The following is a 57,671-nucleotide window of genomic DNA, read 5'->3' as shown; positions in this document are numbered from 1 at the left end:
GCGGCCCGCCGAGCGTGGCGCTCGCCCAGCTCCAGGAGATGGCCGAACGCGGGCACGACGTACGGCTGGTGTCGTTGTGGCGGGGCCGCACACCGGCTCCGGGGCACCTCGGCACCGTCCCCTTCGTCTCGCGGCGGGCGCGGACCGTGATCCCCGGCCAGGGCTGTCTCGGCCTCCTGCACCCCTTGCTGCTGGGGGATCTGTGGCGGGCCATGGGGCGCGCCGACGCCGTTCACCTCCATGTGGGCAGGGACCTCGTGTCCCTGGCCGCGCTCGCCGTCGCCCGGCTGCGGCGCGTCGGCTTCGTCGTCCAGACCCATGGCATGGTCGAGCCCCGGACCGGTGCCGTCGCGCGCCTCTTCGACAGCGTCTTCGTCCCCTTGCTCCGGCGGGCGCGCTGCTGCCTCGTGCTCACCGAGCGGGAACGGCGGGCCCTGTCCGCGGTCCTGGGCGCCGGGCAACCCCCGCTGGTGACACTGCCGAACGGTATGCGCCTGTCCGCGCACGCGCGCCCCGAGCGGTCGTCCGACGGTCAGGAAGTGATCTTCCTGGCCCGGCTGCACCCGCGCAAACGCCCCGAGGCGTTCGTGGAGATGGCCGCGCTGGTCCACAAGGAGATCCCGCGAGCGCGGTTCACCCTCTACGGCACGGACGAGGGATCGCTGGAGCAGGTGAACCAGCTCGTCGCCGACCGGGGGCTGACCGACGTGGTGCGCTACGGCGGCCCGCTGGAGCACTCCGCGGCGCTTCGGGCCTACCGCGGGGCCGCCGTGTACGTCCTGCCCAGCGTGCACGAGCCGTTTCCCATGACGGTTCTGGAAGCACTGGCCGAGGGCACTCCGGTCGTGTGCACGAGCAGCTGCGGCATCGCCGGGAAACTGGCGGACAGGCAGGCCGCGATGGTCACCGACGGCAGCCCGCAGGCCCTGGCCGAGGCGGTGAGCGCGCTGCTGACCGACGAGGCGCTGCGCCGCCGGCTGACCGGCGCCGGCCACCGGGCGATCCGGGAGGTGTTCTCCATCCGCGCGGTGGTGGACCGGCTGGAGGGCATCTACCGCGACCGCTCCCGGCAGAGGTGAGCGCGGCGCCCCGGCGCGGGATCCGGCGCGGCCGAACGGCTTCGCCGCTCAGCGCGCCGGGGCGCCGGCCACCGCGGTGAGGATGTCCTCGAAGCGGGAGGCGGAGCCCTCCAGGGCGAACTCCCGCTCGGCCAGGACGCGGCTCCGCTTGCCCAGGGACGCGGCGTGCTCCGGGTCGGACAGGACGTCCCGGACCCAGGCGGCGGCGGCCTCCAGCGAGGACTCGTCCGGCGGGAAGACCGCCGAGCCGGCCTCGTCGAGCAGCCGGGCGGCCAGGTTGTCGGCGGGCATCAGACCGAGCACCGGGCGCCCGGCACACAGGTACGACAGGGTCTTCGACGGGACCGAGAACCTCCCGGCGTCCCCTTCCAGCAGGACGACGAGCACGTCGCCGGTGCCCAGCACCTCGGGCAGCCGCCGGTAGGGCTGGAAGGGCAGCAGCGTCAGCTCGACCCCGCGGGCGGCGGCGGCCTCCCTGAGCACGGGCACGGCCGGGCCTTCGTTGACGACCACGAGCCGCACCCGCTCGCCCCGGTCGCGCAGGCGTTCCGCCAGCCGCACCAACAGGACGGGGTTGTGCTTCAGGCCCAGCGTGCCGGCGTAGAGCAGCGTCTTCACGCTGGTCAGCCGCTGCTCGTTCGACCAGGCGTTGGCCCGGGCCACGGGCACGATCTCGTCCAGCGGCGCCCAGTTGGGGATCACGGTGACCTTGTCGGCGGTGCCCCACTGCCGGTGCACCTGCACGAAGGAGTCGGCGATCACCACGATGGCGGCGGCCTGCCGGGCCGCCCACTTCTCGCCGGCACCGAACACCTTCGCCGCGACGCCCATCGCGCCCGCGACATCGGCGGCGGCGAAGCTCCTGAGCGCGACAGCGGTGACGTCCTGGTGCCACAGCACCCAGGGGACGCGCCGCCGCTTGAGGACCGCCGCGGTCACCGCGAGCACCGGAATCGGCAGGTTGGCCAGCAGCGCCACCTCGGGCCTCGCCTGTGCGACCTGCCGGGCCAGCTCGACGCCCAGCCGCGTCTCCTGGAAGAGCCGGTGCACATAGGCCTGCTTCCGCAGCACCGTGCGCTCGCCGATGGTGGCGAAGCGCAGCCCGGCGACGTCGGCCCCGAGATCGCCCTTGCCGCTGAGATAGGCCGCGCAGGTCGAGTGGACCACCGCGTGCCCGCGGCGTGCCAGTTCCCGGCTGAGCTGGGCCTGGAAGGGGTGACCGCTGTAGTCGTGAACGAAGATCCTCATCGGTTTGTCGCGTCCTCGAACCGGGGCTCAGCCGTGGGCACGCTTCACCTGGTCGTAGACCCAGGCGTAGGTCCTCTCCAGGCCGTTGGCCAAGGAGATCGAGGGCTCCCAGCCGTGGATCTCGCGGATCAGGGTGTTGTCGGAGTTGCGGCCGCGCACGCCTTGCGGGGCGTCGAGCCGGTAGCTGCGTTCGCAGCGGATGCCCGCGATCTGCTCGACGATGTCGACGAGCTCGTTGATGGTCACGAGTTCCGAGGAGCCGAGGTTCACCGGTACGCCGCTGTCGCCGCGCATGATCATCCGGGTGCCGTGCAGACAGTCGTCGATGTACATGAAGGAGCGGGTCTGCCGGCCGTCGCCCCAGATCTCGATCCGGTGGTCACCGCAGAGCACCGCCTCGGCCACCTTGCGGCACACCGCCGCCGGGGCCTTCTCCCGGCCACCGGCCCATGTGCCGTGCGGGCCGTAGACGTTGTGGTAGCGGGCGACGCGGGTGGTGAAGCCGTAGTCCTCCGCGTAGTGCCGGCACATGCGCTCCGAGAAGAGCTTCTCCCAGCCGTAACCGTCCTCCGGCTGCGCCGGATAGGCGTCCTCCTCCCTGAGCGCCGTGACGTTCGGGTCCGTCTGCTTGCCGGCGGCGTAGACGCAGGCGGAGGAGGAGTAGAAGTAGCGCTCGACACCGGCCTCGTGCGCGGCCTGCAGCATGTGGGTGCTGGTGAGCACCGACATCATGCACGCGGCCTTGTTGTTCTCGATGAAGCCCATGCCGCCCATGTCCGCGGCCAGCATGTACACGTGCCGGGCCCCCTGGACGCCGCTGCGGGCGCCGTCCAGCAGTGAGAGGTCCGCGATCACGTTCTCCGCGCCCTCGTGGACCTGGTACCAGGCGCGCAGGGGCTTGATGTCGATGGAGCGGACGGTCAGCCCCTGGTCCAGAAGGGCGCCCACGAGGTGCCCGCCGATGAAGCCCCCGCCCCCGGCAACGACGGCGTCGACCTGCTTGTTCATGGACAACTCCTCGGGTGAAGGGGAGACCTGGGGGACGGCCGGCCGGGCCGGCACGGAACTTTCGCCGCCCACAGTATTCACTTTCGCCCTATTTGCCCCGCATTGGCACGCCCCCGGTTCCCACCCCGCCCCCTGCCGCCAACAGGAGTGGATAACGCCCGATTTATGCGTGGCTGAGGTGGTTCAAGAGCATGACGGCGCTATATATCGGCCAGTGAGGTTTCCGCAGCAGCACTCGCCGACCACAGAAGTCCCGGTGCGGGGCGCGGGCGTCCGCAGTGTGCCCGCGGTCTGCGTCTGGGCCGTCGTACTGACCGTCGTGCTGCCGGTGCTGGTCCTGCGGCCGCACCAGGGGCCGGTGCCGATGGCGCTCGTACTGCAGGCCGCCGTCGTGGCACACACCGGTGCCGCCCTCACCCGCGTGCTCACCGCACCCCAGGTCCGGCTCGTCGGCCTCGGCTTCTGGATGTTCTCCTACATCTGGTTCGGGCTGGCCCCCCTGTCGATGCTCACCTCGGACAGCTACCCCTGGCCCTACCGGGCCGGCGCCGAAACCTCTCTGCGGGCCGTGGCCACGGTCGAGCTGGGGCTGCTCGCCTACAGCGCCGGAACCGCCTTCGCCGCCCGGCGCGCACACCTGCACGCCGCCCGTCCCGGCCTGCCGGAACGGCTGCTCGCCCGGCGCCTCGCACCCTGGCGCGTCCTGGTGCTGTGCGGATGCGCACTGTCCCTCGCGGTGGTGCTGCTGCACGGTCAACCAGGCGGTGTCGGCGCCTACTTCACCAGCCGTCAGGCCATCAACGAGACCGGCGCCCTGGACGAGGCACCGGACTCCTTCCTGCAGCCGCTGCGCAGCTGGTCCCTGTCCGTGCCCGCGTTCTGGGGCCTGCTGGCCCTGCTGCGCGTGCCGCGCCTGCCCGACGGCGACCGCCTGCTGCGCGGGGCCCGCCTGCTGCTGCTCCCCCTGCTCGCCGCGGTGAACATCATCGTCAACAACCCCATCAGCAAGCCGCGGTTCTGGGCCGGCACGGTGCTGCTGACGCTGCTGTTCAACGTGCCCCGGCTGGGCCGGCCCCGTGCCGCCCGCGCGGTCGCCGGCGCCGTCCTCGCCACGGTGCTCGTCGTCTTCCCCTACAGCGACTACTTCCGCTACGACGACCGGCACGCCATCTCCGTCGTCTCACTGTCCGAGCAGTTCACCACCAAGGGCGACTACGACGCCTTCCAGCAGGTGCAGACGGGTCTCGACTACGCGCGGGAGAAGGGGATTTCGCCCGGGCAGGCACTCGGGCCGCTCTTCTTCATGGTGCCGCGCTCGGTGTGGCCGGACAAACCCGAGGACACGGGGATCGCGCTGGCGCAGTACGCGGGTTACCGCTTCCTCAACCTGTCCGCGCCCCTGTGGATCGAGAGTTACCTGTGGGCCGGGCCGCCCGCCGTGGTCCTCGTGTTCCTGCTGCTGGGCGCGGTGGGACGCCGTATGGACGAGGCGCGCGACCGCCTGCTCGGCCGGCCCGGCACGCTGGCGGTCCTGGTGGTCCCCGCCTTCGCCTTCTACCAGTTGATGTTCCTGCGCGGCAGCCTGCTCGGCATCACCGGCCCGATGCTGCTGCTGCTGACCGTTCCGCTGCTCATCTCCACCCCGGCCCGCCGGGCCCCCGGACTCGCCTCACCGGCGCTGCCGTCCGCCCCCATCCCCCACGCCTCACTTCCGCACGCAGGAGGACATCCGTGACCGGCCCGCTCCCCTTCGACGACCGTTTCGACGAACCGGAACAGCTCCGCGAGCAACTGCGCCTGCTCCTTCGCCACCGCGTCGCCATGGCACTGGGAGTCGTCCTGGGCCTGCTCGGCGGGCTGGCGGTGGCGTGGTACGGCGCCGGCACCTACAGCTCCGCCAGTGACGTGCTGGTCCGCGCCGGGGCCGACCCCTTCGGCTCGGTGAACGTGCCCGCCGACAACCAGATCAGCATGAGCACGGAGCAGCAGATCGCCGCCAGCGCTGCCGTGGCCGTCCGTGCGGCGCACATCCTGGGGCAGCCCGACAGCCGTGCCGCCGCGCTGCAGAACCGTCTCCGCGTCACCAACCCGGGCAAGTCCCAGGTGCTGCGCTTCGAGTTCACCGCCCACGCTCCGGGGCGCGCGGCACGCGGCGCCAACGCCTTCGCCGAGGCCTATCTCGCCGACCGCAAGAGCCGCAACGACACCGCGGTGCAGCGTGCCGTCGGCGGCATGAAACAGCAGATCACCACGCTGACCCGGCAGATGAAGAAGGACTCCGAGAAGGACTCCGAGGACGACAGCGGCACCTCCGCCACGAAGAGCGAGATCAGCAGCCTGCGCAAGCGCGTGTCCGAGATCAGCTCCCGGGACACCGACGGCGGCGACATCGTCCGCCGGGCCACCGCACCCACCAGGCCCTCGGGCCCGGGGCCGCGGACCCTGATCGTCCTCGGCCTGGCCTGCGGTGCCGTCCTGGGCGTCCTGCTGGCCTGGCTGTGCTCGGCACTCGACCGCCGGGCCCGGTCGGCCCGCGAGGTGCAGGCCGCCCTCCGGGCGCCCGTGCTGGGCGTCCTGCCCCGTGGCCGCCGTACGGGCGACGCCCCGTTGACGGTCGGCCGTACGGCCGGCGCCCGCTCCCAGGCCTACCGCTCCCTGGCCTACCGCCTGGCGCACGCCTGGCTCTCCGGGGGTACCGGCTGCCTGCTCGTGGTGGCCCCGCGGCGCCACGACGCCGCCGGCGCGGTCGCCGCGAACCTGGCCGCGGCCTTCGCGGAGTGCGGACGCCAGACCGTGCTCGTCGACGCCGACCCCGACGCGCCCGCCCTCGCGGGCCGCCTGCCGCTGGTGCCGGAGGCGGAGCGCTCCGGGCAGGAGACGCCCCTGCCCGAGGGGGGTGTCCTCGTCGACGCGGGCTCCGCGGGCCGGTTCGCCCTCTGCTCCAGCGACAGGACCGGCGCCCCCCTCCAGGCCGACGTGTCCCGGGCGACGGAGCAGGTGGCGTCCGGCACCGGCTCGCCCGTCACGGTCGTCGCGACCCGGCCGCTGCTGGAGCACCCGAACGCGCTGGCGCTCGCCGAGCACGTCGGTGGTGTCCTGGTCGTCACCGGACGGGACACCCGGCGGGAGGAACTCAGGCAGGTGAGCGACCTCATCGGCTGCTCGGGCGGGCTCCTGCTGGGCGCCGTGGTGGACACCGGGCGGGTGCGCCGGGGTCTGTACGCCGCCGTGCTCCGCCGGCTGCGGCCCCGGTCCCGGACCGAGAGCGTCCTGCCGGCCGCGCAGCGTGCGGGACAGCACGACACACTGACGGTCTCCCGGCGATGACGGCCCCCGGGGCGGCCCCATACGCCACTGCCGGGACCGGCGCCCGCGGCACGGTCGCCGCCGCCGCACGGGGCGGGGTGTGGGGCGCGTTGGGTTCCGGTACGAACGCGGTGTTCGCCTTCCTCCTGGTCGGCCTGATCACCCGGGCCCTCGGAGCGCACGGGGCCGGCGCGATCTTCACCGGCGTCGCCCTGTTCACCATCGCCAGCAACGTCTGCAAGCTCGGCGCCGACACCGGGCTCGTCCGCTTCATCCCCGGTGATCTCGCCCTCAACGGCGGCCGCTCGGTGGGCTCGCTGCTGCGCATGGCGATGCTGCCGGCCCTGGCGGCCTCCACCGCGGCGGCCCTGGTGCTGCTGTGGTGTCCCACGGTGGCGACCACGCTCCTGCCGCACCTGCCGCCCGCCGACGCGCTCGCCCTGATCCGGTCCTTCGGCCTGGTCCTGCCGGCTGCCACCGTCAGCCTGATCCTGCTCGGCGGCACCCAGGGGTACAGCACCGTGGTGCCGTTCGTCTCCGTGGAGCAGATCGGCAAGCCCGTCCTGCGGGTGCTGATCGCGGTGCCCGTGGCGTGCTGGGCGCCCGGGATGCTGTCCCTGGCGGCGGCGTGGCTGCTGCCGGCGCTGGCCGGTCTCGCCGCCGCGTGGCGGGGCCTGCGACGCTGCCGGGCCGCCCACGCCGGCTCCGCCCGCGCGGGCGGGGTGTCGGTCTCCTGGCGGGACTTCTGGGTCTTCTCCGCACCCCGCGCGATCTCCTCCGTCTTCGACATCAGCGCGGTCTGGGTCGGGGTCATCCTGCTGTCGGCGCTGGCCACGGACGCCGAGGCGGGCATCTACACCGCCATCGGCCGCGTCGTCACCGCGGGCACCCTCCTCCAACTCGCCGTCCGGCTGGCCGTCGCACCCCAGCTCAGCCGGCTCCTCGCGGTCGGCGAGGCCGCCGAGGCACACCATCTGCACCGCACCTCGACCTGCTGGATCGTCCTGTTCTCCTGGCCGCTGTTCGTTCTGATCGCCGGCTTTCCCCGCACCGTTCTCGCCGTGTTCGGGCCGGAGTTCACCCAGGGCGCGCCCGCGCTGGTGATCCTGTGTGCGGCCGCCGTCGTCAATGTCGCGGTCGGCAACGCGCAGACCGTGCTGCTCATGGCCGGCAGGAGTTCGTGGCACCTGGCCTGCACCGCCGCGGCGTTCGCGGTGCAGCTCACCGTGGGCCTCCTCGCCGTGCCCCGGTGGGGCATCCTCGGCGCGGCCGTCTCCTGGGGTACGGCCATCGTCGTGGAGAACCTCTCGGCCGCGCTGCTGGTGCGGCTGCGCCTCGGCTTCACCACCGTGGCCGCCGGATACCTGCGGGCTCTCGGCATCGCGACGGCCGTCTCGGTGGTGCCGGCAGGCGTGCACACCCTGTTGGGTGACACCCCGTCAGGACTCGCACTCAGCCTGACTGTCGGAATGTCGGTATTTGGTACTTTTGTGTGGCGATACCGTACGCCTCTGGGAGTAAGCGAGCTGGTCCAGGTGCTGCGCCGTCGCACCGTGTGAGGCATTGCCCTCAACCTGCCCGCCCCCTCTCCTTCGAGGTGTCCCCCTTGCGCCACAGCAAGCTCCGTAAGAAGGCGGTCACGGGTCCGGCTGCCGCCGTCCTCATGTGCGCAGGCGCCCTGCTCTGCTCCCCCGCCGCCGCCGTCACGCGGCACGATCCGGCCACGCTCACCGCCGATCCGCTGGCCACCTGGCAGACGGACGGCGTCGTCTGGTCGCTGACCCAGGCCCGCGGTGTCGTCTACGCCGCGGGCTCCTTCCAGTCGGTCCGCCCACCCGGTGCCGCCGCCGGCACCGGGCAGGTTCCCCGGCACAACTTCGCCGCGTTCGACGCCGCGACCGGCGCCCTGCTGCCCTGCGCGCCGTCCTTCACCGACGGCGCCGGCCCGTACAGCGCCGGCACGGTACGGGCCATGAAGCCCTCCCCCGACGGGCGGGTGCTGTACGTGGGCGGCTCCTTCGGCCACGTCGGATCCACGGGGGTGGCCAACGCCGTGGCCCTCGACACCGCCGACTGCACCCTGCGCAAGGACTTCCGGCCCGTGGTGTCCGCGACCGTCCGGGCCATCGAGACGACCGGCCAACGGGTGTATCTGGGCGGCGACTTCGACAAGGTCTACGGCCGGAGCCGGCCCCACGTCGCCGCCCTGACCTCCACGGGCTCCCTCCTGCCCTTCAAGGCGAACGTCGACCGGCCCGTGCGTGCCCTGTCGGCCGCGCCCGTGCAACGCGTCCTGCTGACCGGAGGGGACTTCGAGCGCGTCAACGGCAGGCAGGCCCACTCCTTCGCCGCACTGGACCTCACCACCGGGGCGACGGTCCGCACCTTCCCGGGCTGGCTGCCGCCCGGGTCGACGGTCAAGGCGATCGCGCGGGACGGCGCCCGCTTCTACCTCGGCGCCGAAGGGGAAGGGCTCGGCGTCTTCGACGGACGGATCGCCGGCCGGCTCCGCGACGGCGCCCTGCTGTGGAAGGACACCTGCCTCGGCGCCACCCAGGCCGTACTGCCCCACAACGGCATCCTCTACAGCGCCTCCCACGCGCACGACTGCTCCCGGACCCCCGGGGGGTTTCCCGAGCGGGGCGTCCGGCACACCCTCCTCGCCCAGTCGGTCACCGACCGCAGGATCCTGCACTGGTTCCCCGACACCGACGGCGGCCTCGGGGAGGGGGTGGGTCCGCGCACCCTGACCATGGCGGGCGGTGTCCTGTGGGTCGGGGGCGAGTTCACCCAGGTCAACGACCGGCCCCAGCAGGGGCTGACCCGCTTCGCCGCCACCGCGCCCACGAGCGCGCCCCAGAGCCCGGCCCTCGGGGTCCTGGCCGCGCACCCGGGGAAGGTCACCATCGGCTGGCACGCCGTGTGGGACCGCAGCACCGCTGTCCTGACGTACCGGCTCTACCGGGACGGAAAGCTCGTCTCCCGGCAGGCCAGGGCGTCCGCGGCCTGGGACCTTCCGGCCATGACCTACACCGACTCGGTGGCCGCCGGCTCCCGCCACCAGTACGCGATCGAGGTGACGAACGGCAGCCGCACCTCGCCCCGGTCCGCGATGGTCGTGACGGTGCCCGCGCGCGGTGGCCGGACGAGCGGAGCGTGAGCTGTGGCAGCGACACTCATCGGGTACGCGCCCGGCGTCTGGGACCTGTTCCACATCGGGCACCTCAGCATCCTGCGCGAGGCGCGCCGGCACTGTGACCGGCTCGTGGCAGGGGTCGCGTCCGACGAACTGACCAGGCGCCTCAAAGGAAGGCCGCCGGTGATCCCGCTGGCCGAGCGCCTGGAGATCGTCCGCAGCGTGCGGCACGTCGACGATGTCGTCGTGGAGACGCACGGGGACAAACTGCAGATCTGGAAGCAGGTCGCATTCCATGTCGTGTTCAAGGGGGACGACTGGAAGGGCACACCCAAATGGGAGATCCTCGAACGCCGTTTCGCGAAGGTCGGTGTCGACGTCGTCTACTTCCCCTACACCGTCCACACGTCCAGCACGCTACTGCGCAGGGCGCTGGAGTTGATGGAGCTCGCGGAACCACTTCACCAAGAAGGCCACCATGAACAGGACATGGGCCAGCAGCAGCACGCAGTACAGGACAAGGAAGAGGTCCCGACTGCCCAGAAATAGGAAGCAGACGCAGGTCGTGCCGTAGTCGACCGGCAGGAGCAGGACGGACCCCCACGCCGAGGCAGGGCCACCCCTTCCCACCGCCACCCGCGCCTTGAGCTGCTGCGTGAGGATGCCGGCGAAGAAGATCACCACCGCGGCGAGCTGGAACACCATCGGGGCCAGCAGCAACAGCGGACTGCGCAGGTCGAAGAAACGGTAGAACGCCACCAGCACCACCAGGTGCAGCAGGACGATCCTGACGCAGTCCAGCACGTGGTCCAGCCATTCGCCCGACAGGCTCGCGGAGCGCTGGCTCCGCGCGAGCTGACCGTCCGCGGCGTCCAGGGCGAATCCCAGGGCGAGGGCCACGCCGACACAGACCGACATCACGGGCTCGGGCCGCAGCAGAGCCACCGCCGCCAGGGCCGGAAAAGTGAACAAGGCGCCGAGTAGCGTCAGCTGATTGGGGGTCGCACCGATCCGGCAGGCCAGCGCCGCCATCACCCGGCCGGCCGGGCGATTGACGAACCGACTGTAGACCGACACCCCCTTCGCCGGCTTCTGTGCCGTCGACAGTTGCCTCAGCATTTCCGCGAACTCGGCCATAACCCTCCTTGGTGACACCAAACGCGAGAAAGGAAGGCAACTATGACAGAACAGGATGGCGAAATGGCCCGCGACCGTCGGCGCATTCTGCGCGGCGGAACATCACTGCTGGTCGCGGCGGCTCTGCCCGCCGGCAGCGCGTCCGCCAAAAGTGCGTCTCCCCGGCGTGCGGCCGTCGGGCCGATGTCCTCCGTCAACGTCACCGATCTCGGCGCCGTGGGCGACGGATCCACCGACGACACCCAGGCGTTCGAAACCGCGTACGCGCTCGCCGCCACCCACGTCCGCGGCGGGGTGGGCCGGCTGGTCGTCGAGATCCCCGCCGGGGACTTTCTCATCACGCGTCCGCACGCCCTGCTGAACGGCGTCACCCCGTCACGGCCGGCGAACGGTCTGCGCTTCGTCGGGGCGGGAAAGAACATGACCGCTCTCGTCTTCCGCCCGGACACCGGCCCGGGCTCCTATCTGTGCCGGAACGAGGACACCTGGTCGAACCTCTCCTTCGAACGCATGCAGTTCCGCTCCGACACCCCGGGCGCGTCCTTCTTCAGTTCCTACTCCACCGGTCTGGCCCAGGACTACCGGTTCTCGGAGTGCGAATGGCTCGGGGAATGGGAGTACGGGCTGGCCCTCGACGGCACCAACACCAACTCGGAGATGCTGTGGCAGGCCTGCACGGTCGCCGGCAGCTACCGCAAGGCCTTCCTCTACTCAGGGATCACCGGACACGCGCAGACCACCCCGAACGACCAGGACCAGTTCCTGAACTACTGGTTCACCGACATGAAGGTCGAATACGAGTGGGGCAACTTCCTGGAGTTCCCCTACGGCGGATCCATCTCCTGCCGCGGCGGGTCGTACATCATCACCGGCAAACGCCCCGTCCGCACCGAGGAATACGGCACCACCAGCACCTTCTTCCGCTTCCCGGTCAGCCGGCACCATGATTCGGTGCAGCGCTTCCACGCCCAGGACATCCGCTTCGAGGTGCGCAGTCCGGACGTGCGGGTCATCGACTGCGTGTGGAGCAGCGGCACGGTCCACTTCGCCGACTGCGACGACACCGCGAACGCCTTCATGGACTTCTCCGCCGAGGTCCGTCCGCACCAGTACAGCGTGGGACCGCGGGGGCCGCTGATCCGCTACGACTCCTGCCAGCTCGTGGGCCGTCACCAGTACCGGACGACCCACCGGCAGGACACCCAGCCGGCCGTCGTCCGCTACGACATGTGCCTGCTGCGGAACCACCCGCAGAGCGAGTTCGCCGTCACCGACGGCGCCGGCGCGAACCCGGCCCGCTTCGTACGCTTCACCGACTGCCTCGGCACCGGGCCCGCCGGCGACACGCCCGCGCCACCGCCGTCCACCGACCCGGCCGTGCCCCCCGGCCGGACCTCTCCCACGGACTGAGGCGGCCGCCCGGTCGCCGGCGCAGGGGGTCCGGGACGTCCCGGACCCCCCGCCTTTGTCGTACGGCGCGGTGGTCCGGCACCGTCAGGCGGTGCCGGGCGCCGCCGCGTCAGACGTACTTGGTGGTCTTGACGCAGAAGTCGATGCGGGTGATGTCCGGGTCCTTGCCGTTCGCGTTGGCCAGGGCGTGCAGTCCGGTGTCGGCCGCCTTCCCGTCGGGGAAGCCCGTCGTGCTGTCGTACTTGTAGACGTTGACGCCGGTGCTGCCCGTGACCGCGACCTGGACGACGCTGCGGTGCGCGGTCGCGGGGATGTTGAAGCCGAACACCTCGCCCTGGGCGTTGCTGCCGATGGTCAGCTGGAGGTTTCCGTCCCCGGGGATCGCGACGGGCCCGGTCACCGGGTTGGTCACGCTGATCGCGGTCGCGCCCGAGGGGCAGGGCGGGGGCGGGGGCGTCTGGCACGGCGTGCACCCGGTGGGCGGCTTCGTCGAGCACGCCGAACACCCGGACGTGGGGGGCTTCGTCGCGCACGACGACGAGCACCCCGGTGTGCTGCTCGTCGAGCAGGTCGGGCACGCCTGCGCCGCGCGGGGAACCGCATGGGCCGCCGCGGACCCGGCGGCGATACCGAATGCCATGGTCGCGGTCAGGCCGGCGCCGACGAGCCCCGCTCCCCAACTCAACCGTCGTGACTGCGTCTTCGTTCGGCCAGCTACTCGCATAACGAGCACTCCTCCTCAATGCTTGGGTACCTGACCTCGGGTACCTGATCTCGCCCTGGCGAACTCTCACGCCATTTCCTTTGGCAGTTCGAGCTTGACCAAGTGTCCGCGCCGGGCGTCCCCACACTCGCACGAGTGGACTGCCGTTATGGATTACGACTCCTTTTCCTAGGCCATTCGAGCTTCAGTAAGGGCCTGAAGGGCGGAGCGTGGATCCGCACGGTGCCAATCGGATGGATCTCGCGGCAAGCCCGCTTGTCGAATTCGGTGATGCGGGGCCGGGTGTCTACTTTCGGAAAGCTTCTCGCCACCCGTATCCCTCGACCCGGGATGTTCCATGCGCCTAAGGAAAAGCACCTCAAGGGCCGCCACCACGGCCTCCGCGGCGGTCCTCCTTGCCGCCGCCTCCCTCACGACCGCCTCCGGCGCGCCGGCAGCACGGCACGAAAAGACCCTGACCGCCGCGCCGTTGGCGACCTGGCAGACGGACGGTGTCGTCTGGTCGGTGGCGTACGCACGCGGTGTCGTCTACGTCGGCGGCACCTTCGGCAGTGTCCGCCCGCCCGGCGCGAAGCCCGGTCACAAGGAGGTCGCACGAAGGAACTTCGCGGCGTTCGACGCCGTGACCGGCAAGCTGCTGCCGTGCGCCCACTCCTTCACCAAGGGCGCCGGCACCGTACGTGCGCTGAAGGCGTCGCGCGACGGCAAGGTGCTGTACGTCGGTGGGTCGTTCGGCCGGGTCGACCGCACCGGTGTGGCCAGCGCGGTCGCGCTCAACACGGCCGACTGCTCGCTGCGCAAGGACTTCCGCCCCGCCATGTCCGCGACCGTGCGGGCCATCGAGACCACGGACAAAGCGGTGTACCTGGGAGGGGAGTTCACCCTGGTGAACGGCCAGACCAGGAATCGCCTCGCGGCGTTCGGCCGCAACGGCTCGCTGCTGCCGTTCCGTGCGGACCTCGATGAGCCGGTCCGCGCGATCCTGGCCGCGCCCGATCACGGCCAGCTGCTCGTCGGCGGCTCCTTCCACACCGCCAACGGCAGTCCGGAGCAGGCGCTGGTCTCGCTGGATCCCACGACCGGCGCGACGGTGAAGTCCTTCCCGGACTGGCTTCCGGAGCGGTCCGCGGTGTCGTCCCTGGCGCGTAACGGCGACCTCTTCTATCTGGGGGCCGAGGGCTCGGGCACGGGCATCTTCGACGGCCGCATCGCCGGCCGGCTGTCCGACGGCGCGATGGTGTGGAAGGACAACTGCCTGGGCGCCACCCAGGATCTCCTCGTGTACAAGGACGTCCTGTACAGCGCGTCCCACGCCCACTACTGCGCGCTGACACCGGGCGGCTTCCCGGACGGTCCACGCCGGCACTTCCTGGCGCAGTCGGCCGACGAGAAGCGCATCCTGCACTGGTTCCCCGACACCGACGACGGCATCGGTGAGGGGGTCGGCCCCAGGACACTCACGATGGCGGGCGGAGTGCTGTGGGCCGGCGGCGAGTTCACCACGGTCAACGGCAGACCACAGCAGGGCCTGACGCGTTTCGGGGCCGGCCCTGGCAGCTCGGCTCCGGAGGCGGTTCCCGCGCTCGCGAGCGACGACTCGCGCGCCGGGAAGGTCACGCTCACCTGGCGTGCCGCGTGGGACAGGGACGACGCGGAGCTGACCTACCGGATCTACCGGGACGGAAAGCTCGTGGCCACACGGAAGCAGCGGTCGGCCGAATGGGACCGCCCGGAGATGACGTACACGGACTCCGTCTCCCCCGGCTCCCGTCACCGCTACACGATCGCCGTCAGCGACGGAGAGAACACCATGCCCCGGTCGGCGCGGCTCGACGTGACGGCGGCGACCGCCAAGTGACCGGCCGGAGCAGGGAGACGGGACGACACCGAGGGGACAGCCCCTCAGGTGGTGATGGACTCCCTGCTCTGGCTGGGCACGAACGGCGTGGTGCCGGCGCCGAGCAGTTCCCGGTACACCTCGAGCACCGCGTCGCCGGTCTGGCGGACGTCGTGGGCGGCGACCACATGCGCGCGGCCCTGGGCGCCCAGGGCCGCGCGCAGCGGCGCACGGCGCAGCAGCGCCGTCAGCGCCCGGGCCAGCGCGTCCACATCCTCCGGCGGCACCAGGCAGTGCGGCAGATGTCCGGGCGGCAGGCTCTCGCACACACCGTCCACGTCGGTCACCAGGACCGGCCGGGCACACGCCATGGCCTCCAGCGGGACCAGCGCCCGGCTCTCCCGGCGGGACGGCAGGACCACGACGTCAGCGGCCCGGTACCAGGGGGCGGCGTCGACTGCCGGGCCGGCGAACTCCACCGAAGGGGGCGCGCCGGCGCGCAGCCGGTCCGCGTCCGGACCGTCACCGACCAGCACCAGCCGGGCGGCCGGCGCCTGCCGTACGACGGCCGGCCAGGCCCGCAGGAGCAGGTCCTGGCCCTTCTGCCGGCACAGCCGCCCCACGCACACGACGAGCGGGCCGGCCGCGGACCGGGCGACGGCGCCCTCGGGCCGGAACCTGCGCGTGTCGACTCCGTCGGGGACCATGTGCCACTGGGCGGTGATGCCGTGCCGTTCCCCGGTACGCCGCTCCGCCTCGCTCACACAGAGGACGCGCGCCGCCCACCGCGCCCCGAACTGCTCCCAGCGCACGGCCGCGTGGGCCCGGACGCCGTCCACGGCCTCGAACGACCAGGCGTGCGGCTGGAAGACGGTCGGGAGCCGGCCGCGCACCGCGAGCCGCGCGGCCAGACCCGCCTGGGCGCCGTGCGCGTGCACCACGTCGGGGCGCAGCTCGCGCAGCACCTGGGTCAACCGGGCCACCTCGCCGGGGAGTCGGGACCCGGGTGAGCGGCTCGCGTTCCAGGGCAGCACCCGGCAGCCCTGCGCGCGCAGCGCGTCCGTCAGCGTGCCGCCGCGCGGACAGGCCACGCTGACGTGCGCCCCCGCGCCGCGCTGCGCCGCCGCCAGGTCCGTCACGAACCGTGCGACACCGCCCTCGACCGGCTGGCTGACGTGCAGGACGTGCGGCTCACGTGCGGCGGACGGCGTCGCACGGTGCGGGACCGGACCGAGGGGAACGCGCATGACCGAGGCTTCCCTTCCGAAGAAACATTTCGAACCCAGCGCAGGGCGTACGATCGTAGGTTCGACATAAAACGCATCGGATTCGGGAGGCAACACTAGCCCCTATTTCCACACGGACGTCAACCGTGTCGGAATGACAATCCTCCTCCGGGGCTATTCGCCGCACGGAAATCACCTGCTTGGCGTCGCACCGGACCGACGGAACCCAGGGGATAATCCGATAAGAATTTCCGGGATGTCGTGCGGGATGTACGAGTTCCGGAGAACTTGTGGTCAGCGGAGTTTCCCGCGACGCCCCTCTCTCGTTAACTCAGCGGAAGCGAGAGAAAGGAACACAATGAAGAGTCTGAAGGCTGCCGTCATCGTTGTCGGCACCCTGGCCATGGCGGGCGTCGCGGCGCCGGCCGTCGCGGCGGACGTACCGGCGCAGGGCCTCCTCGATGACGGCAAGACGGTTGCCCGCACTCTCCCTCACGCAGCCGACATCCCGACGGGCGAACTGGCCAACGACGTCAGGCAGACGACGGACGGCGTGAAGAAGTCGGGTGTCGTCAAGACCCCCGTCTTCGGCGGCACCCTGCCGAACCCGATCAACGGCAAGACGCCTGCCGCGCTTCCGGTCCTCAACAAGGGGGGCAAGGCGCCCGCTGCGCTTCCCGTCCTCAAGTAGAAGACGCACCCGCTGGGCTTCCGGGTCGGCTCCGTTGTTCTCGGAGCCGGCCTTTCCTTGTTCCACCGTTTCGCGGTGTCGCCACCTCGTCACAAGGTCAAAAAAACGCGTGCAGAATACACGAGCACCATGCACGGGAGAGCGGGGACAGCCGACAGCGGCCCGCCGAGACTCGACGGGCCGCCAGGCTGGGGCTGCTCAGAACAGGAGGCCACCGGCGTAGGGGGCCCACTGCGACTGGTCGACCTCCGCCGTGTTGCAGGCGGCGTAGTGCGAGTTCGGCGCGGCGACGCCGCCGAGGACGGCACCGTTCGACCACGGCGCGATGCAACGGCCGTCGACCAGGGAGCCGTTCACGACGGCGATGCCCTGCTGCGGAGCGTTCACCACGATCGGCGACTCCGAGAAGCCGTCGCCGCCGGTGACGGTGGTGTTGTTGTCGGCCGCAGCGGTACCGCCGGCCGCCAGGACGATTCCCGCAGCCAGGACGCTGAGGGCCGTGACCTTCTTACGCATGAGTTGCGCCTTTCGGGTGAGTGACGGGGAGGGGACGTCTGCCCTGCTCCGAAGTGATCGGAGCGCGGGGAGTTAGAAGAGCAGGCCGCCCGTGTAGCCGGCGTGCTGCGACTGGTCGACCTTGGCCGTGTCGCACGCGGCGTAGTGCGAGTTCGGCGCGACGACCCCGCCGAGGACCGCACCGTTCGACCACGGCGCGACGCAGCGGAGATCGACGGCATTGCCGTTGACGACGGCGACGCCCTGCTGGGGGGAGTTCACGACGACCGGGGACGACGAAAAGCCCTTGCCGCCCGTGACAGTGGTGCAGTTGTCGGCTGCGGCGGTACCCGCGGCCGCCAGGACGACACCCGCGGCGAGGGCGGAGATGGCCGTAACCTTGTTACGCATGGGATGTCCCTTCCGGACTGCGTTTCGGGGGGTTCACCTGCTCGGAATTGCTCGAAGCAGGGGTCAGAAGAGCAGGCCGCCCTGGTACGCGGCGCGCTGCGACTGGTCGACCTGCGCCGTGTCGCAGGCGGCGTAGTGCGAGTTCGGCGGAACGACGCCACCGAGAACGGCACCGTTGGACCACGGCGCGATGCAGCGACCATCGATGAGCGTGCCGTTGACGACGAGCACACCCTGCTGCGGGGCGTTCACGACGACCGGGGACGACGAAAAGCCGTCACCACCAGTGGCGTTGGTCGTGTTCGAGTGGGCGGAGGCAACGCCAGCGCTGCCGCAGACAGCGCCAAGGGCGAGTGCAGTGATGACCGCGAACTTCCTGGTCAACTCGGTTCCTTCCTGGATTCACGGTAAGCCGCGCTTACATAGCAAGAAACCGAAATATGCGGCGAAAAGTCACGCGGACACCGGGCATACCGGGCGGATTCCACCGGATGGCGGAACGGCGTCGCGCATCGATTCATTCGGGCTGCACCGCCCCGGAGTGAACGCCGACATGCGTCCGGCCCACTGGCAAGGAGGAATCCAGTGGGCCGGACAGGTTTTGAGGCGTGTGTGCGGCACGACATCGGCGCCGGGTGGGTGTGCGGCAGCAGCGGTGTCGGGTCTCCGGCGAGGGAACCGGATCAGAGTGTCAGAACCCCGGTCACGCCGACTCCTGACGGTTCCGCGTCACCCCTGATTGAGCAGGCTACCGAGCCCGGCGCTGGTCGGCCCGTTCAGCGGGTGGACCTGAACGGATCCGGTACCGAGCGGATTCTTCACCGGAATAGCGGGCTTCTTGTTGGTGCTGCGCCCCATACCGTCCAGGTATACACCGGAGATTTTCGCGGCCTTGTTCTTGCCGGTGACCGTCGACGCCTGGTTCGTGTCGAAGGCGCTGCCCTTGGTGAGGTTCCCCTGCTTGGCCACCCGCATCACCGTGTCTGCCGCGGGCACGAGCGCCGGGGTCACCTCGGTCTGGGACATGAGGCCGAGCGGTCCGGTTTCGCTGGCCGGCGCCTTTCCCGCGGCCGAAGCCGCGACAGCGGAGCCACCCACGAGACTCGCGCCGATGGCCAACGCCGCAGTTGTGAAAACTGCCTTCTTCATGATTCACCTCACTTGAAGTTATCTCTGATCCGACAGACGCAGAACATAGCAGTCCACAGTCGTCCCAAAGTGACGCACTACTCCATACGCATGAATGCCATGGGAGTGAAGGAGCGCATTCCTGGGGTTTATACAGAGGTATTCACATCTGGTCGGCGAATCAATTGATCGTATGGTGCTTCAAGCGTGGGAGAACTACGACACCACGTCCTTGCGGGCGAAGCCGCGGAAGGCCAGCGCGATGAGCACGACTGCGTAACTCAGGGAGATCGCTGTCCCCTGGATCATGCCGGACCACTCGGGGTGCGGCTGGACGGTGTCGGCCCAGGCGAACTGCCAGTGCGCGGGCAGGAAGTCACGCCAGTGGCCGAGGGCGGTGACGGCGTCCAGGACATTGCCGACGATGGTCAGGCCGACCGCGCCGCCGACCGCGCCCAGCGGGGCGTCGGTCCTCGTCGACAGCCAGAACGCGAGCCCCGCGGTGACCAGCTGGGACACGAAGACGTACGCCACGGTCACCGCCAGGCGCTGCACCGCCGTACCGGGGTCCAGCGCGCCGCCGGTGGGAATCTGCAGCGGGCCCCAGCCGTAGGCCGCCGTACCGGCGGCGAGGGCGACCACGGGGAGCAGGATCATCGCGGCGAGGCTCAGTCCGAGCGCCACCACCAGCTTGGACCACAGCAGCCGGGCGCGCGGCACGGGCGCGGCGAGCAGATAGCGCAGCGAGGACCAGCTCGCCTCCGAGGCGACCGTGTCCCCGCAGAACAGGGCGACCGGGATGACCAGCAGGAAGCCGGCCGAGACGAACAGGTTCACCGCGGCGAAGTTGGCGCCGGAGGCGGTGGCCGTGTCCATCAGGGTGACCTGGTCGTTCCGGCCGCCCGGGGCACCGCCGACGGCGAAGGCGATCAGCAGCACGAACGGCAGGAGCGCGAGGATCGCGCCCATGACCAGGGTGCGGCGCCGCTTGAGCTGCCGGACCAGCTCGACGCGCAGCGGCAGGGTGTGCCGCGTCCGGTAGCCGGAGGCGACCTCGGTGAGCGTGCTCATGCGGAACCTCCGATCAGGGTGAGGAAGGCGTCTTCCAGGCGGCGGTGCGGGCCGACCGAGGCGACCGGCACTTCCAGCCGCACCAGCTCCACCACCAGCCGCTCGGCCGTGCCGCCGAGTTCGAGCCGGATCAGCAGTCCGTCGTCGGTGCGCACGGCGGACGCGACGCCGGGCAGCGCGGCCACCTTGTCCACGACCGGGTCCTCCACGCTTGCGGCGGTGCCGACGAGCAGCGTGTCGCCGGAGCCGACGATCTCGCCGACCGGACCGGCCTGGACGAGCCGGCCGCGGTCCATGACGACCAGATGGGTGCAGGACTGCTCGACCTCGGCGAGGAGATGGCTGGAGACGATCACCGTGCGTCCGCCGGCCGCGTAGCGGATCATCACCTCGCGCATCTCGCGGATCTGGGGCGGGTCGAGACCGTTGGTGGGCTCGTCGAGGATGAGCAGGTCGGGCAGCCCGAGCATGGCCTGGGCGATGGCGAGGCGCTGGCGCATGCCCTGCGAGTAGGTGCGCACCGCGCGGGCGAGCGCGTCGCCGAGCCCGGCGATCTGCAGGGCCTCGTCCAGGTGGGCGTCGCCGGGCGGGCGACCGGTGGCCTGCCAGTACAGCTCCAGGTTCTCCCGGCCGGACAGATGCGGCAGGAAGCCCGCGCCCTCCACGAAGGCGCCGACCCTCGACAGCACGGGCGCTCCGGGCCGGACGGCGTGGCCGAAGACGCGGATCTCGCCGTCGTCCGGTGTGATCAGGCCCATCAGCATGCGCAGGGTGGTGGTCTTGCCCGCGCCGTTGGGTCCGAGCAGACCGAGCACCTGGCCCTTCTCGACGCGGAAGGACAGCTCGCGCACCGCGTACCGGTCGGCGGACTTGGCGTACCGCTTGCTCAGGTCCTTGATCACCAGCGGGACCTCGGCCAGCCCGGCATCGGGCGCGGGGCCGGCCGTCCGGCGGCGGACGGTGAGCAGCAGGGCGAGCGCGGCGGCCGCCGCGGCCACCGGCAGCCACCACACCCAGGCGGGCAGGGGCGCCGCGGCGGTGGCGACGGCCGGGGCCGTCGGCACGCTCAGGTCGCTCTTGAGGGAGACGGTGTAGGTGGCCGGGGCGGCCGGTGAGGCGTAGCCGAGGTCGGTGGAGGCGAGGACCAGGCGGAGCCGGTGGCCCTTCTGCACCTCGTGGTCGATCGCCGGGAGGGTGAGCGTGACGTCCTTGCCGGTCCTGGCGCCGGTCACCCGGAGGGGGGCGACCAGCTGGGAGGGCAGCACCTGCTGGGTGCCGTCGGGGCCGACGTCGTAGACCTTGCCGAAGAGGACGGCGTCGTCGCTGGTCGAGGCGATGCGGACGGTCGCGGTCGGGGTGCCGGTGATCTGCAGGTCGCGGCTGAGCGGGGCGGAGTCGAACCGGGCGTACTGGCCGGGGAAGTCGAGAGAGACGCCGAGGCCGAGCGCGGAGAGCCGGCTCAGGCCGCCGGAGCCGCCGAGGCCGGGCAGCGCGGAGACGCCGGGCGGGCTGGCGCCGGCCGGGTTGGCCACCCGCTGGCCGCCGCCGGTCAGGGCGATGGCGCGCGGGTGGTCGCGCAGGCCGGGGTAGGCGGTGGCGCTCGCGCCGCGCAGCTGGGCCGTGCCGTCCGTGGAGTTCACGCCTCCGGTGCGGGTGATCCGGAAGGCCGGACCGGTCGCGGCGCTCCTGTCGCCCTTCAGATACCGGTCGAACCACGCGCGCACGCGTGCCTGGCCCCGGTCACTCTCCATGTCGCCGCCGTCATGGCCGCCCGCGATCCAGTCGACGTCCACCGGGGCGCCGTTCGCCCGGATCGTCCTCCCGGCCGCGTCGGACTGGGCGAGGGTGAACAGGGAGTCCGTCTGGCCCTGCATGAACAGCGTGGGCACCTTGATGCGGGAGCCGACGGCGGACGGCGAGCGCTCCTGAAGCATCTCGCGGGCGGCCGGGTCGGGGGTGCCGGACTCGGCGACCCTGTCGTACATCCGGCACAGCGCGGGTTCGAAGCGGGTGCAGCCGCCGCCGGTGTTGAAGAAGACGCCGGCCCACAGCTTCTTGAAGACGCCGTTCGGGAACAGGGCGTCCGCGAGGTTCCAGTAGGTGATGGCGGGGGCGATGGCGTCGACCCGGTGGTCGTGTCCCGCGGCGAGCAGCGAGACCGCGCCGCCGTACGAGCCGCCGGCCATGCCCACGCGCGGGTCGCCGGGTCCGTCGAGCCGGACCTGGGGCCGCTTCGCCAGCCAGTCGATGAGCCGGGAGACGTCGGCGACCTCGCCCTTCGGGTCGTTGAGCCCGATCCGGCCGGTGGACCTGCCGAAGCCGCGCGCGGACCAGGTCAGGACCGCGTAGCCGTGCCGGGCGAGGTCCTGGGCCTGCTCGCGCACATCGTCCTTGCTGCCGCCGAAGCCGTGCGCCAGCAGGACGGCGGGGTGGCGGCCGGAGCCGGCGGGGGTGAAGAACGAGGTGTCCAGGCGCACGCCGTCGACCGCCATCACCTGGTCGCTCACCCGCACCGGGCGCGTGTCGTCGGAGGCGACGGCCGCCGTCCATGTCCCGGTGCCGGCGAGCGCCACGACGGCGGCCGCGGCGGCGAGCAGCCGGCGCGGCCCCTTGAGCAGCCCTCGCAGCGAGGACACCCGAAGATCCATGCCCTCAACGGTAAGGGCCGCCACCGACATCCGGGGAAGCCGCTGGGCTGAACGCCGGGCCCTCCCCCGGGAGTACGGAGCGGGTCCGGCGTACAGCACGCGTGGTACGGAGGGCCGGTCGGGCGCACGCGGCGGGGCCGCACCTCGGATGCGGCCCCGCGCGTGGCTGTTTCGGTTGTCCTGCCCGGGCCCCGGAGACCCGGAGCCGGAAGCCGGCCCCCTACGCGACCGCCTCCTCCTGGACGTCCTCCGGCAGGGACACCAGCCAGCGGGTCTCCCGGCGCGGGCGGAGGTAGAAGGCCCAGTAGAGGGTGGCGACGGCGGTGATGCCACCCGTCCACCACAGGTACGTCGGGTCCTGCTCGACCAGGATGTAGAGGAGCACCGCGATCAGCAGGACCGGCATGACCGGCCACAGCGGCATCCGCCACGCCTGCTTCCCGCCGTGCGCCCCGCGCCGGGCGAGCAGCGCGGCGACCGCGACCAGCAGGTACAGGCCGGTGACCGCGACGCCGGTGACGCCGTAGAGCGTGTCCAGGTTGACGAAGCAGAGGAAGGCACCGGGGACGCCGACGACGAGGGTGGCGACCCACGGGGAGCCGAACCGGCCCAGCTTGGCCAGGGCCTTGTTGACCGGCGAGGGCCAGGCCTTGTCGCGGGCGGAGGCGAACAGGACGCGGGAGTTCTGGATGACCATGACGATGCCCGCGTTGATGATCGCGAGGGCGACGCACAGGCTGACGAAGGTGCCGACGCCCGAGTTGCTCCAGGCGATGACCATGCTGGAGATGTCGCCGCTGGTCAGGGCCTTCAGGTCACCGGCGCCCAGGGTGATCGCGACGACCGGGACCAGGATGACGACGCTGGAGATGGCGAGGGTCGCGAGGACGGTACGGGCGACGTTGCGGCGCGGGTTCTCCAGTTCCTCGGAGAGGTAGACGGCGGTGGAGAAGCCCTGGGTGGCGAAGAGGGCGATGGCGAGCCCGGACAGGACCATCATGGCCGTGACCGGGTTGACGTGGGCGTGCCCGCCGGCGACCTGGAGGGAGCCGAGGCTGCTCACCGCGCGGTGGGAGTGGGTGAAGCCGAGGAGGGCGACGACTCCGGCGGCGACGACCTCCAGGACCAGGAAGATGCCGGTGATCCAGGCGTTGGCGCGCAGGTCCAGCAGACCGGCGAGGGTGGCCGCGAGCATCACGCCGGCGCCCGTCCAGGACGGGTCGAGGTGGATGACCGGGGCGAGGTAGTCCGCGGTGCCCATCGCGATGACCGGAGGGACGATCATCACGACGAGCAGCGACATCACGAAGGCCAGCCACCCGGCGAGCCGTCCGGCCAGGGTGGAGACGATGGCGTACTCGCCGCCCGCGCTGGGGATGAGGGTGCCCAGCTCCGAGTAGCAGAACGCCACGGGGATGCAGAGCAGCGCGCCGATGACGAGGCAGAGTGCCGTCGCGGTGCCCAGGCTGGAGAACAGGTCGGGCACGATCACGAAGAGCGTGGAGGCGGGCGTGACGCAGGACAGCGTCAGCAGGGTGCCGCCGACGACACCGATGGAACGCTTCAGCCCTGGTGAGTGGGCCGTCGCGGTGTCAACCACGGACTTCTGGAGCGTGTCGGTCATGCGGCGGTTCCGATCGACTCGTGCGGATGCCTCCGGCGGATGGGACGATGCCGCATGGAACCCCGACGAAAACCGCCACGTCAATGGGCGTTTACCTTCGGAATCCGCACTTCCGTAGAGTCCTGCGCCGCATCACTTTCCCAGGCTGCGGCGACCAATAGGAGCATCCATCAAGCCCTTTGGGAATGTGACCTTGCTTTCGAAGGTCAACTAACTCAAACCCCTTCACCACCCGTTTCGTCCCGCATAAACGGGAACCGCAGCGCACGGGTCAAAAAAAAGTCAGGCCGTCCGGAATCCGGACGGCCTGACGAAGGGCGGTGACTACCCTCAGTGGTTGCGCGGGAAGCCCAGGTCGACCCCCGCCGGGGCGTCGGCGGGGTCGGGCCAGCGGGTGGTGACGACCTTGCCGCGGGTGTAGAAGTGCGTGCCGTCGTTGCCGTAGATGTGGTGGTCGCCGAAGAGCGAGTCCTTCCAGCCACCGAAGGAGTGGTAGCCGACGGGGACCGGGATCGGGACGTTCACGCCCACCATGCCGGCCTCGATCTCCAGCTGGAAGCGGCGGGCCGCGCCGCCGTCCCGGGTGAAGATCGCGGTGCCGTTGCCGAACGGCGAGGCGTTGATGAGGGCCACGCCCTCCTCGTAGGTGTCGACGCGCAGCACGCACAGCACCGGGCCGAAGATCTCGTCCTGGTAGGCCTTGGCGCTCGTCGGCACCCTGTCGAGCAGCGAGATGCCGATCCAGTGGCCGTCCTCGAAGCCCTCGACGCTGTAGCCGGTGCCGTCGAGCACGACCTCGGCGCCCTCGGCGGCCGCACCCTCGACGTAGGAGGCCACCTTGTCGCGGTGGACCTTCGTGATGAGCGGGCCCATCTCGGAGGTCGGGTCGTTGCCGGGACCGATCTTGATCTTCTCGGCGCGCTCACGGATCTTGTCGACCAGTTCGTCGCCGATGGAACCGACCGCCACGACGGCCGAGATGGCCATGCAGCGCTCGCCCGCCGAGCCGTACGCCGCCGAGACCGCCGCGTCCGCCGCCGCGTCCAGGTCGGCGTCCGGCAGCACCAGCATGTGGTTCTTGGCGCCGCCCAGGGCCTGCACACGCTTACCGGCCGCGGAGGCGGTGGTGTGGATGTAGCGGGCGATCGGGGTGGAGCCGACGAAGGAGACGGCCTTGACGTCCGGGTGCTCCAGCAGCCGGTCGACGGCCACCTTGTCGCCGTGCACGACGTTGAACACACCGTCGGGCAGCCCGGCCTCCGACAGCAGCTCGGCGATCCTGACCGACGCCGAGGGGTCCTTCTCGGACGGCTTCAGCACGAAGGTGTTGCCGCACGCGATGGCGATCGGGAACATCCACATCGGGACCATCGCCGGGAAGTTGAACGGCGTGATGCCGGCGACGACACCGAGCGGCTGGCGGATGGAAGAGACGTCGACGCGGCTGGCGACCTGCGTGGACAGCTCGCCCTTCAGCTGCACGTTGATACCGCAGGCCAGGTCCACGATCTCCAGACCGCGGGCGACCTCGCCGAGCGCGTCGGAGTGCACCTTGCCGTGCTCGGCGGTGATCAGCTCGGCGATCTCGTCGCGGTGGGCGTCGAGCAGCGCGCGGAACTTGAAGAGGATGTTGGTCCGCTGGGCCAGCGAGGACTGGCCCCAGGTCGCGAAGGCGTCCTTGGCCGCCGCTACGGCCGCGTCCACCTCCTCGACCGACGCGAACGCGACCTTGGTGGTGACCGTGCCGGTCGCCGGGTCGGTGACCGGCCCGTACGTGCCCGACGCGCCTTCGGCGGTCTTCCCGCCGATCCAGTGGTTGACGATCTTCGTCATGCCCAGAGACTCCTTCTTACAGATGGCGGCGTCGGGTCGAGACGTGCCGTTCGTACAGCTCACGTGCCTTGACCGCCGACGGTCGGGTCGCGGTCTCGGCCACAGGAACATCCCACCAGGCCTGCGCCGGAGGCGCGCCCGACACAGTGTCGGACGTTTCGGTCTCCACGTAGACACATGTGGGAGTGTCGGCGGCGCGCGCCTGAGCGAGCGCCTCCCGCAGGTCGCGCACGGTCTTCGCGCGCAGGACCCGCATCCCCAGGCTGGCCGCGTTGGCGGCGAGGTCGAGGGGCAGCGGGGCACCCGTGTACGTCCCCTCCTGCGTGGGGTAGCGGTAGGCGGTGCCGAACCGCTCACCGCCCACCGACTCCGAGAGCCCGCCGATGGACGCGTACCCGTGGTTCTGCACCAGCAGCACCTTGATCGCGATCCCCTCCTGCACGGCGGTCACGATCTCCGTCGGCATCATCAGATAGGTGCCGTCGCCGACCAGCGCCCACACGTTCCGCTCGGGTGCGGCGAGCTTCACCCCGAGCGCGGCCGGGATCTCGTAGCCCATGCAGGAGTAGCCGTACTCCAGGTGGTACTGGTCGCAGGACCGTGCCCGCCACAGCTTGTGCAGATCGCCGGGGAGCGAGCCGGCCGCGTTGACGATGATGTCCGAGGCGTCCACCAGGGCGTCCAGGGCACCGATGACCTGCGTCTGGGTCGGCCGTACGTCGAGCTCGCCGGCCTCGAAGCAGGCGTCGACGCGCTGCTCCCAGCGCTCCTTGTCCTCTGTGTACTCGCCGACGTACGACTCCGCCGCCCTGTGCCCGTGCATCACCAGCGCCTCCGTCAGCTCGCCGAGGCCGCTGCGGGCGTCGGCGATCAGCGGGAGCCCGGCCAGCTTGTGGCCGTCGAAGGGCGCGATGTTGAGGTTGAGGAAGCGGACGTCCGGGTTCTCGAAGAGGGTGCCGGAGGCGGTGGTGAAGTCGGTGTAACGGGTGCCGACGCCGATCACCAGGTCGGCGGTGCGGGCCAGTTCGTCGGCGGTCGCGGTGCCGGTGTGGCCGACCCCGCCGACGTCCTGCGGGTGGTCGTGGCGCAGCGAGCCCTTGCCGGCCTGGGTGGAAGCGACCGGGATGCGGGTGGCCGACGCGAACTCGGCGAGGGCCGCCTCGGCCCGGCTGTGGTGGACGCCGCCGCCCGCGATGACCAGCGGCCGGCGTGCCTCGCGGACCGCGCGGACCGCCTCGGCGAGCTCGGTCGGGTCCGCGCCCGGACGCCGTACGGTCCACACCCGGTCGGCGAAGAACTCCTCCGGCCAGTCGAAGGCCTCCGCCTGCACGTCCTGCGGCAGGGCGAGGGTGACCGCGCCGGTCTCCACGGGGTCGGTGAGGACCCGCATCGCCTGGAGGGCTGACGGGATCAGGGCCTCGGGGCGGTGGACGCGGTCGAAGTACTTCGACACCGGGCGCAGCGTGTCGTTGACCGAGACGTCGCCCGCGTACGGAACCTCCAGCTGCTGCAGGACCGGGTCTGCGGGGTGGGTGGCGAAGACGTCACCGGGCAGCAGCAGGACCGGGAGGTGGTTGATGGTGGCGAGGGCGGCGCCGGTGACCAGGTTGGTGGCGCCGGGGCCGATGGACGTCGTCACCGCGTGCGTGGACAGGCGGTTCGACTGGCGGGCGTAGCCGACCGCCGCATGGACCATGGACTGCTCGTTGCGGCCCTGGTGGTACGGCATCACCCCGGCGTACTCGATCAGCGCCTGGCCGATCCCCGCGACATTGCCGTGGCCGAAGATGCCCCAGGTGGCGCCGATCAGCCGGTGCCGTTCGCCGTCGCGTTCGGTGTACTGGGCGGCGAGGAAACGGACCAGTGCCTGGGCGACGGTCAGCCGGATCGTCATCGGTAGCCCCCTGTGCTCTCTACGTGGTCGGGGTGGAAGCAGATCCGCCACTCCCGGGTCTCGCCCGGACCCGCCATGACGTTCAGGTAGTACATGTCGTGCCCGGGCTGGGCGATGGACGGGCCGTGCCATCCGTCGGGGACCAGGACGGCGTCCCCCGAGCGGATCTCGGCGAGGACGTCGGAGCCGCCCACGCGCGAGGGGAACACGCGCTGGTAGCCGAGACCGTTCGGGCCGTCGATCTCGAAGTAGTAGATCTCCTCCAGCTCGGACTCCTCGCCCGGCCGGTGCTCGTCGTGCTTGTGCGGCGGGTACGAGGACCAGTTGCCGCCCGGAGTGATCACCTCGACGGCGATCAGCCGGTCGCAGTCGAAGGAGTCGGCCGAGGCGAAGTTGCGCACCCGGCGGGCGCAGCTGCCGCTGCCGCGTTCCTCGACGGGGACCTCCGGCGCGGGGCCGTAGCGGGCGGGGAGTCGTCGCTCGCACTTCGCTCCTGCCAGGGCGAAGCGGCCTCCCGCGCCGGAGGCGATCTGGACCCGGGTGTCCCGGGGCGCGTACGCGAAGTCGGAGACCGACGCGAACACGCTTTCCCGACCCAGGAGTTGGAACTCACTGTGCTCAATTTGTACGGTACATCCGCCTTCCAGCGGAAGCACGATCCATTCACTGTCCCCCGTGGTGAACGTATGCGTACCGTTCGGTGCCAACTCCACGACACGCAGGCTGCTGTGCGTCCAGCCGGCCCGCTTCGGGTCGATGTCGACGGCGTACTGGGCGTTCGCGGTGGCACCCCGGGGCAGGTGCAGGTCGGTACTGGTCATGCGGCCCTCACAGCAGTCCTACGGCGGTGTCCACGGCGGCGGCCACATCGCCGTCCGCCGGGTACAGCAGCGAGCGGCCGACCACCAGGCCGCGCACGGTGGGCAGTTGCAGCGCGCCGCGCCACTTCTCGTACGCGGCGACCTGGTCCTCGGGCGAGTCGCCGATGTCGCCGCCGAGCAGCACGGCGGGCAGCGTGGAGGTCGCCATGACCCGGGCCATGTCGTCGGGGTTCTCGGTGACGGGCACCTTCAGCCAGGTGTAGGCGGAGGATCCGCCGAGGCCGGAGGCGATGGCGATGGACTTGGTGACCGCTTCGGCGGACAGGTCGTTGCGCACCTTTCCGTCGGGGGTGCGGCGGCTGAGGAACGGCTCGACGAAGACCGGCAGCCGGCGCGCGGCCATCTCGTCGATGGCACGGGCGGTGGACTCCAGGGTGGTCAGCGAGCCGGGGTCGTCGTAGTCGATGCGCAGCAGCAGTTTGCCCGCGTCGAAGCCGAGGCGCTGGATGTCCTCGGGGCGGTGCCCGGTGAAGCGGTCGTCCAGTTCGAAGCTGGCTCCCTGCAGTCCGCCCCGGTTCATGGAGCCCATGACCACCTTGTGGTCGAGGGCGCCGAGCAGGAGCAGGTCGTCCAGGATGTCGGCGGTGGCGAGGACGCCGTCGACGCCGGGGCGGCTCAGTGCCAGGCAGAGGCGTTCGAGCAGGTCGGCGCGGTTGGCCATGGCGAGCTTGCGGTCGCCGACGCCGAGCGCGCCGCGGGCCGGGTGGTCGGCGGCGACGATCATCAGCCGGCCGCTGTCGGTCAGCAGGGGGCGCCGGGCCCGGCGGACGGCGGCCTCGGCGATCGCCTCGGGGTGGTGGGTGCGGATGCGGACGAGTTCGGCCACGTCGACACGGGAGCGCCGGCCGGCGTCCCCGCCGTCGGTGTGCGTGCCCGCGACCCGGCCGGCCCTCACAGCACCGCCCCGGCGTCGAGCGCGGCGGCCACCTCGTCGGGGGTGGGCATCGCGGAGGAGCACTCCAGACGGGAGGCGACGATGGCGCCGGCCGCGTTGGCGTACCGCATGATCGTCTCCAGGTCCCAGCCGGCCAGCAGGCCGTGGCAGAGCGAGCCGCCGAAGGCGTCTCCGGCACCGAGGCCGTTGAGGACCTCGACGGGCAGCGGCGGGACCTCGGCCGACTCGCCGTCGCGGCTGACGGCGAGCACCCCCTTGGGTCCCTGTTTGACGACGGCGATCTCGACTCCCGCCCGCAGGAGCGCTCGGGCCGCCGCATGCGGGTCGCGCACGCCGGTGGCGACCTCCACCTCGTCCAGATTGCCGACGGCGACGGTCGTGTGCTTCAGGGCCTCGGCGTAGAAGGGGCGGGCTACGTCGGGGTCGGTCCAGAACATGGGCCGCCAGTCGAGATCGAAGACCGTCGTGCCCGCCTTCGCCCGGTGGGCGAGGGCCGCGAGGGTGGCCGTACGGCTGGGCTCCTCGCTCAGGCCGGTGCCGGTGACCCAGAAGACCCGGGCCTCCCGGACGGCGCCGAGGTCCAGCTCGTGGGCGTCGATCTCCAGGTCGGGGGCCTTGGGTTGCCGGTAGAAGTAGAGCGGGAAGTCGTCCGGCGGGAAGACCTCGCAGAAGGTGACCGGGGTGGGCAGGCCGGGGACCGGGGTGACCCAACGGTCGTCGACACCGAAGCCGCGCAGCGCCTCGTGCAGATAGGTGCCGAACGGGTCGTCGCCCGTGCGGGTGATCACGGCCGTGCGCCGGCCGAGCCGGGCCGCGGCGACCGCGACGTTCGTCGCCGACCCGCCGAGGAACTTGCCGAAGGACGACACCTGGGCGAGCGGGACACCGGTTTGCAGCGGGTAGAGGTCCACTCCGATCCGCCCCATGGTGATCAGGTCGTAGGCCATCGGCTTCCCTTCGTCATGACTCTCCCCGGTTTTGTAGTCCCGCACGCCGCGCCCTGTCAATGTTTTGTCCAGACATTCGGACCAATTCTCGACGCGACCCGCTCTCGACGCTGCTTCCGGTCGCCCGCACGCCCGCGCCGCGCTCGGGCAGCGGCGCACGAGCAGCGCGACCCACCGGCACCCCGGCGTACGCCTTTGCGACGCCTCTGTCACAAACGCCCCTTCCGTGTCACGGGTGTCACATGTACGCGGGTTGTGCGTCACACCGTCTCGACAGGCCCTGTCCTGTGGTCACTCAGCGTCGTTCACCGGACACAGGCTTGGTGATCGCCAGCGCAGCGCCCGGCTCCCCCGACGACCGCCCCCCGGTCGCCGCTGCGGCGCGCGCAGGGAGGTGCAGCTCATGACCGACCAGGGGCTCTGGTCCTACAAGGAGATCGCGGCGCACATCAGAGTGCAGCCGGACACCGTACGGTCCTATCGCAAGCACGGGCTGCTGCCCCCGCCCGACCATGTGGAGGGCGGCAAGCCCTACTGGTACGCGGACACCGTCCGCGCCTGGGTCGCCTCCCGCCCCGGCAACCGCGGCCGCCGCCCCGACTGACCCCGCCCGGTCACGCGTCCCGGGACACCCGCTGTGCCCCACCGTCCACGTGGGGCACAGCGCCGCTCAGGGGCCTGTGCGCACATCCCGTGCTCACCGGCACGTCCGTGGCTGCACCTTCCGGATGGTGAGGGCGGTCCTGGAACAGGAGCGGGCGGCCCGCCGAGGACGCCCCGGGACGGACGCGGCCGGCGCCGGCGCGGTGGTCAGGCGCGGCTCCACGGCTCGATGACCGTGACCCCGGCCCCGGGCGCCGTGCCCATCGCGGCGAGGGCCGCCGGTGCCGCGGCGAGGGTGAGGGTGGACGTCACCAGGAGATCGGGGCGCAGGACACCGGAGCGGACCAGGCGGAGCATGCCGGGGTAGGCGTGGGCGGCCATGCCGTGACTGCCGAGGAGTTCCAGCTCCAGGGCGACGGCCCGGGCCAGGGGGACGGGGGTGGTGCCGTCGGCCGAGGGCAGCAGCCCGACCTGGACGTGCCGGCCGCGGCGGCGCAGGCCGTTCACGGAGGCCGCGCAGGTGGCGGGCGAGCCGAGGGCGTCCAGGGAGAGATGGGCGCCGCCGGTGAGCTCGCGGACGGCGGCGGCCGGGTCGGACACACCCGTCGCGTCCAGACACTCGGCGGCGCCGAACTTCCGTGCCAGGCCGAGCGCTTGCGGGGAGACGTCGACGGCGACCACCCGGGCCCCCGAGGCCGCCGCGATCATCACGGCCGACAGCCCGACCCCGCCGCAGCCGTGCACCGCGACCCACTCCCCTGCCGCCACCCGGCCCTGCTGCACCACCGCGCGGTAGGCGGTGGCGAAGCGGCAGCCGAGGGCGGCGGCCGTGGCGTAGGACATGTCGTCCGGGATCGCGACCAGGTTGACGTCGGCGTGGTCGAGCGCGACGTACTCGGCGAAGGAGCCCCAGTGGTGGAAGCCGGGCTGGGTCTGGCGTTCGCACACCTGCTGGTCGCCCGCGGCGCAGGCCGGGCAGGTGCCGCAGGCGCAGACGAACGGCACGGTGACCCGGTCGCCGGGCCGCCACCCGGTCACCCGGGAGCCCACGGCCTCGACGACACCGGCGAGTTCGTGCCCGGGCACGTGCGGCAGCGTGATGTCGGGGTCGTGGCCCATCCAGCCGTGCCAGTCGCTGCGGCAGAGGCCGGTGGCTTCCACTCGGACGACCACGCCGTGCTCCGCGGGTTCCGGGTCGGGTACCTCCCGCACCTGTGCGGGAGTGCCGTACCGCTCGAAGACGACCGCTCGCATGTGCGCTCCTTCCGGGAACCTCCGCGAAGACTAGACGCTCCGGTGGCGGCGTGGCCGGGTGTCCGGTTCCCGATCGTCGTGGCCAGTCGCGGCCGCGGGCGGTGACCGCGTGGCCGGCGCGGACCCGCGGCTCTACGGGGCGTCCTCGCCGCCCTCGCTCACCCCGAACCGCGCGTGGAAGCGCCGCAGCGGCGCCGGCGCCCACCATGTGGCCCTCCCCGTGAGCCGCATGATCGCCGGGACCAGCAGGCTCCGGACCACCATCGCGTCCATCAGCACGGCGAGCGCGATACCGAGACCGAGCATCTTGGTGTTGGTCACCCGAGACGTGCCGATCGCGACCATCACCACCGCGAGGATGACGGCCGCCGCGGTGATCAGCCCGCCCGTGCGCTGCAGGCCGTGCCGCACCGCCGCGTCGTGGTCGCCCGTGCGGTCGTACTCCTCCTTGATGCGGGAGAGCAGGAACACGCCGTAGTCCATGGACAGTCCGAACGCCACGCAGAACATCAGCACCGGCAGGGTGGTCTCGATGGAGCCGGGGCTGGTGAAGCCGAGCGCACCGGAGAGATGGCCGTCCTGGAAGACCCAGACCACGGCGCCGAACATCGCCGTCAGGCTCAGCGCGTTGAGCACCACGGCCTGCACGGGTATCAGCACGCTTCCGGTGAGCAGGAACACCAGCAGCAGGGTGACGACGGCGATGAGCACGGCCGCCCAGGGCAGACGCTGGGCTATCGCGTGCTTGGTGTCGACGAGGACGGCGGCCGTACCGGTCACCCGGGTGTCGAAGGGGGCGTGCAGCGCGCGCAGGTCACCGGCCAGGCGCTGGGCCGTGTCACCGACGGCCTCTCCCTTCGGCTGCACCGTGAAGTAGGCGGCGTCACCCTTGACCAGCGGGCCGTCGACACGGACCACCTCGGGCAGGGCGGCCACCCGCTGCTTGTACGCGGCGTACTGGGACGCGGTGGCCCTGCCCTCGGCGAGGACCTCCAGGCCGCCGCCGGGGCTGCCCGGGAAGCCGTCCCGGATGTGCTCCTGGACCACGTGGGACTCGGCGGTCGAGGGCAGCTGACGGTCGTCGGCCGTACCGAACTTCACGCCCAGGAAGGGCAGTCCGAGGGTGACCAGCAGGACGGCGGTGCCGAGTGCGAAGAGCGGGGCGCGACGCATCACCAGGCCGGCGGTGCGCGCCCAGGCCGTCCCCTCGGCCGCCTTCGTCTCGCGGCGCCGGCGCAGCAGGCGGCGCAGGTCCAGGGAGTTGACCCGGTGGCCGAGCAGCACCAGCGCGGCCGGGAGCAGGATCAGCGCGGCTGCCGCGGCGAGCAGGACCACGGCGATGCCGGCATAGGCGAAGGACCGCAGGAAGTACTGCGGGAAGACCATCATGGCGGCGAGGGACACGGCCACCGTGAGGGCGGAGAAGAGCACCGTGCGCCCGGCCGTGCGCAGGGTCGCGCCGACCGCGGTCGACGGGTCGGCGCCCGTGGACAGTTCCTCGCGGTAGCGGCGGACGATGAACAGGGCGTAGTCGATCGCGAGGCCGAGGCCGAGGGCCGTGGTGAGGTTGAGCGCGAAGACGGAGACGTCGGTGAAGGTCGTCAGACCGCGCAGCACGGCGTTGGTGCCGAGGATGGCGACGATCCCGATTCCGAGCGGCAGCAGGGCGGCGACCGCGCTGCCGAAGACCATCACGAGCAGCACGAGGGTGATCGGCAGGGCGATCAGCTCGGCGCGGGTCAGGTCCTCCTTGATGATCGTCTGCATCTCGTGCCGGACGGCGACGATGCCGCCGACCTTCACCTTCAACGGGCCGTGGGGGCCCCGGTAGTGGGGCGCGATGCGGTCGAGCGTCCTGCCCATCGCGTTCTCGTCGCCGGTGATGCGGGCGGCGATCAGCGCCTCGTGGCCGTCCTTGGCGCGCAGGGCCGGTGATCCGCTCTGCCAGTAGGAGCCGACGCCGGTCACGCCCCTCTCCCCCGCCAGCCGGCCGGCCAGGTCCCGGGCCTCGGCGGCGACCGCCGGATCGTCGACCGAGGCGCGGCCGGTGTCGAGCAGGAGCAGCAGATTCGGCTGGGAGTCGGGGAACTCGCGCTCCAGCGCCTTGGTCGCGTACGTCGACTCGGCGGCCGGATCCTCCCAGCCGCCGCTGCCGAGGCGGTCCGCGACCCCGCTGCCGGCCAGCACGGCGAGCGCGGTGAGCAACAGGGCCACCAGCAGCGACAGGCGTGGGCGCGCGGTGACGAGGCGGGTGTAGCGCCCGCTCCGGGAGGGCGCCTTCGCCGGCGCCGCCTCCTCGGCCCGCGGTGGCGTGTTGACTTCGGTCATCTTGCGGTGTCCCCTTCACCACGACCCGTGCCCGCACGAACAGGCGGCACGGAGGAGCCGGTGCCATAAACTGGCAAACACGAGAGATCGCTCGCGTTTCTCAAGAATGCGAGCGACCGCTCGCGTTTGTCAATGACCTTGGGAGAGCTGGGGATAACGCGTGTCCGACACCTCGGAGAAGGAGCAGGCGCGGGAGAAGGAGCAGCCGCGCCGCCGGCAGGCGCGGGGGGAGCGCCGCATCGCCCAACTGCTCGAAGCGGCCGCCCGCGTCTTCTGCACCTCGGGCTACACGGCCGCCAGCACCAACGCCATCGCCCGCGAGGCCGGGGTCTCACCGGGCACGCTCTACCAGTTCTTCCCGAACAAGGAGGCCATCGCGATCGAGCTGGGCGACCGGCTCGTCCACGAGATGCGGGCGGCCTACGGCGAGGCGCTGGGCCCCGTCGACCCCGCCACCCCACTGGAGGAGGCCATCGGGTCCGCCGTCGACCGGTTCATCACCTTCAACACCGAACACCCGGTGTTCTTCGCGCTGATGCACGGCCCCGACGTCCCGGGCCGGATGGCCGAGCAGCACGACCAGCTGCACACGACGGTGCTCGGCCGGATCGAGGACCTGCTCGCCTCGCTCATGCCCGGCGCCGCCCCGGCCGACGTCACCCGGACGGCGCACGTCTGCCTCGGCGTCTACAAGTCCGGCCTGGAGCTGGTCCTCGCCCACGAGGGCGCCGAGCGCGTGGCCTACGTCCAGGAGATCAAGGACGTCCTGATCCGCTACCTGGAACCGCTGGTGGGCGAGCGGCTCGGCCGTAGCTGAGACCGGAGGCGGCCCCGGAGGGGTGATCCCGGGGGTCACCCGGACTGCGGCGGGCGGCACATCTGCCTAGAGTGCGGATAAACCGCCCAGCAGCTGTCCGAGGGATCCCCGTGAGCCACTCCCCGCCTCCCGGCACGCCCAGGGCCCGCATCCCCGGCCCCCAGCAGCCGCCACCGCCGTACCCGCGCATCGCGGCGGGCCTGTGGCGGCGCTGCCTGGGCGGCGGTTCCGCCCTGTGGACACTGACCGCCTGGATCACCTACGAGACCCGGAGCGGCATCCTGCTGCCGACGCTGATCCTGCTCGGCGGCTTTCTCGTACCGGTCGTCTTCGTGCTGTGGGCGTACGAACGGCACGGCCGCGACCTGGGCGTCAGTCCGATCCTCGGCTGTTTCCTGACCGGCGGGGCCCTCGGCGTGCTCGGCGCCTCGCTGACACAGGCTCCCCTCACGCACCCCTCCGCCGGGATGTTCGCCGGTCTCATCCTGATCGAGGAGACGGCCAAGCTCGCGGCGCTGGTGTTCGTGCTGCGCCGCGAGCCGGCCATCCGCGGACTGCGCGCCGGACTGGTGCTCGGCGCGGCCGTCGGCTTCGGCTTCGCGGCCCTGGAGAGCGTCGGGTACGCCTTCACGACGGCCGCCTCCCCCGGCGTCGAGCTGCGCGCGCTGCTGGAGACGGGGTTGCCGCGCGGCGTGCTGACCCCCCTGGGGCACGGCCTGTGGACCGCGATCGCCGGTGGTGTGCTGCTGTCCCGGCGCCGCCTGAGCGGGCACTTCCGGTTCGCCGCGCCGGTGGCCGGCGCCTGTCTGGGCGTCTCCCTGCTGCACGCGCTGTGGGACGCCACGCACGGCCTCGCGATCCGGGTGGTCGGCCGGCTGACCGGCCCCGGCATGGAGGGGCCGCTGTTCGCATCGGGGTACCCCGCGCGGCCGAGCCCCGGGCAGGAGCACCTGTTCGCGCTGTTCTCGGTGGGCGGTCTCGCCCTGGTGGCCCTGGCGGCCGTCGGATGGGTGCGCTCGCTGGCTCGCCGGGACACTCCTTGGAGAAATACCCCCTAGGGGTATAGTCTTGGGAAACGTGGGGCTCCCCCGTGGACCCCACCGGCCCCACACGCCTCGACGAGGAGTAACGACATGACCGCCCACACCGACACCCCGGGCTCCGTCACCACCGTCTACCAGGTGACCGGCATGAGCTGTGGCCACTGCGAGGGCTCCGTCTCCGGTGAGATCTCCCAGATCCCCGGCGTCCGCTCGGTGAAGGCCGTCGCGTCGACCGGCGAGGTCACCGTCGTCTCCGACGCCCCGCTGGACGACGAGGCGGTACGCGCCGCCGTGGACGAGGCCGGCTTCGAGCTGGCCGACCGGGCCTGATCAGCAAGGACGGTACGAGCAGGACCGGCGGACACGGCTCGCGCGCCGGGCCTGGGAGACAGGGCTCGTACGACCGGTCCCGCCCGCGCGCGGGGCCCGAAACCTTTCGCCGACCGGGCCGTGCCGACCAGCTGATACTGGATCCGCACGGTCCGGTCCGATGTCTGGAGTCCGGACATGACCAGCACCACCGCAGAGACAGCCATAGCCACGGGTACGACCTCCGAGGTCGAGCTGCTCATCGGCGGGATGACCTGCGCCTCCTGCGCCGCCCGGGTGGAGAGGAAGCTCAACCGGATGGAGGGCGTCAGCGCCACCGTCAACTTCGCCACCGAGAAGGCGAAGATCGCCTTCGGTGAGGGTGTCCTGGTGGCCGACCTGATCGCCACCGTCGAGAAGACGGGCTACACCGCCGAGGAGCCCGCGCCGCCCGAGCCCGAACCCGTGGCGGCCCCGAAGACCCCCGAGCAGGATCCCGAACTCGGCGCGCTGCGCCACCGCCTGCTCGTCTCCGCGCTGCTCGCCGCGCCCGTGGTCCTGCTCGCGATGGTCCCGGCGCTGCAGTTCGACAACTGGCAGTGGCTCTCCCTCACGCTCGCCGCGCCCGTCGTCGTCTGGGGCGGCGCGCCCTTCCACCGGGCCGCCTGGACCAATGCCCGGCACGGCGCCGCCACCATGGACACCCTGGTCTCGGTCGGCACGCTGGCCGCGTTCGGCTGGTCGCTGTGGGCGCTGTTCTTCGGTGACGCGGGCATGCCCGGGATGCACGACGCGTTCCGTCTCACCGTCTCGCGGATGGACGGCGCCTCCACCGTCTACCTGGAGGTCGCCGCCGGAGTCGTCGCGCTGATCCTGCTCGGCCGCTATCTGGAGGCCCGCTCCAAGCGGCGCGCCGGAGCCGCCCTGAAGGCGCTGATGGAACTGGGCGCCAAGGACGTGGCGGTGCTGCGGGACGGCCGCGAGATCCGGGTCCCGGTGTCGTCCCTGGCCGTCGGCGACCGGTTCGTCGTACGGCCCGGCGAGAAGATCGCCACCGACGGCACGGTGACCGAGGGTGTCTCCGCCGTCGACGCGTCCATGCTGACCGGCGAGTCGGTGCCGGTGGACGTCGCCCCGGGCGACCGGGTCACCGGCGCCACGGTCAACGCGGGCGGCCGGCTGGTCGTCGAGGCCACCCGGGTCGGCGCCGACACCCAGCTCGCCCGGATGGCGAAGCTGGTGGAGGACGCGCAGAACGGCAAGGCCGAGGTGCAGCGGCTGGCCGACCGGATCTCGGCCGTGTTCGTGCCCGTGGTCATCCTCGTCGCGCTCGGCACCTTCGGCGTCTGGCTGGGCGTCACGGGCGACACCGCCGCCGCGTTCACCGCCGCCGTCGCCGTCCTGATCATCGCCTGCCCCTGCGCGCTGGGCCTCGCCACGCCGACCGCGCTGATGGTCGGCACCGGCCGCGGCGCCCAGCTCGGCATCCTCATCAAGGGCCCCGAGGTCCTGGAGTCCACGCGCCGCGTCGACACGGTCGTCCTCGACAAGACCGGCACGGTCACCACCGGCCGGATGACCCTCCAGCAGGTGTACGTCGCCGACGGCGAGGACGAGAAGGAGCTGCTGCGGCTCGCGGGCGCCCTGGAGCACGCGTCCGAGCACCCCGTCGCGCGCGCCGTCGCCGCGGGCGCCGAGGAGCGGGCCGGCAGGCTCCCCCGGGTGGAGCATTTCGAGAACGTCCCCGGGCGGGGCGTACGCGGGCGCGTGGACGGCCGTGAGGTGGCCGTGGGGCGCCTGTTCGACGAGCTGCCGCAGGAGCTGGCCCGCGCGGCCCGCGAGTCCGAGCAGGAGGGCCGTACGGCCGTCGTGGCCGGCTGGGACGGCCAGGCCCGCGGCATCCTCGCCGTGGCCGACGCGGTCAAGGAGAGCAGCGCCGAGGCGGTACGCGAACTGCGCGCGCTGGGTCTGCGGCCGGTGCTGCTCACCGGGGACAACCGCACGGTCGCCGAGGCGGTCGCGCGCACGGTCGGCATCGACTCCGGGGACGTGTTCGCCGAGGTGCTCCCCGAGGACAAGGTCGATGTCGTACGACGGCTGCAGCGCGAGGGGCGGACCGTGGCCATGGTCGGCGACGGCGTCAACGACGCGGCCGCGCTCGCCACCGCCGATCTGGGCCTCGCCATGGGCACCGGCACCGACGCGGCGATCGAGGCCGGCGATCTGACGCTGGTGCGCGGGGACCTGCGCGTGGCCGCCGACGCCATCCGGCTGTCCCGGCGGACCCTGGCCACCATCAAGGGCAACCTGGTGTGGGCCTTCGGCTACAACGTGGCCGCGCTGCCGCTGGCCGCCGCCGGGCTGCTCAACCCGATGATCGCCGGCGCGGCGATGGCCTTCTCCTCGGTCTTCGTGGTGACCAACAGTCTGCGGCTGCGCCGGTTCCGCTGAAGTCCCGCGGGGTTACCGGCGGTTCACCGACAGCTGAAGTGGGAGACCCCCTGGAGTCCTGCGCGAGCCTCACATAAGCTCTTCACAAGGCTCGCGCATCATCCTTACGCTTGGGCCCCGATCGCCGTATCGGGGCTCTTGCGCACCTAAAGGACATATGCAAGAGACGCAGATCACAGTGATGCGAACGTAACCATCGAAGGGGTTCGAAGGTCTAAGTTGGCGATGTCGGTTCGGCGTCTTGGGGGGCGTCGATCGGCATCTGGGGATGTCTTGGGGGACTTCCTCAGAGATGCGTTGCCGGGGCACGCACACCGGGAAGCTTTGAGCGGCCCTCCCGCGTGCGTTGTCCCGGCAGATCGCACCGCATCACTGGGGCAGGGCGAGTTTTGCTCGTTCTGCTCACAGACAGCGATTCAGGCGCTGTCCTCTCCGAGCGCCCGGCCGGATCCCGTGGGGGGAATCCGCACCGGGACATAGGAAGGCGCCCTGGTCGTCGGCCCGTGGGGGGACCGGCGTCTCAGGGCGCCTTCTGCGTTCCGCTTGCACTACGGGCCGGGCTCCGCCCCGGAGGCGGACCGAGGGCCCACCCATGGGGCAGGCCCTGTCGCCCGGCGGTTCACCAGCCATCCAGCAGGCCGGCACCGGCCAACGGGGCACCACCGAGCGGCGCCCCCCACCGGCAGGTGTCAGCGCTCCTCGACCGGCACGAAGTCGCGCAGCTCCACGCCCGTGTAGATCTGGCGCGGGCGGCCGATGCGCGAACCCGGCTCCTTGATCATCTCGGTCCACTGGGCGATCCAGCCCGGCAGGCGGCCGAGGGCGAACAGGACCGTGAACATCTCGGTCGGGAAGCCCATGGCCCGGTAGATCAGACCGGTGTAGAAGTCGACGTTCGGGTACAGCTTGCGCTCGACGAAGTAGTCGTCGGAGAGGGCGTGCTCCTCCAGCTTCAGGGCGATGTCGAGGAGCTCGTCCTCCTTGCCCAGCGCGGAGAGCACATCGTGCGCGGCGGCCTTGATGATCTTGGCGCGCGGGTCGAAGTTCTTGTAGACCCGGTGGCCGAAGCCCATCAGCCGGACGCCGTCCTCCTTGTTCTTCACCTTGCGGATGAAGGTGTCGACGTCGGAGCCGGAGTCGCGGATGCCTTCGAGCATCTCCAGCACGGACTGGTTGGCGCCGCCGTGCAGCGGGCCCCACAGCGCGCTGATACCGGCCGAGATCGAGGCGAACATGTTGGCCTGCGAGGAACCGACCAGACGGACCGTCGAGGTCGAACAGTTCTGCTCGTGGTCGGCGTGCAGGATCAGCAGCTTGTCCAGCGCCGCGACGACGACCGGGTCCAGCTCGAACTCCTGCGCCGGGACCGAGAAGGTCATACGCAGGAAGTTCTCGACGTAGCCGAGGTCGTTGCGCGGGTAGACGAACGGGTGGCCGATCGACTTCTTGTACGCGTACGCCGCGATCGTCGGAAGCTTGGCGAGCAGGCGGATCGTGGAGAGGTTGCGCTGCTTCTCGTCGAACGGGTTGTGACTGTCCTGGTAGAAGGTGGACAGCGCCGAGACGACCGAGGACAGCATGGCCATCGGGTGGGCGTCGCGCGGGAAGCCCTTGTAGAAGTTCTTGACGTCCTCGTGCAGCAGGGTGTGCCGCGTGATGTCGTTCTTGAACGTCGTCAGCTCGTCGACGGTGGGCAGCTCGCCGTTGATCAGCAGGTACGCCACCTCAAGGAAGGTGGAGCGCTCGGCCAGCTGCTCGATGGGGTAGCCGCGGTAGCGGAGGATGCCCGCCTCGCCGTCGAGGTAGGTGACGCCGGATTTATAGGCGGCCGTGTTGCCGTAACCGCTGTCCAGAGTCACCAGACCGGTCTGGGCGCGGAGCTTCCCGATGTCGAAGCCCTTGTCACCGACGGTGCTGTCGACCACCGGGTAGGTGTACTCGCCGTCGCCGAACCGCAGTACTACAGAGTTGTCGCTCACGTCTTCCCTCACCGACGTAGTGCCTCATCTTCGAGGTGCCCTGACTGTCTCTACCATCCCCCATTTGGCTCAGGAGAGTGCACTCGGGGTCGACCATTGGGCCTATCGGCGGCACTCAGTGCCGCCAACCTGCTCATCCTGCCCCCTCCGAACGGCATCTGGAAGTGCTCTGTGACCTTCACGACTCATTTGATCGATCATTTTTTGTGATGCCGCCCGCCGGCCGTACGAGCCGGTTACGCCAGCCTGAAGTCGAGTGCCGTACAACGCCGTCCGGCCGACACCGTGCGCACCGCCTGTCCGATCGCCTTGCGCGAACCGACGAGGACGACCAGCCGCTTGGCCCGGGTGACCGCCGTGTAGAGCAGGTTCCGCTGCAGCATCATCCATGCTCCGGTCGTGACGGGAATCACCACAGCGGGATATTCACTCCCCTGTGAGCGGTGGATGGTCACCGCGTACGCATGGGCAAGTTCGTCCAGTTCGTCGAATTCGTACGGAACCTCCTCGTCCTCGTCCGTCAGCACCGTCAGGCGCTGGTCGACCGGGTCGAGCGAGGTGACGACGCCGACGGTGCCGTTGAAGACACCGTTCTTCCCTTTCTCGTAATTGTTGCGAATCTGGGTGACCTTGTCGCCGACGCGGAAGACCCGGCCTCCGAACCGCTTCTCCGGCACATCGGGCCGGCCGGGCGTGACGGCCTGCTGCAGCAGCCCGTTGAGCACGCCCGCCCCGGCCGGACCCCGGTGCATCGGCGCGAGCACCTGCACGTCCCGGCGCGGGTCCAGCCCGAACCTGGCCGGAATCCGTCGTGCGGCCACGTCCACCGTGAGCCGCCCGGCCTCCTCGGTGTCGTCCTCGACGAAGAGGAAGAAGTCCTTCAGCCCGTCGGTGAGCGGATGCTGCCCGGCGTTGATCCGGTGCGCGTTGGTGACGACGCCGGACTCCTGGGCCTGCCGGAAGACCCGGGTGAGCCGGACGGCGGGAAGGGGGCTCCCGTCGGCCAGCAGGTCCCGCAGGACCTCGCCGGCGCCGACGCTGGGCAGCTGGTCGACGTCTCCCACGAAGAGGAGGTGCGCTCCCGGCGGCACGGCCTTGACCAGCTTGTTGGCGAGCAGAAGGTCCAGCATGGAGGCCTCGTCCACGACGACGAGGTCGGCATCGAGCGGACGGTCCCGGTCATAGGCGGCGTCCCCGCCGGGCTTCAGCTCCAGCAGCCGGTGCACGGTGGAGGCGTCGGCGCCGGTCAGCTCGGCCAGCCGCTTGGCGGCGCGCCCCGTCGGCGCGGCGAGCAGCACCTTGGCCTGCTTGGCGCGGGCCAGCTCCACGATCGAGCGGACCGTGAAGGACTTGCCGCAGCCGGGTCCGCCGGTGAGGACGGCGACCTTCTCACTGAGCGCGAGCCGCACGGCGGCTTCCTGCTCGGGGGCGAGATCGGCGCCCGTGCGGCCCTTCAGCCAGCCGAGCGCCCTGCCCCAGTCCACGTCCCGGAAGGCGGGCATCCGGTCCTGGTCGGTCCGCAGGAGGCGCAGCAGCTGGGAGGAGAGGGACAGCTCGGCGCGGTGGAAGGGGACGAGGTACACGGCGGTGACGGGTTCACCGGCGGCACCGTCGGGCCCGGGCACCTTCTCGCGTACGACGCCCGGTTCCGCGCCGTCCTCTCCCGGCTCGGCCAGCTCCGCGAGGCACTCGATGACCAGTCCGGTGTCGACGGCGAGCAGCTTCACGGCGTCGGAGATCAGCCGCTCCTCCGGCAGGAAGCAGTGCCCCTGGTCGGCGGACTGGGAGAGGGCGTACTGCAGGCCGGCCTTGACCCGCTCCGGGCTGTCGTGCGGGATGCCGACGGACTGGGCGATCTTGTCGGCGGTCAGGAAGCCGATGCCCCAGACGTCGGCGGCGAGCCGGTAGGGCTGCTCCTTGACGACCGAGATCGACGCGTCGCCGTACTTCTTGTAGATCCGCACGGCGATGGAGGTGGACACCTCGACGGTCTGGAGGAAGAGCATGACCTCCTTGATCGCCTTCTGCTCCTCCCAGGCGTCGGCGATCTTCCCGGTCCGCTTGGGGCCGAGGCCGGGGACTTCGATGAGGCGCTTCGGCTCCTCCTCGATGACGCGGAGGGTGTCCAGCCCGAAGTGCTGCGTGATCCGGTCGGCGAACACCGGCCCGATGCCCTTGACCAGGCCGGATCCCAGATAGCGCCGGATGCCCTGGACGGTGGCGGGCAGGACGGTCGTGTAGTTCTCGACATGGAACTGCTTGCCGTACTGCGGGTGCGACCCCCAGCGGCCCTCCATCCGCAGCGACTCACCGACCTGGGCACCGAGCAGCGCGCCGACGACCGTGAGGAGGTCACCGCCGCCTCTTCCGGTGTCGACCCGGGCGACCGTGTAGCCGTTCTCCTCGTTGGCGTACGTGATCCGCTCCAGCACGCCTTCGAGTACGGCGAGCCGCCGCTCTCCGCTCTGGGTCCCCGTCTGTCGAGCCATGATCCGACGGTACCGGTGGGGTCTGACAACGCGCGCTGTTACTGTCCGTGCCCATGTGGGGGAGCTACAGAGCAGACGCCGTCGGGGAGTTCCAGTCCCGCGTCGCGGCCGCCGTCGCGGACACGCCGTACCGGATGCGCCCGACGGGTCAGGGATTCGAGCTGACCGTGGACGTACCGGGCCCGGAGCGGCGGCTGCACACCTACCGAGTCGTGCTGCGGCAGCAGGAGAGGGCCTTCACGATGACGGACGTCGTGCGCACCGCCGGGTACGGGGCCGGTCCGGACGGGGCCGGGCTGGGCAAGGCGGTGTCCGTCGGCCGGAGCGTGTACGTCGTCAAGGGCGCGAACATGGACGGCACGGGGCGCTACCGCTTCTCGTCCGCCGACGGTCACCGCCTGATCCGGGGCGTGGCCGAGGAACTGGGGTGGCGGGAGCTGCGCCCCACCAGCGTGAAGGTCGCCATCGGCTTCGGCGTCTTCGGGGCCGTGGTCTGCCTCGGCACGCTCATCGCCCTCGCCGTCGTCTTCTGGTCCTGACGGGGCCGCGGCCAGGCCCCACGATCACGATTGGGTTTCGGCCACCTCTCACCCCCTTGCCTCCACCTCGTGTAATCGATTCCATTCCCTCCTACGACATCCATGTAATCGATTCCATGCTCTGCACGAGGAGGTGAGCCGGCGATGGCGAGCATCAAGGACGTCGCCGCCGCGGCGGGCGTCTCCGTCGCCACGGTCTCGCGCGTCCTGAACGCGCACCCGTCGGTCAGCGCCGACGCCCGCACGCGCGTGCTGGCCGCCGTCGAGGCGCTGGGCTACCGTCCGAACGCCGTCGCCCGCTCCCTGCGCACCGACCAGACCCACACCCTCGGCCTGGTCATCAGCGACGTGCTCAACCCCTACTTCACCGAGCTGGCCCGGTCCGTCGAGGAAGAGGCCCGGGCGCTCGGCTACAGCGTGATCATCGGGAACGCCGACGAGCGGCCGGATCTGCAGGACCACCACGTGCGGAACCTGCTCGACCGGCGGATCGACGGGCTGCTCGTCTCCCCCACCGACGGCGGCTCCCCGCTGATGCTGGACGCGGCCCGCGCGGGGACCCCGATGGTGTTCGTGGACCGGTGGATCCCGGGCGTGGACGTGCCCGTCGTCCGGGCCGACGGACGCGCGGCCGTACGGGACCTCGTCGCCCACCTGTACGGGCTCGGGCACCGGCGGCTCGCGATCATCGCCGGCCCCGCCGCCACCACGACCGGCAGCGAGCGCGTCGAGGCCTTCAGGGAGGCGATGGCCGAGTACGGCATGCCGCTCCCCGACGCCTACACAGGTCAGGGTGACTTCCAGGCCGAGAGCGGGCGGCGGGTCACCGAGGGGTTTCTGGATCTGCCCCGGCCGCCGGAGGTCGTCTTCGCCGCCGACAACCTCATGGCACTCGGTGCCCTGGACGCCGTACGCGCGCGTGGGCTGCGCGTTCCGGACGACATCGCGCTGGCCGCGTTCGACGACATCCCCTGGTTCGTGCACACCGATCCGCCCGTCACGGCGATCGCGCAGCCGACCGGTGAGCTGGGGCGGGCCGCCGTACGCGCCCTGGTGGACCGGATCGAGGGGCGGGTCCCCCGGTCGGTCACCCTGCCCGCCCGGCTCGTCGTGCGCCGCTCGTGCGGCGAGCCCGCCCCGGCCGCGGCACCCCCCGCACAGTCCCCCTCCCCAGTGCAAAGGAGCACGTCGTGAGCAACCCGGACGAGTTGCTGCGCATCGAGGGCATACGCAAGACCTTCCCCGGCGTGGTCGCGCTCGACGGCGTCGACTTCGATCTGCGCCGGGGCGAGGTCCATGTGCTGCTCGGTGAGAACGGCGCCGGCAAGAGCACGCTCATCAAGATGCTCTCCGGGGCGTACACGCCGGATGCCGGACGGATCAGCGTCGGCGGTCAGCAGGTGCGCGTCCAGGGCGCGCAGGACGCCGAGCGGCTCGGGATCGCCACCATCTACCAGGAGTTCAATCTCGTTCCGGATCTGACCGTGGCCGAGAACATCTTCCTCGGACGGCAGCCCCGGCGCTTCGGGATGATCGACCGCAAGCGGATGGAGGGCGACGCCGAGCGGCTGCTGCGGCGTGTCGGTGTGCATGTCTCGCCACGCGCGCGTGTGCGTGAACTCGGTATCGCGCGCCTGCAGATGGTCGAGATCGCCAAGGCCCTCAGCCTGGACGCGCGCGTGCTCGTCATGGACGAGCCGACCGCGGTGCTCACCTCGGAGGAGGTCGAGAAGCTCTTCGCGATCGTGCGTCAGCTGCGCGAGGACGGCGTGGGGATCGTCTTCATCACGCATCACCTGGAGGAGATCGCCGCTCTGGGAGACCGGGTCACCGTCATCCGGGACGGGCGCAGCGTCGGGCAGGTTCCCGCTTCCACCCCCGAGGACGAACTCGTACGGCTCATGGTCGGGCGGTCCATCGCGCAGCAGTATCCGCGGCAGCGGCCGGACAGGGGCGCCGCGTTGCTCGGTGTCGAGGGGCTCACCCGCGACGGTGTCTTCCACGACGTCAGCTTCGAGGTGCACGCCGGCGAGGTCGTCGGGATCGCGGGGCTGGTGGGCGCCGGCCGTACCGAGGTGGTGCGGGCCGTGTTCGGGGCCGATCCGTACGACGGCGGGGTCGTGAAGGTCTCCGGGAGCGAGCTGAAGCGGCATGACGTGAACGCCGCGATGGCGGCCGGGATCGGGCTCGTGCCGGAGGACCGCAAGGGCCAGGGGCTGGTGCTGGACGCGTCCGTGGAGGAGAACCTCGGGCTCGTCACCCTGCGCGCCGCCACCCGGGCCGGGCTGGTGGACCGCCGGGCGCAGCGCGTCGCGGCCGAGCGGATCGCCGGGCAGCTGGGCGTGCGGATGGCGGGGCTGGGGCAGCAGGTGCGGACCCTGTCCGGCGGCAACCAGCAGAAGGTCGTCATCGGCAAGTGGCTGCTGGCCGACACCAGGGTGCTAATCCTCGACGAGCCGACGCGCGGCATCGACGTCGGCGCCAAGGTCGAGATCTACCAGCTGATCAACGAACTGACCGCCGCCGGGGCCGCCGTGCTGATGATCTCCAGCGATCTGCCGGAGGTCCTCGGCATGAGCGACCGGGTCCTGGTGATGGCCCAGGGCCGGATCGCCGGTGAACTAGCGGCCGACGAGGCCACCCAGGACGCCGTCATGGCGCTCGCCGTCTCCACCCCCACCCCGCACAAGGACACCGAGAAGGAGGCCAGCCGTGGCCACTGACACGCTCAAGAGCCGGGCCGGCGCGAGTGGCGCCTCAGGGGCCCTTCGCCGGCTGCTCCTCGACAACGGCGCGCTCACCGCGCTGATCGTCCTCGTCGTCGTCCTGTCGGCGCTGTCCGGTGACTTCCTGACGACCGACAACCTGCTCAACATCGGCGTCCAGGCCGCCGTCACGGCCGTCCTCGCCTTCGGTGTCACCTTCGTGATCGTCTCGGCGGGCATCGACCTGTCGGTCGGGTCGGTGGCCGCGCTGTCGGCGACCGTGCTGGCGTGGAGCGCCACACAGCACGGCGTGCCGGTCGCGCTCGCGGTCGTGCTGGCCGTGGCCACGGGTGTCGTCGCCGGTCTGGTGAACGGTTTCCTCATCGCCTACGGCAAGCTCCCGCCGTTCATCGCGACGCTGGCCCTGCTGTCCGTGGGCCGCGGTCTCGCCCTGGTGATCTCCCAGGGCTCCCCGATCGCCTTCCCGGACCCGGTCTCGCACCTCGGTGACACGCTCGGCGGCTGGCTGCCGGTCCCGGTGCTGGTCATGGTGGTGATGGGGCTGATCGCGGCCCTCGTCCTCGGGCGGACGTACATCGGCCGCTCCATGTACGCGATCGGCGGCAACGAGGAGGCCGCGCGGCTGTCGGGTCTGCGGGTGAGGCGGCAGAAGCTCGCGATCTACGCCCTGTCCGGTGTGTTCGCGGCCGTCGCCGGCATCGTGCTCGCCTCCCGGCTGTCCTCGGCGCAGCCGCAGGCCGCCGACGGCTACGAGCTGGACGCGATCGCCGCGGTCGTGATCGGCGGTGCCTCGCTCGCGGGCGGCACCGGCAAGGCGTCCGGCACGCTGATCGGCGCGCTGATCCTGGCGGTGCTGCGCAACGGCCTCAACCTGCTGTCGGTGTCGGCGTTCTGGCAGCAGGTGGTGATCGGTGTCGTCATCGCGCTGGCGGTGCTGCTGGACACCGTGCGCCGCAAGGCGGGGGCGACCCCGGTGGCGTCCGGCGCGGGCGGGCCCAAGGGCCGGCAGGCGGCCACCTACGCGCTCGCGGCCGTGGTCACCGTGGCGGTCGTCGGCGCGACCTCCTTCCTGCACAGCGGGTCCCCGTCCGCCACGGCCCCGAAGCTGGGTCTGTCCCTGTCCACCCTGAACAACCCCTTCTTCGTGCAGATCCGGGCCGGCGCCCAGGCGGAGGCGGACAAGCGGGGCGTGGACCTGACCGTCACCGACGCCCAGAACGACGCCTCCCAGCAGGCCGACCAGCTGCAGAACTTCACCAGTTCCCGGCTGGGCGCGATCATCGTCAACCCGGTGGACTCGGACGCGGCGAGCAACTCGGTGAAGGCCGCCGACAAGGCGGGGCTCCCGGTGGTCGCCGTCGACCGGGGCGTCAACCGGGCCGCCGTGGACGCCCTGGTGGCCTCCGACAACGTGGCCGGCGGCGAGCTGGCCGCCAAGGCGATCGCGCGGAAGCTCGGTGGCAAGGGCAGGATCGTGATCCTGCAGGGTCAGGCGGGCACCTCGGCGGCCCGGGAGCGGGCGGCGGGCTTCGCGCGGGGCCTGAAGGCCTACCCCGGCATCCAGGTGCTGGCCCAGCAGCCGGCCGACTTCCAGCGCGCCAAGGGGCTAGACGTGATGTCGAACCTGCTCCAGGCCCACCCGGACGTGCAGGGCGTCATCGCCGCCAACGACGAGATGGCGCTCGGCGCGATCAAGGCGCTCGGCGCCAAGGCCGGCCGGTCGGTCCAGGTGGTCGGCTTCGACGGCACCCCGGACGGGCTCACGGCGGTGAAGGACGGCACGCTGTACGCGTCGGTCGCCCAGCAGCCGACGCAGTTGGGCCGGATCGCCGTGGACAACGCGCTGAAGGCGGTCCAGGGCAAGAAGGTGGAGTCGACGGTGAAGGTGCCGGTGAAGGTGGTCACGAAGGACAACGTGGCCGGTTTCAGCGGCTGACAACGACGGACGGGCCTGCCCCGGAGAGTCTTCCGGGGCAGGCCCGCCTGAGGTCATCTCTCTGGGGAGTCAACTGATGTACGACTACGACCTGCTGGTCGTGGGTTCGGCCAACGCCGACCTGGTGATCGATGTCGAGCGGCGGCCGGCCGCCGGAGAGACGGTGCTCGGTGGTGACCTGGCCGTCCACCCCGGCGGCAAGGGCGCCAACCAGGCGGTCGCCGCCGCCCGGCTCGGCGCGAGTACGGCCCTGCTGGCCCGGGTCGGCGACGACGGCCACGGCCGGCTGCTGCTGGACTCCCTGCGCGCGGCCGGCGTCGACACGGTCGGCGTGCTGGTGGGCGGGGCGCCGACCGGCGTGGCGCTGATCACCGTGGACCCCTCCGGGGACAACAGCATCGTGGTGTCGCCGGGTGCCAACGCCCGGCTCGCCCCGGCGGACGTCCGGACGGCGGTGAGCCTGTTCCTCGCCTCCCGGGTGGTGTCGGCACAGCTGGAGATCCCGCTGGAGACCGTCGTGGAGGTCGTACGGAACCTGTCCCCGGGCGGCCGCTTCGTGCTGAACCCGTCTCCGCCGCGGCCCCTGCCCGGGGAGGTGCTCGCGGCCTGCGACCCGCTGATCGTCAACGAGCACGAGGCGCGGGTGATCCTCGGCGAGGCCTGCGTGAGCGAGGAACCGGCCGACTGGGCGCGCCTGCTGCTGGCCAAGGGACCGCGCTCGGTGGTGGTGACGCTGGGCGCGCAGGGGGCGCTGGTGTGCGACGACCGGGGGGTGACACGGGTGGCGTCGGTGCAGGTGGACGCGGTGGACACCACGGGTGCCGGGGACGCTTTCACGGCCGCGCTGGCCTGGAAGCTGGGCGCGGGCGCCCCGCTGACGGAGGCGGCGGCCTACGCGGCGCGGGTCGGCGCCGCGGCCGTGACCAGGCGGGGCGCGCAGGCGTCGTACCCGACGGCGGCCGAGGTCGACGCCCTGTGAAGAAGGCGGGGATCCTCAACCGCCGGCTGGCCGGTGCCGTGGCCGAGCTGGGCCACGGGGACGCGGTGCTGGTGTGCGACGCGGGCATGCCGGTCCCGGACGGACCGCGTCTGCCCAACCGGACTCTGCTGGAACGGTACTTCCCGGACCTGGCCGCTGTCCCGCCCGCGCGGCTGAAGGAACTCTCCGCCGGGGCGCGCCTGGTGGTCCGCACCGGCGAGGCCCGGCCGTACGCCGATGTGCTGCTGCGGTGCGGGGTGCTCTTCCAGGCCGCCCCCGGACCGGCCCGTGCGGCAGCCCCCACCTCTCCGTGCCCGACGGCCCGTCCGCCAAGTGCGCCCTGGACCTGAGCACTTCCGGTGGAGAGATGACGGTAAAGGCCGTCTGACGAGGTACCACCCGCTCTTGCCAAAACGGAACTTGCTCGTGAATGATCTCGCCCGGCGGACGTGGTGAGCTGACGGTGGTCTGTGGCCCTCTCACTGCCACACACCCGCCCCACCATCGAGGCGACCACTTACATCAGCTTTCATCAGCAGAAATCTCAGGGGGAACCATGTCTGCCCAGGATGCCATGGGCGCATCAAGCGTGCCGGATGCGCGGGCGGCGCAGGTGGAGGAACGTCCGCAGCTGCCCGCCCGGTCCCAGGGCAACGCCATGGCCGGCTGGATCCTCACCATCGCGCTCAACGTGGCGGCGCCGATCCTCACCTACAACGCCCTGCGTGACCAGGGGTGGAGCGAGTTCGCCGCACTGCTGGCGAGCAGTGCCTGGCCGGTGCTCGACAGCGCCGTGCACCTCGCCTGGCGGCGCCGCCTCGACGAGTTCGCCGTCGTGACCCTGGTGTTCCTGGTCATCACGGCTGTCGTCTCTCTCGTCGGCGCCCACTCGGCCCGGGCCCTCCTGATCAAGGACTCGGCCATCACCGGTCTTTTCGGCCTGCTGTGCCTGGTGACGCTGCTGGCGCCGCGCCCGCTCATGTTCTACTTCGGCCGCAAGTTCGCCACCGACGGCACCGCCGCCGGCACCGCCTGGTGGAACGGCCTGTGGGAGTTCGAAGGGTTCCGCACGACCATGCGGACCATGACGGCGGTCTGGGGCGTGGCCTACTGCCTGGAGGCGGGCGGCCGCATCGCGCTGTCGTACGCGCTGAGCACCGACACCATGGTGAGCCTCAGCCCGGTCCTGATCTACGGCGTCCTCGGCGCCCTCATCCTGTGGACGGTCATGTACAGCAAGCGGGCCCGGCGCAGGGGCGAGGAGCGAGCCGCCGCGGCCGCCGCGGCAGCCGCCCAGGGCTAGGCCCGCCGCGCCCGAACGAGGGGGGTGCCCCGGTCGACGGACCGGGGCACGCCCCTCGGCGTTTCTCAGGGCTGCCGGCGGGGCTCGGGACCGGACAGCACGACGCCCCAGGCGTCGCCCTTCCCGATCCGCACCGTGAGTTCCTGGGTCCGGCGCGGGCCGGAGAAGCGCAGGACCACGTCCTGGCGTACGGATCCCTCGTCGCGGAAGTCGGCGCTCACCTCGTCGCGGGCGGCCTTGCCGTAGGCCCTGATCCAGGCGCGGGCCGCCGGACCCGCGTCGCCGCCCTCGGTGTTCAGGGCGGCGACGGCGTCGGCGTCCCCGTCGGCGAGCCGCCAGACGAGCTTCTGGACCGTTTCCAGGCTGCCCGTGCTGGGGTGGCCCGTGACGCGCAGCGGCGGGTGGTTGGCGTAGTCCGTCTGGTAGTCCGCGCTGTCCCGTCCGCCCGCGCAGGCCGTCAGGACGGCACTGAGCGCGAGCGTGACCACGGCGGCCCCCGTCAGCTTCGGTCGCATCGGCCGGCACCTCCTCCTTCGTCCATGTGAAGAGGACGATGCCGGCGGGACCGGAGTTCCTGGGGTGCCCTAGGAAGGACCCGGTGCGACGTGTTCGGCGAAGCGTGCCGCCGTCTCCGCCAGCACCTCCCTGCCGTCGCGCGCCCACAGGCCCTCGTTGAACAGCTCGACCTCGATGGGGCCGGTGTAGCCGGCGGCCTGCACGTACCCCGTCCACTCGCGCATGTCGATCGCGCCGTCCCCGATCTGGCCCCGGCCGTTGAGGACGCCCTCGGGCAGGGGGGTGACCCAGTCGGCGAGCTGGACGCTGTGGATACGTCCGCCCGCCCCCGCCCGTGCGATCTGCGCCGGCGCCTGGTCGTCCCACCAGATGTGGTACGTGTCCACGGTCACCCCGACCTGGTGCGCGGGGAAGCGTTCGGCCAGGTCCAGGGCTTGGGCGAGGGTGGACACCACGCAGCGGTCGGCGGCGTACATCGGGTGCAGGGGCTCGACGGCCAGGCGGACGCCGTGGTTCTCGGCGTACGGCGCGAGTTCGGCCAGGGCGTCGGCGATGCGTTCGCGGGCCGCCCCCAGGTCCCTGGTACCGGGCGGGAGACCACCCGAGACCAGGACCAGGGTGTCGGTGCCGAGGGTGGCCGCCTCGTGCACCGCGCGGCGGTTGTCCGCCAGCGCCTCGGCCCGTTCCGACGGGTCGATCGCCGTCAGGAAGCCGCCCCGGCACAGGGTCGTCACCGTCAGGCCCGTGGCACGGATCAGCTTCGCCGTCGCGTCCACGCCGTACGCCTGGACCGGTGCGCGCCACAGGCCCACCTGGCCGATGCCCGACTCGCCGCAGGCCTCGGCCAGTTCCGGCAGCGACAACTGCCTCACCGTCATCTGGTTGATGCTCAGCCGTGGCAGGCCGGCGTTCACCGGGCGACTCCGTAGAGGGCGAGCAGGTTCTTCATCCGGTCCTCGGCGAGTCCGGGCTCCGGGAACAGGCCGAGGCCGTCGGCGAGTTCGTAGGCGCGGGCCAGGTGCGGGAGGGAGCGGGCCGACTGGAGGCCGCCGACCATGGCGAAGTGCGACTGGTGGCCCGCGAGCCAGGCGAGGAGGACCACGCCGGTCTTGTAGAAGCGGGTCGGCGCCTGGAAGAGGTGCCGGGACAACGCGACCGTGGGATCGAGGAGTTCCCGGAAACCGGCCGTGTCCCCGGTGTCCAAGGCGCGTACCGCCTGTGCCGCCAGCGGGCCCAGCGGGTCGAAGATGCCGAGCAGGGCGTGGCTGAAGCCCTGGTCGTCGCCCGCGATCAGCTCGGGGTAGTGGAAGTCGTCGCCGGTGTAGCAGCGCACGCCGTCGGGCAGCCTGCGCCGCAGGTCGGTCTCGCGCCGGGCGTCCAGGAGGGAGACCTTGACGCCGTCGACCTTGTCCGGGTGCGCGGCGATGAGCTCCAGGAGCACCTTGGTCGCCGCGTCGAGGTCGCCCGAGCCCCAGTAGCCCTCCAGGGCCGGGTCGAACATCGGGCCGAGCCAGTGCAGGATCACCGGCTCGGCGCACTGGCGCAGGAGGTGGCCGTAGATCTCCAGGTAGTCCTCGGGGCCGGAGGCGGCAGCGGCCAGCGCCCTGGACGCCATCAGGATGACCTGGGCGCCCGCTTCCTCGACGACCTCCAGCTGCTCCTCGTAGGCCGCGCGGATCCGTGCCGGGGAGGCGTTCCCGATCTGGTCGGTGCCGACCCCGCAGGCGATCCGGCCGCCGGCCGACCTCGCCTCCGCGGCCGAGCGGCGGATCAGCTCGGCCGCGCCCGCCCAGTCCAGGCCCATGCCGCGTTGGGCGGTGTCCATCGCCTCGGCGACGCCGAGGCCGTGGGACCACAGGTGGCGGCGGAAGGCGAGGGTGGCGTCCCAGTCGACGGCGGCGGGCGAGTCGGGGGACACGTCGGCCCAGGGGTCGGCGACGACGTGGGCCGCCGAGAAGACCGTACGGGAGGTGAAGGGGGCGCCGGGGCTGAGCGCGAGCGGTGCGGGGCGGGGTTCGTAGGTGCGCAGGGTGCCGTCGGCGGCGGGGAGTCGGATGGTCACAGGGCGATCTCCGGTACCTCGATGCGGCGGCCCTCGGCGGAGGACTTCAGGCCCAGCTCGGCGAGCTGCACACCGCGGGCGCCGGCCAGCAGGTCCCACCGGTAGGGGGCGTCCGCGTAGACGTGCTTGAGGAACAGCTCCCACTGGGCCTTGAAGCCGTTGTCGAAGTCCTCGTTGTCCGGCACGTCCTGCCACTGGTCGCGGAAGACCTCCGTGGCGGGGATGTCGGGGTTCCAGACCGGCTTGGGGGTCGCGGAGCGGTGCTGCGCGCGGCAGGTGCGCAGGCCCGCCACCGCCGAGCCCTCGGTGCCGTCGACCTGGAACTCGACCAGTTCGTCGCGGTTGACGCGCACGGCCCAGGAGGAGTTGATCTGGGCGACGGCCCCGCCGTCGAGTTCGAAGATGCCGTAGGCGGCGTCGTCGGCGGTGGCGTCGTAGGGCTTGCCCTGTTCGTCCCAGCGCTGCGGGATGTGGGTGGTGGCGAGGGCCTGGACGGACTTCACGCGGCCGAACAGCTCGTGGAGGACGTACTCCCAGTGCGGGAACATGTCGACGACGATGCCCCCGCCGTCCTCGGCGCGGTAGTTCCAGGAGGGGCGCTGGGCCGGCTGCCAGTCGCCCTCGAAGACCCAGTACCCGAACTCGCCGCGCACGGAGAGGATCCGGCCGAAGAAGCCGCCGTCGACCAGCCGCTTCAGCTTCAGCAGGCCCGGCAGGAAGATCTTGTCCTGGACGACGCCGTGCCTGATGCCCTTCCGGTGGGCCAGGCGGGCGAGTTCGAGGGCCCCCGCGAGGCCCGTCGCCGTCGGCTTCTCGGTGTAGACGTGCTTGCCCGCGGCGATCGCCTTCTTGAGCGTCTCCTCGCGGGCGGAGGTGACCTGGGCGTCGAAGTAGAGGTCGACGGCCGGGTCGGCGAGCACGGCGTCGACGTCGGTGGAGACGTGCTCCAGGCCGTGCCGTGCGGCGATCTGGGCCAGGGCGTGCTCGCGGCGGCCGAGCAGGACCGGCTCCGGCCACAGCACGGTGCCGTCGCCGAGGTCGAGGCCGCCCTGTTCGCGCAGGGCGAGGATCGACCGGACGAGGTGCTGGCGGTAGCCCATGCGCCCGGTCACACCGTTCATGGCGATACGCACCGTCTTGCGTGTCACGTCAGTTCCCTTCGCCCGGCTCCGGCACGAGTGGGGCAAGCGCTTTCTATCCGATACGAAGCTAGCCCTGGACAGTGGTCCGTACAAGACCGTGTCCCCTTCGAGTTGTTCGAGGGGGCGAACAAACGAGGACCATGGCTTTAAGGTCTGCTGGAAGATCTGCTCGGAACCAGGAGCGGGGTCTGGCTGTCTACGAGGGCGTACGACACGATGCACGACCGGAGGACGACGACATGACGGTGACACTGGCGGATGTGGCGGCCCGCGCCCAGGTCTCCCCCGCGACGGTGTCGCGCGTACTGAACGGCAACTACCCGGTGGCCGCCTCGACGCGCGAGCGGGTGCTGCGGGCCGTGGACGAGCTGGACTACGTCCTCAACGGCCCGGCGAGCTCCCTGGCGGCCGCCACCTCCGACCTGGTCGGCATTCTCGTCAACGACATCGCCGACCCGTTCTTCGGGATCATGGCGAGCGCCATCCAGGCCGAGATCGGCGGGCCGGGCGGCCGGGCGGGTGGCGAGCGGCTCGCGGTCGTCTGCAACACGGGCGGCTCGCCGGAGCGCGAGCTGACGTATCTCACCCTGCTGCAGCGGCAGCGGGCGGCGGCCGTGGTGCTGACCGGCGGGGCCGTGGAGGACGCGCCGCACGCGGCGGCGGTCGCGGCGAAGCTGCGCAAGCTCACGGAGGCCGGGACCCGGGTGGTGCTGTGCGGACGGCCGCCGGCGCCCGACACCGGCGCGTACGCCCTCGCCTTCGACAACCGGGGCGGCGCCCACCGGCTGACCGAGCACCTTCTCGGCCTGGGCCACCGCCGCCTCGGCTACATCGCGGGCCCCGAGGAACGTACGACGACCCGGCACCGCCTGGAGGGCCATCGGGCGGCGCTGGCCGCGGCGGGCGTCGAGGACGACCCCCGCTGGACGGTGCACGGGCGCTACGACCGTCAGTCGGGTTACGAGGCCACGGTGGAGCTGATGCGCCGCGATCCGTCGCTGACGGCGGTCGTGGCCGCGAACGACTCCGTCGCGCTGGGGGCGTGCGCGGCGTTGCGGGAGTCGGGGTTGCGGATCCCGGCGGATGTGTCGGTGGCCGGCTTCGACGACCTGCCGTTCAGCGTGGACGCGGTCCCCGCGCTGACGACGGTGCGGTTGCCGCTGGCGGAGGCGGGGGCGCGCGCCGGGCGGATCGCCATGGGGCGGGAGGAGCCGCCGCCGGGGGGTATCGCGACCGTCCGCGGGGAGCTGATGGTCCGGGGGTCCTCAGCGGTTCCCCGCGCCTGAACCGCCGCACGGGTTTCCCGGCGACCCGTCCTGTAAGGGCCGTCTCTTCACCGCCGGCCACTCACCGCCGGCCGGTCGCTGCCACCCTTTGGACCGCCGGCCGGCCACTGCCGCCCTTGGACCACCGACCGGCCACTGCCACCCTGTGGACCACCGGCCGGCCGCCGCCACCCTGTGGACCACCGGCCGGCCGCCGCCGCTCTTTGACTGCCGACCGTTCATCGCCGACCCGTCACTGCCGACCCGTCACCGCCCCCTCTGGCTGCCGGCCGGACACGGGCGGCCGTACGCCGCCGACCAGCCACTGCCGCTCCTTGGACTGCCGCACGTTCAGCGATGGCCGGGGAGGGAGCGGCCCAGCAGGGGGAGGGGGGCCTCGCCCCGGCGTCGGTCGCGGTACCAGCGCTTTCCGGTGTCGTACGCCCGCCGGGCCCGGCGGGCCGCGGCGATCTGGGTGGCGAGGTGGACCTGGTAGCGCCAGGGGTGCTGGCGGCCCTGGCGTACCGACATGGCGTAGGCGAAGGAGACCGGGTCGCGGTCCAGGTAGTCGTCCAGCTGCTCGAACCAGGCCATGCTGGAGCGCGCCGCGGCCTGGACGGGATGGAGTTCCGCGCGCCGGTGCCGGTCGTACTCGCGCAGCGCCACCCGCGGGTCCGGGTACCGCGCGAGCGCGTGGGCCAGCACGATCGCGTCGATCATCGCCAGCCGGGTCCCGGAGCCCAGCGTGAAGTGCGTGGTGTGCGCCGCGTCGCCGACGAGGACGAGGTTGCCGTCGGTGTCGTCGTACCACGTCGTGTTGCTGAGGTGCTGGAAGCGCTGCCACTTCGCCGGTCCGCCGCGTGAGCTGCTGATCAGGCTGTGGCCGTCGAGGGCGCGGTGGAAGATCTTCTCCAGCAGGGGCAGGGCGTCCTCCGTTTCCAGCGTGTCGAGGCCCAGGCCCTGCCAGGTCTGCGGTGAGCACTCCACGATGCAGGTGCTGATCCGTCCCCTGACGGACGGGTAGGCGTGGAACCAGATCCAGCCCGCCGGGGTCTCCTCGAAGTCGAACACGAAACTGTCGAACTGCCGGTCCGTACCGAGCCAGAGATAGGGGTTGCGGCCGGTCTCCACCCGGGTGCCGAAGTGCTCGGCACGGCTCAGCCGGAGCCGGCTGCCCGCGCCGTCGGCGGCCACGATCAGGTCGGCCTCCGGCAGGTCGGCGGGGTCCTCCAGCCGCTGTCCGTGCCGGACGTCGACGCCGAGTGCCCGGGCGCGCCGGGTCAGGACGTCCAGCAGGGCCG

At 71.6% G+C, this 57,671-nt stretch carries 46 protein-coding genes and 2 pseudogenes (2 of these 48 cut by a window edge); 22 read left to right on the top strand and 26 right to left on the bottom strand.

Features of this window, described 5'->3' with window-relative positions:
- A protein-coding gene (locus IE244_RS01490; protein ID WP_191870782.1) for a glycosyltransferase crosses the window boundary here: on the top strand, positions 1-1,079 show its 3' portion. It extends 49 nt beyond the left edge of the window; the window shows 1,079 of its 1,128 coding nt (coding positions 50-1,128); its start codon lies off the left edge, out of view; its stop codon occupies positions 1,077-1,079.
- Positions 1,080-1,127: 48 nt separating this feature from the next.
- Here IE244_RS01490 and IE244_RS01485 read toward each other — a convergent pair whose 3' ends face one another.
- Positions 1,128-2,327, bottom strand: a complete 1,200-nt coding sequence (locus IE244_RS01485; RefSeq protein ID WP_191870781.1) for a glycosyltransferase family 4 protein — start codon at positions 2,325-2,327, stop codon at positions 1,128-1,130.
- A 27-nt stretch (positions 2,328-2,354) separates the two neighbouring features.
- Positions 2,355-3,335 carry an NAD-dependent epimerase/dehydratase family protein gene (locus IE244_RS01480; RefSeq protein ID WP_191870780.1) on the bottom strand — a complete coding sequence of 327 codons (981 nt, stop codon included), beginning with the start codon at positions 3,333-3,335 and terminating at the stop codon, positions 2,355-2,357.
- A 214-nt stretch (positions 3,336-3,549) separates the two neighbouring features.
- Here IE244_RS01480 and IE244_RS01475 point away from each other — a divergent pair, with 214 nt between their 5' ends.
- Genes IE244_RS01475 through IE244_RS01455 form a run of 5 tightly spaced genes read left to right on the top strand, consistent with a single transcriptional unit; the run spans position 3,550 to position 10,326 of the window.
- Positions 3,550-5,070 (top strand): hypothetical protein, encoded by a 1,521-nt coding sequence (locus IE244_RS01475; RefSeq protein WP_229853908.1) that lies wholly within the window; start codon positions 3,550-3,552, stop codon positions 5,068-5,070.
- The gene (locus IE244_RS01470) at positions 5,067-6,662 is read left to right on the top strand and encodes a YveK family protein (RefSeq protein WP_191870779.1); all 1,596 of its coding nucleotides are present in this window, start codon (positions 5,067-5,069) and stop codon (positions 6,660-6,662) included. The genes IE244_RS01475 and IE244_RS01470 overlap by 4 nt, the downstream gene beginning before the upstream one ends.
- Positions 6,659-8,200, top strand: a complete 1,542-nt coding sequence (locus tag IE244_RS01465) for a lipopolysaccharide biosynthesis protein (RefSeq protein ID WP_191870778.1) — start codon at positions 6,659-6,661, stop codon at positions 8,198-8,200. Before IE244_RS01470 ends, IE244_RS01465 begins: the two co-directional genes overlap by 4 nt.
- A gap of 47 nt (positions 8,201-8,247) precedes the next feature.
- Entirely contained in the window at positions 8,248-9,801 is a 1,554-nt protein-coding gene (locus IE244_RS01460; RefSeq protein WP_229853907.1) for a fibronectin type III domain-containing protein, read from the top strand.
- Positions 9,802-9,804: 3 nt separating this feature from the next.
- Entirely contained in the window at positions 9,805-10,326 is a 522-nt protein-coding gene (locus IE244_RS01455; protein ID WP_373305695.1) for an FAD synthase family protein, read from the top strand.
- Here the strand turns inward: IE244_RS01455 and IE244_RS01450 are convergent.
- A pseudogene (locus IE244_RS01450) lies at positions 10,210-10,914 on the bottom strand (CDP-alcohol phosphatidyltransferase family protein); the annotation flags it as partial. The gene IE244_RS01455 and the pseudogene IE244_RS01450 overlap by 117 nt on opposite strands.
- Before the next feature lie 183 nt (positions 10,915-11,097).
- Between IE244_RS01450 and IE244_RS01445 the strand changes: the two are divergent.
- Entirely contained in the window at positions 11,098-12,324 is a 1,227-nt protein-coding gene (locus IE244_RS01445) for a glycosyl hydrolase family 28-related protein (protein WP_229853906.1), read from the top strand.
- 109 nt (positions 12,325-12,433) lie between these two features.
- On the opposite strand, the gene IE244_RS01440 is transcribed toward IE244_RS01445, so the two are convergent.
- Positions 12,434-12,736: a hypothetical protein gene (locus tag IE244_RS01440; protein WP_191870777.1), complete on the bottom strand. Its 303-nt coding sequence runs from the start codon at positions 12,734-12,736 to the stop codon at positions 12,434-12,436.
- A gap of 649 nt (positions 12,737-13,385) precedes the next feature.
- Here IE244_RS01440 and IE244_RS01435 point away from each other — a divergent pair.
- On the top strand, positions 13,386-14,906 hold the full coding sequence (locus tag IE244_RS01435) for a fibronectin type III domain-containing protein (RefSeq protein ID WP_191870776.1): 1,521 nt from the start codon (positions 13,386-13,388) through the stop codon (positions 14,904-14,906).
- Positions 14,907-14,950: 44 nt separating this feature from the next.
- Here the strand turns inward: IE244_RS01435 and IE244_RS01430 are convergent, their stop codons facing one another.
- Positions 14,951-16,132, bottom strand: coding sequence for a glycosyltransferase (locus IE244_RS01430; RefSeq protein WP_191870775.1), 1,182 nt, complete (start codon positions 16,130-16,132; stop codon positions 14,951-14,953).
- Positions 16,133-16,469: 337 nt separating this feature from the next.
- Between IE244_RS01430 and IE244_RS01425 the strand changes: the two genes are divergently transcribed.
- Positions 16,470-16,802 carry a hypothetical protein gene (locus IE244_RS01425; RefSeq protein ID WP_191871433.1) on the top strand — a complete coding sequence of 111 codons (333 nt, stop codon included), beginning with the start codon at positions 16,470-16,472 and terminating at the stop codon, positions 16,800-16,802.
- Between the two features lie 198 nt (positions 16,803-17,000).
- Here IE244_RS01425 and IE244_RS01420 read toward each other — a convergent pair whose 3' ends face one another.
- The 12 genes from IE244_RS01420 to iolC form a co-directional block, all read right to left on the bottom strand.
- Complete coding sequence (locus IE244_RS01420; RefSeq protein ID WP_031159879.1) at positions 17,001-17,318, bottom strand: hypothetical protein; 318 nt, start codon at positions 17,316-17,318, stop codon at positions 17,001-17,003.
- Between the two features lie 72 nt (positions 17,319-17,390).
- Positions 17,391-17,708 (bottom strand): hypothetical protein, encoded by a 318-nt coding sequence (locus IE244_RS01415; protein ID WP_031159877.1) that lies wholly within the window; start codon positions 17,706-17,708, stop codon positions 17,391-17,393.
- A 63-nt stretch (positions 17,709-17,771) separates the two neighbouring features.
- Complete coding sequence (locus tag IE244_RS01410; protein ID WP_031159875.1) at positions 17,772-18,092, bottom strand: hypothetical protein; 321 nt, start codon at positions 18,090-18,092, stop codon at positions 17,772-17,774.
- Between the two features lie 345 nt (positions 18,093-18,437).
- The gene (locus tag IE244_RS01405) at positions 18,438-18,857 is read right to left on the bottom strand and encodes a hypothetical protein (RefSeq protein ID WP_229853905.1); all 420 of its coding nucleotides are present in this window, start codon (positions 18,855-18,857) and stop codon (positions 18,438-18,440) included.
- A 195-nt stretch (positions 18,858-19,052) separates the two neighbouring features.
- The gene (locus tag IE244_RS01400; RefSeq protein ID WP_191870774.1) at positions 19,053-19,907 is read right to left on the bottom strand and encodes an ABC transporter permease; all 855 of its coding nucleotides are present in this window, start codon (positions 19,905-19,907) and stop codon (positions 19,053-19,055) included.
- A complete protein-coding gene (locus IE244_RS01395) occupies positions 19,904-22,555 on the bottom strand; it encodes a CocE/NonD family hydrolase (protein ID WP_191870773.1) in 2,652 nt (883 codons plus the stop codon). Before IE244_RS01395 ends, IE244_RS01400 begins: the two co-directional genes overlap by 4 nt.
- Before the next feature lie 220 nt (positions 22,556-22,775).
- Positions 22,776-24,179 (bottom strand): APC family permease, encoded by a 1,404-nt coding sequence (locus IE244_RS01390; protein WP_191870772.1) that lies wholly within the window; start codon positions 24,177-24,179, stop codon positions 22,776-22,778.
- 330 nt (positions 24,180-24,509) lie between these two features.
- A complete protein-coding gene (gene mmsA, locus IE244_RS01385) occupies positions 24,510-26,012 on the bottom strand; it encodes a CoA-acylating methylmalonate-semialdehyde dehydrogenase (RefSeq protein ID WP_191870771.1) in 1,503 nt (500 codons plus the stop codon).
- A gap of 16 nt (positions 26,013-26,028) precedes the next feature.
- A complete protein-coding gene (gene iolD, locus IE244_RS01380; protein WP_191870770.1) occupies positions 26,029-27,906 on the bottom strand; it encodes a 3D-(3,5/4)-trihydroxycyclohexane-1,2-dione acylhydrolase (decyclizing) in 1,878 nt (625 codons plus the stop codon).
- Complete coding sequence (gene iolB, locus IE244_RS01375; protein ID WP_191870769.1) at positions 27,903-28,727, bottom strand: 5-deoxy-glucuronate isomerase; 825 nt, start codon at positions 28,725-28,727, stop codon at positions 27,903-27,905. Before iolB ends, iolD begins: the two co-directional genes overlap by 4 nt.
- Before the next feature lie 7 nt (positions 28,728-28,734).
- A complete protein-coding gene (locus IE244_RS01370; protein WP_191871377.1) occupies positions 28,735-29,613 on the bottom strand; it encodes a Cgl0159 family (beta/alpha)8-fold protein in 879 nt (292 codons plus the stop codon).
- Positions 29,614-29,678: 65 nt separating this feature from the next.
- A complete protein-coding gene (iolC, locus tag IE244_RS01365) occupies positions 29,679-30,629 on the bottom strand; it encodes a 5-dehydro-2-deoxygluconokinase (RefSeq protein ID WP_191870768.1) in 951 nt (316 codons plus the stop codon).
- Between the two features lie 403 nt (positions 30,630-31,032).
- On the opposite strand from iolC, the gene IE244_RS01360 reads away from it, so the two are divergent.
- Complete coding sequence (locus IE244_RS01360) at positions 31,033-31,233, top strand: helix-turn-helix transcriptional regulator (RefSeq protein WP_031159855.1); 201 nt, start codon at positions 31,033-31,035, stop codon at positions 31,231-31,233.
- A 206-nt stretch (positions 31,234-31,439) separates the two neighbouring features.
- Here the strand turns inward: IE244_RS01360 and IE244_RS01355 are convergent, their stop codons facing one another.
- Both IE244_RS01355 and IE244_RS01350 read right to left on the bottom strand, forming a co-directional pair.
- Entirely contained in the window at positions 31,440-32,486 is a 1,047-nt protein-coding gene (locus tag IE244_RS01355) for a zinc-dependent alcohol dehydrogenase family protein (RefSeq protein WP_191870767.1), read from the bottom strand.
- Positions 32,487-32,618: 132 nt separating this feature from the next.
- A complete protein-coding gene (locus tag IE244_RS01350; protein WP_191870766.1) occupies positions 32,619-34,814 on the bottom strand; it encodes an MMPL family transporter in 2,196 nt (731 codons plus the stop codon).
- A 160-nt stretch (positions 34,815-34,974) separates the two neighbouring features.
- On the opposite strand from IE244_RS01350, the gene IE244_RS01345 reads away from it, so the two are divergent.
- From IE244_RS01345 to IE244_RS01330, 4 genes are all read left to right on the top strand, one after another.
- A complete protein-coding gene (locus IE244_RS01345) occupies positions 34,975-35,631 on the top strand; it encodes a TetR/AcrR family transcriptional regulator (protein WP_191870765.1) in 657 nt (218 codons plus the stop codon).
- Positions 35,632-35,741: 110 nt separating this feature from the next.
- A complete protein-coding gene (locus IE244_RS01340) occupies positions 35,742-36,689 on the top strand; it encodes a PrsW family intramembrane metalloprotease (RefSeq protein ID WP_191870764.1) in 948 nt (315 codons plus the stop codon).
- A 75-nt stretch (positions 36,690-36,764) separates the two neighbouring features.
- Complete coding sequence (locus IE244_RS01335) at positions 36,765-37,004, top strand: heavy-metal-associated domain-containing protein (protein WP_191870763.1); 240 nt, start codon at positions 36,765-36,767, stop codon at positions 37,002-37,004.
- Between the two features lie 177 nt (positions 37,005-37,181).
- Entirely contained in the window at positions 37,182-39,434 is a 2,253-nt protein-coding gene (locus tag IE244_RS01330; protein ID WP_191870762.1) for a heavy metal translocating P-type ATPase, read from the top strand.
- Positions 39,435-40,123: 689 nt separating this feature from the next.
- Here IE244_RS01330 and IE244_RS01325 read toward each other — a convergent pair.
- The gene (locus IE244_RS01325) at positions 40,124-41,413 is read right to left on the bottom strand and encodes a citrate synthase (protein ID WP_191870761.1); all 1,290 of its coding nucleotides are present in this window, start codon (positions 41,411-41,413) and stop codon (positions 40,124-40,126) included.
- A gap of 236 nt (positions 41,414-41,649) precedes the next feature.
- Positions 41,650-43,902, bottom strand: a complete 2,253-nt coding sequence (gene recD2, locus IE244_RS01320; RefSeq protein ID WP_191870760.1) for an SF1B family DNA helicase RecD2 — start codon at positions 43,900-43,902, stop codon at positions 41,650-41,652.
- A 53-nt stretch (positions 43,903-43,955) separates the two neighbouring features.
- On the opposite strand from recD2, the gene IE244_RS01315 reads away from it, so the two are divergent.
- The 7 genes and pseudogenes from IE244_RS01315 (at position 43,956) to IE244_RS01285 (ending at position 51,385) form a co-directional block, all read left to right on the top strand.
- The gene (locus IE244_RS01315) at positions 43,956-44,441 is read left to right on the top strand and encodes a hypothetical protein (protein WP_191870759.1); all 486 of its coding nucleotides are present in this window, start codon (positions 43,956-43,958) and stop codon (positions 44,439-44,441) included.
- 144 nt (positions 44,442-44,585) lie between these two features.
- Positions 44,586-45,635, top strand: a complete 1,050-nt coding sequence (locus IE244_RS01310; RefSeq protein ID WP_191870758.1) for a LacI family DNA-binding transcriptional regulator — start codon at positions 44,586-44,588, stop codon at positions 45,633-45,635.
- Entirely contained in the window at positions 45,632-47,164 is a 1,533-nt protein-coding gene (locus IE244_RS01305) for a sugar ABC transporter ATP-binding protein (protein WP_191870757.1), read from the top strand. Before IE244_RS01310 ends, IE244_RS01305 begins: the two co-directional genes overlap by 4 nt.
- Positions 47,154-49,103: an ABC transporter permease/substrate-binding protein gene (locus IE244_RS01300; RefSeq protein WP_191870756.1), complete on the top strand. Its 1,950-nt coding sequence runs from the start codon at positions 47,154-47,156 to the stop codon at positions 49,101-49,103. Before IE244_RS01305 ends, IE244_RS01300 begins: the two co-directional genes overlap by 11 nt.
- 76 nt (positions 49,104-49,179) lie before the next feature.
- Positions 49,180-50,082 carry a ribokinase gene (locus IE244_RS01295; protein ID WP_191870755.1) on the top strand — a complete coding sequence of 301 codons (903 nt, stop codon included), beginning with the start codon at positions 49,180-49,182 and terminating at the stop codon, positions 50,080-50,082.
- Positions 50,079-50,348: pseudogene (locus IE244_RS01290) on the top strand (RbsD/FucU domain-containing protein); the annotation flags it as partial. The gene IE244_RS01295 and the pseudogene IE244_RS01290, both read left to right, overlap by 4 nt.
- 290 nt (positions 50,349-50,638) lie before the next feature.
- Entirely contained in the window at positions 50,639-51,385 is a 747-nt protein-coding gene (locus IE244_RS01285; RefSeq protein ID WP_308436249.1) for a VC0807 family protein, read from the top strand.
- Positions 51,386-51,450: 65 nt separating this feature from the next.
- Here IE244_RS01285 and IE244_RS01280 read toward each other — a convergent pair whose 3' ends face one another.
- The 4 genes from IE244_RS01280 to IE244_RS01265 form a co-directional block, all read right to left on the bottom strand.
- The gene (locus IE244_RS01280) at positions 51,451-51,900 is read right to left on the bottom strand and encodes a hypothetical protein (RefSeq protein WP_191870753.1); all 450 of its coding nucleotides are present in this window, start codon (positions 51,898-51,900) and stop codon (positions 51,451-51,453) included.
- Between the two features lie 69 nt (positions 51,901-51,969).
- Positions 51,970-52,779 carry a sugar phosphate isomerase/epimerase family protein gene (locus IE244_RS01275; RefSeq protein ID WP_191871375.1) on the bottom strand — a complete coding sequence of 270 codons (810 nt, stop codon included), beginning with the start codon at positions 52,777-52,779 and terminating at the stop codon, positions 51,970-51,972.
- Positions 52,780-52,811: 32 nt separating this feature from the next.
- A complete protein-coding gene (locus tag IE244_RS01270) occupies positions 52,812-53,963 on the bottom strand; it encodes a dihydrodipicolinate synthase family protein (protein ID WP_191870752.1) in 1,152 nt (383 codons plus the stop codon).
- Positions 53,960-55,111 carry a Gfo/Idh/MocA family protein gene (locus tag IE244_RS01265; protein WP_191870751.1) on the bottom strand — a complete coding sequence of 384 codons (1,152 nt, stop codon included), beginning with the start codon at positions 55,109-55,111 and terminating at the stop codon, positions 53,960-53,962. Before IE244_RS01265 ends, IE244_RS01270 begins: the two co-directional genes overlap by 4 nt.
- Positions 55,112-55,344: 233 nt before the next feature.
- Between IE244_RS01265 and IE244_RS01260 the strand changes: the two genes are divergently transcribed.
- Entirely contained in the window at positions 55,345-56,391 is a 1,047-nt protein-coding gene (locus IE244_RS01260; RefSeq protein ID WP_191870750.1) for a LacI family DNA-binding transcriptional regulator, read from the top strand.
- A 330-nt stretch (positions 56,392-56,721) separates the two neighbouring features.
- Here IE244_RS01260 and IE244_RS01255 read toward each other — a convergent pair whose 3' ends face one another.
- A protein-coding gene (locus IE244_RS01255) for an FAD-dependent monooxygenase (RefSeq protein ID WP_191870749.1) crosses the window boundary here: on the bottom strand, positions 56,722-57,671 show its 3' portion. The gene runs 298 nt beyond the window's last position; only the last 950 of its 1,248 coding nucleotides appear in the window; its start codon lies off the right edge, out of view; it ends in the stop codon at positions 56,722-56,724.

The sequence above is a fragment of the Streptomyces filipinensis genome, from assembly GCF_014649495.1.
GTDB lineage: Bacteria > Actinomycetota > Actinomycetes > Streptomycetales > Streptomycetaceae > Streptomyces > Streptomyces filipinensis.
This window is presented reverse-complemented; position numbering and strand designations above follow the sequence as displayed.

Excerpts from the sequence above, each read along its gene's own strand:
- IE244_RS01310 (WP_191870758.1), top strand. The coding sequence starts at position 44,586 with ATGGCGAGCATCAAGGACGTCGCCGCCGCGGCGGGCGTCTCCGTCGCC.
- IE244_RS01280 (WP_191870753.1), bottom strand. The coding sequence starts at position 51,900 with ATGCGACCGAAGCTGACGGGGGCCGCCGTGGTCACGCTCGCGCTCAGT.
- IE244_RS01400 (WP_191870774.1), bottom strand. The coding sequence starts at position 19,907 with ATGAGCACGCTCACCGAGGTCGCCTCCGGCTACCGGACGCGGCACACC.
- iolC (WP_191870768.1), bottom strand. The coding sequence starts at position 30,629 with ATGGCCTACGACCTGATCACCATGGGGCGGATCGGAGTGGACCTCTAC.
- IE244_RS01425 (WP_191871433.1), top strand. The coding sequence starts at position 16,470 with ATGAAGAGTCTGAAGGCTGCCGTCATCGTTGTCGGCACCCTGGCCATG.
- IE244_RS01260 (WP_191870750.1), top strand. The coding sequence starts at position 55,345 with ATGACGGTGACACTGGCGGATGTGGCGGCCCGCGCCCAGGTCTCCCCC.
- IE244_RS01315 (WP_191870759.1), top strand. The coding sequence starts at position 43,956 with ATGTGGGGGAGCTACAGAGCAGACGCCGTCGGGGAGTTCCAGTCCCGC.
- IE244_RS01395 (WP_191870773.1), bottom strand. The coding sequence starts at position 22,555 with ATGGATCTTCGGGTGTCCTCGCTGCGAGGGCTGCTCAAGGGGCCGCGC.
- IE244_RS01335 (WP_191870763.1), top strand. The coding sequence starts at position 36,765 with ATGACCGCCCACACCGACACCCCGGGCTCCGTCACCACCGTCTACCAG.
- IE244_RS01275 (WP_191871375.1), bottom strand. The coding sequence starts at position 52,779 with ATGACGGTGAGGCAGTTGTCGCTGCCGGAACTGGCCGAGGCCTGCGGC.
- IE244_RS01405 (WP_229853905.1), bottom strand. The coding sequence starts at position 18,857 with ATGAAGAAGGCAGTTTTCACAACTGCGGCGTTGGCCATCGGCGCGAGT.
- IE244_RS01360 (WP_031159855.1), top strand. The coding sequence starts at position 31,033 with ATGACCGACCAGGGGCTCTGGTCCTACAAGGAGATCGCGGCGCACATC.
- IE244_RS01465 (WP_191870778.1), top strand. The coding sequence starts at position 6,659 with ATGACGGCCCCCGGGGCGGCCCCATACGCCACTGCCGGGACCGGCGCC.
- iolB (WP_191870769.1), bottom strand. The coding sequence starts at position 28,727 with ATGACCAGTACCGACCTGCACCTGCCCCGGGGTGCCACCGCGAACGCC.
- IE244_RS01355 (WP_191870767.1), bottom strand. The coding sequence starts at position 32,486 with ATGCGAGCGGTCGTCTTCGAGCGGTACGGCACTCCCGCACAGGTGCGG.
- IE244_RS01415 (WP_031159877.1), bottom strand. The coding sequence starts at position 17,708 with ATGCGTAACAAGGTTACGGCCATCTCCGCCCTCGCCGCGGGTGTCGTC.
- IE244_RS01295 (WP_191870755.1), top strand. The coding sequence starts at position 49,180 with ATGTACGACTACGACCTGCTGGTCGTGGGTTCGGCCAACGCCGACCTG.
- IE244_RS01350 (WP_191870766.1), bottom strand. The coding sequence starts at position 34,814 with ATGACCGAAGTCAACACGCCACCGCGGGCCGAGGAGGCGGCGCCGGCG.
- IE244_RS01430 (WP_191870775.1), bottom strand. The coding sequence starts at position 16,132 with ATGCGCGTTCCCCTCGGTCCGGTCCCGCACCGTGCGACGCCGTCCGCC.
- IE244_RS01390 (WP_191870772.1), bottom strand. The coding sequence starts at position 24,179 with ATGACCGACACGCTCCAGAAGTCCGTGGTTGACACCGCGACGGCCCAC.
- iolD (WP_191870770.1), bottom strand. The coding sequence starts at position 27,906 with ATGACGATCCGGCTGACCGTCGCCCAGGCACTGGTCCGTTTCCTCGCC.
- IE244_RS01445 (WP_229853906.1), top strand. The coding sequence starts at position 11,098 with ATGTCCTCCGTCAACGTCACCGATCTCGGCGCCGTGGGCGACGGATCC.
- IE244_RS01435 (WP_191870776.1), top strand. The coding sequence starts at position 13,386 with ATGCGCCTAAGGAAAAGCACCTCAAGGGCCGCCACCACGGCCTCCGCG.
- IE244_RS01330 (WP_191870762.1), top strand. The coding sequence starts at position 37,182 with ATGACCAGCACCACCGCAGAGACAGCCATAGCCACGGGTACGACCTCC.
- IE244_RS01285 (WP_308436249.1), top strand. The coding sequence starts at position 50,639 with ATGTCTGCCCAGGATGCCATGGGCGCATCAAGCGTGCCGGATGCGCGG.
- IE244_RS01485 (WP_191870781.1), bottom strand. The coding sequence starts at position 2,327 with ATGAGGATCTTCGTTCACGACTACAGCGGTCACCCCTTCCAGGCCCAG.
- IE244_RS01480 (WP_191870780.1), bottom strand. The coding sequence starts at position 3,335 with ATGAACAAGCAGGTCGACGCCGTCGTTGCCGGGGGCGGGGGCTTCATC.
- mmsA (WP_191870771.1), bottom strand. The coding sequence starts at position 26,012 with ATGACGAAGATCGTCAACCACTGGATCGGCGGGAAGACCGCCGAAGGC.
- recD2 (WP_191870760.1), bottom strand. The coding sequence starts at position 43,902 with ATGGCTCGACAGACGGGGACCCAGAGCGGAGAGCGGCGGCTCGCCGTA.
- IE244_RS01420 (WP_031159879.1), bottom strand. The coding sequence starts at position 17,318 with ATGCGTAAGAAGGTCACGGCCCTCAGCGTCCTGGCTGCGGGAATCGTC.